The organism is Sphingomonas sp. UYP23 (assembly GCF_054059235.1).
Window position 1 is genome coordinate 1470294 of record NZ_JBSSBX010000001.1, and the last position, 53675, is coordinate 1523968.

General features: G+C 62.9%; 64 protein-coding genes and 1 pseudogene (1 of these 65 only partly in view). 33 read left to right on the forward strand and 32 right to left on the reverse strand.

All coding sequences use genetic code 11. The features are described from left to right. Nucleotides 1–66: 66 nt before the first annotated feature. Entirely contained in the window at nt 67–198 is a 132-nt protein-coding gene (locus tag ACVWYO_RS07250; protein ID WP_457349439.1) for a hypothetical protein, read from the reverse strand. A gap of 10 nt (nt 199–208) precedes the next feature. Continuing rightward, nucleotides 209–1114, reverse strand: coding sequence for a LysR family transcriptional regulator (locus tag ACVWYO_RS07255; RefSeq protein WP_457349440.1), 906 nt, complete (start codon nt 1112–1114; stop codon nt 209–211). A 103-nt stretch (nt 1115–1217) separates the two neighbouring features. On the opposite strand from ACVWYO_RS07255, the gene ACVWYO_RS07260 reads away from it, so the two are divergent. From ACVWYO_RS07260 to ACVWYO_RS07295, 8 genes and pseudogenes are all read left to right on the forward strand, one after another. Further along, on the forward strand, nt 1218–1769 hold the full coding sequence (locus tag ACVWYO_RS07260) for a carboxymuconolactone decarboxylase family protein (RefSeq protein WP_457354897.1): 552 nt from the start codon (nt 1218–1220) through the stop codon (nt 1767–1769). 49 nt (nt 1770–1818) lie between these two features. Further along, entirely contained in the window at nt 1819–2442 is a 624-nt protein-coding gene (locus ACVWYO_RS07265; RefSeq protein WP_457349441.1) for a pyridoxamine 5'-phosphate oxidase family protein, read from the forward strand. Further along, a complete protein-coding gene (locus tag ACVWYO_RS07270) occupies nt 2439–2912 on the forward strand; it encodes a nuclear transport factor 2 family protein (protein WP_457349443.1) in 474 nt (157 codons plus the stop codon). Before ACVWYO_RS07265 ends, ACVWYO_RS07270 begins: the two co-directional genes overlap by 4 nt. A 182-nt stretch (nt 2913–3094) precedes the next feature. Further along, nucleotides 3095–3499 (forward strand): annotated as a pseudogene (locus tag ACVWYO_RS07275) (alpha/beta fold hydrolase); the annotation flags it as partial. 26 nt (nt 3500–3525) lie between these two features. After that, entirely contained in the window at nt 3526–3846 is a 321-nt protein-coding gene (locus ACVWYO_RS07280) for an alpha/beta fold hydrolase (protein ID WP_457354899.1), read from the forward strand. 153 nt (nt 3847–3999) lie between these two features. Then, nucleotides 4000–4860: an alpha/beta fold hydrolase gene (locus ACVWYO_RS07285; RefSeq protein ID WP_457349445.1), complete on the forward strand. Its 861-nt coding sequence runs from the start codon at nt 4000–4002 to the stop codon at nt 4858–4860. Between the two features lie 26 nt (nt 4861–4886). Further along, nucleotides 4887–5285: a RidA family protein gene (locus ACVWYO_RS07290; protein WP_457349447.1), complete on the forward strand. Its 399-nt coding sequence runs from the start codon at nt 4887–4889 to the stop codon at nt 5283–5285. A gap of 45 nt (nt 5286–5330) precedes the next feature. Next, a complete protein-coding gene (locus ACVWYO_RS07295) occupies nt 5331–6188 on the forward strand; it encodes an MOSC domain-containing protein (protein ID WP_457349449.1) in 858 nt (285 codons plus the stop codon). Here ACVWYO_RS07295 and ACVWYO_RS07300 read toward each other — a convergent pair. From ACVWYO_RS07300 to ACVWYO_RS07310, 3 genes are all read right to left on the reverse strand, one after another. After that, nucleotides 6172–6534: a DUF6118 family protein gene (locus ACVWYO_RS07300; RefSeq protein WP_457349451.1), complete on the reverse strand. Its 363-nt coding sequence runs from the start codon at nt 6532–6534 to the stop codon at nt 6172–6174. The genes ACVWYO_RS07295 and ACVWYO_RS07300 overlap by 17 nt on opposite strands. Nucleotides 6535–6998: 464 nt before the next feature. Next, nucleotides 6999–7997 carry an alpha/beta hydrolase gene (locus tag ACVWYO_RS07305; protein ID WP_457349453.1) on the reverse strand — a complete coding sequence of 333 codons (999 nt, stop codon included), beginning with the start codon at nt 7995–7997 and terminating at the stop codon, nt 6999–7001. A gap of 53 nt (nt 7998–8050) precedes the next feature. Then, nucleotides 8051–8983 (reverse strand): IS5 family transposase, encoded by a 933-nt coding sequence (locus ACVWYO_RS07310; protein ID WP_457349455.1) that lies wholly within the window; start codon nt 8981–8983, stop codon nt 8051–8053. 186 nt (nt 8984–9169) lie between these two features. Here ACVWYO_RS07310 and ACVWYO_RS07315 point away from each other — a divergent pair. Both ACVWYO_RS07315 and ACVWYO_RS07320 read left to right on the forward strand, forming a co-directional pair. Continuing rightward, nucleotides 9170–10299 (forward strand): IS3 family transposase gene (locus ACVWYO_RS07315; RefSeq protein WP_457349017.1). Its coding sequence is split into 2 segments (ribosomal slippage): nt 9170–9431 and nt 9431–10299, totalling 1131 coding nucleotides; the frame shifts between segments, so codons are not numbered across the junction. 268 nt (nt 10300–10567) lie between these two features. Further along, a complete protein-coding gene (locus tag ACVWYO_RS07320; protein ID WP_457349457.1) occupies nt 10568–11059 on the forward strand; it encodes a BrnT family toxin in 492 nt (163 codons plus the stop codon). A gap of 102 nt (nt 11060–11161) precedes the next feature. Here ACVWYO_RS07320 and ACVWYO_RS07325 read toward each other — a convergent pair whose 3' ends face one another. Beyond that, nucleotides 11162–11653: a GNAT family N-acetyltransferase gene (locus tag ACVWYO_RS07325; RefSeq protein ID WP_457349459.1), complete on the reverse strand. Its 492-nt coding sequence runs from the start codon at nt 11651–11653 to the stop codon at nt 11162–11164. A gap of 177 nt (nt 11654–11830) precedes the next feature. On the opposite strand from ACVWYO_RS07325, the gene ACVWYO_RS07330 reads away from it, so the two are divergent. After that, nucleotides 11831–13270 (forward strand): IS1182 family transposase, encoded by a 1440-nt coding sequence (locus tag ACVWYO_RS07330; protein WP_457349437.1) that lies wholly within the window; start codon nt 11831–11833, stop codon nt 13268–13270. A 243-nt stretch (nt 13271–13513) separates the two neighbouring features. Beyond that, a complete protein-coding gene (locus ACVWYO_RS07335; protein WP_457349461.1) occupies nt 13514–14071 on the forward strand; it encodes a recombinase family protein in 558 nt (185 codons plus the stop codon). A 48-nt stretch (nt 14072–14119) separates the two neighbouring features. On the opposite strand, the gene ACVWYO_RS07340 is transcribed toward ACVWYO_RS07335, so the two are convergent. Then, entirely contained in the window at nt 14120–14641 is a 522-nt protein-coding gene (locus ACVWYO_RS07340; protein WP_457349463.1) for a DUF1993 domain-containing protein, read from the reverse strand. 176 nt (nt 14642–14817) lie between these two features. After that, nucleotides 14818–15048 (reverse strand): hypothetical protein, encoded by a 231-nt coding sequence (locus ACVWYO_RS07345; RefSeq protein WP_457349465.1) that lies wholly within the window; start codon nt 15046–15048, stop codon nt 14818–14820. A gap of 363 nt (nt 15049–15411) precedes the next feature. Between ACVWYO_RS07345 and ACVWYO_RS07350 the strand changes: the two genes are divergently transcribed. Continuing rightward, nucleotides 15412–16062, forward strand: coding sequence for a hypothetical protein (locus ACVWYO_RS07350; protein WP_457349467.1), 651 nt, complete (start codon nt 15412–15414; stop codon nt 16060–16062). 292 nt (nt 16063–16354) lie between these two features. Further along, a complete protein-coding gene (locus ACVWYO_RS07355; RefSeq protein ID WP_457349469.1) occupies nt 16355–16924 on the forward strand; it encodes a hypothetical protein in 570 nt (189 codons plus the stop codon). 93 nt (nt 16925–17017) lie between these two features. Here the strand turns inward: ACVWYO_RS07355 and ACVWYO_RS07360 are convergent, their stop codons facing one another. From ACVWYO_RS07360 to ACVWYO_RS07370, 3 genes are all read right to left on the reverse strand, one after another. Continuing rightward, nucleotides 17018–17458 carry a hypothetical protein gene (locus tag ACVWYO_RS07360; RefSeq protein WP_457349471.1) on the reverse strand — a complete coding sequence of 147 codons (441 nt, stop codon included), beginning with the start codon at nt 17456–17458 and terminating at the stop codon, nt 17018–17020. Nucleotides 17459–17810: 352 nt separating this feature from the next. Continuing rightward, entirely contained in the window at nt 17811–18197 is a 387-nt protein-coding gene (locus tag ACVWYO_RS07365; RefSeq protein ID WP_457349473.1) for a type II toxin-antitoxin system VapC family toxin, read from the reverse strand. Then, nucleotides 18194–18439, reverse strand: a complete 246-nt coding sequence (locus ACVWYO_RS07370; RefSeq protein WP_457349475.1) for an AbrB/MazE/SpoVT family DNA-binding domain-containing protein — start codon at nt 18437–18439, stop codon at nt 18194–18196. Before ACVWYO_RS07370 ends, ACVWYO_RS07365 begins: the two co-directional genes overlap by 4 nt. A 269-nt stretch (nt 18440–18708) precedes the next feature. Between ACVWYO_RS07370 and ACVWYO_RS07375 the strand changes: the two genes are divergently transcribed. The 3 genes from ACVWYO_RS07375 (at nt 18709) to ACVWYO_RS07385 (ending at nt 20360) form a co-directional block, all read left to right on the forward strand. Continuing rightward, a complete protein-coding gene (locus ACVWYO_RS07375) occupies nt 18709–19353 on the forward strand; it encodes a recombinase family protein (protein WP_457349477.1) in 645 nt (214 codons plus the stop codon). Between the two features lie 258 nt (nt 19354–19611). After that, entirely contained in the window at nt 19612–19872 is a 261-nt protein-coding gene (locus ACVWYO_RS07380) for an alpha/beta fold hydrolase (protein WP_457355139.1), read from the forward strand. Next, the gene (locus ACVWYO_RS07385) at nt 19803–20360 is read left to right on the forward strand and encodes an alpha/beta fold hydrolase (RefSeq protein ID WP_457349479.1); all 558 of its coding nucleotides are present in this window, start codon (nt 19803–19805) and stop codon (nt 20358–20360) included. Before ACVWYO_RS07380 ends, ACVWYO_RS07385 begins: the two co-directional genes overlap by 70 nt. A 259-nt stretch (nt 20361–20619) precedes the next feature. Here the strand turns inward: ACVWYO_RS07385 and ACVWYO_RS07390 are convergent, their stop codons facing one another. After that, nucleotides 20620–21171, reverse strand: a complete 552-nt coding sequence (locus ACVWYO_RS07390; protein ID WP_457349481.1) for a TetR/AcrR family transcriptional regulator — start codon at nt 21169–21171, stop codon at nt 20620–20622. A gap of 82 nt (nt 21172–21253) precedes the next feature. Between ACVWYO_RS07390 and ACVWYO_RS07395 the strand changes: the two genes are divergently transcribed. Then, the gene (locus ACVWYO_RS07395) at nt 21254–21997 is read left to right on the forward strand and encodes an SDR family NAD(P)-dependent oxidoreductase (RefSeq protein WP_457354901.1); all 744 of its coding nucleotides are present in this window, start codon (nt 21254–21256) and stop codon (nt 21995–21997) included. A 72-nt stretch (nt 21998–22069) separates the two neighbouring features. After that, entirely contained in the window at nt 22070–22354 is a 285-nt protein-coding gene (locus ACVWYO_RS07400; protein WP_457349483.1) for a hypothetical protein, read from the forward strand. Between the two features lie 145 nt (nt 22355–22499). On the opposite strand, the gene ACVWYO_RS07405 is transcribed toward ACVWYO_RS07400, so the two are convergent. Beyond that, nucleotides 22500–23234, reverse strand: coding sequence for an SDR family oxidoreductase (locus ACVWYO_RS07405; protein ID WP_457349485.1), 735 nt, complete (start codon nt 23232–23234; stop codon nt 22500–22502). 137 nt (nt 23235–23371) lie between these two features. Between ACVWYO_RS07405 and ACVWYO_RS07410 the strand changes: the two genes are divergently transcribed. The 3 genes from ACVWYO_RS07410 (at nt 23372) to ACVWYO_RS07420 (ending at nt 25601) form a co-directional block, all read left to right on the forward strand. Then, nucleotides 23372–23965: a TetR/AcrR family transcriptional regulator gene (locus tag ACVWYO_RS07410; protein ID WP_457349487.1), complete on the forward strand. Its 594-nt coding sequence runs from the start codon at nt 23372–23374 to the stop codon at nt 23963–23965. A gap of 204 nt (nt 23966–24169) precedes the next feature. Further along, nucleotides 24170–24955: an SDR family NAD(P)-dependent oxidoreductase gene (locus ACVWYO_RS07415; RefSeq protein WP_457349489.1), complete on the forward strand. Its 786-nt coding sequence runs from the start codon at nt 24170–24172 to the stop codon at nt 24953–24955. Further along, nucleotides 24945–25601: a TetR family transcriptional regulator gene (locus ACVWYO_RS07420; RefSeq protein ID WP_457349491.1), complete on the forward strand. Its 657-nt coding sequence runs from the start codon at nt 24945–24947 to the stop codon at nt 25599–25601. Before ACVWYO_RS07415 ends, ACVWYO_RS07420 begins: the two co-directional genes overlap by 11 nt. A gap of 131 nt (nt 25602–25732) precedes the next feature. Here ACVWYO_RS07420 and ACVWYO_RS07425 read toward each other — a convergent pair whose 3' ends face one another. Further along, on the reverse strand, nt 25733–26296 hold the full coding sequence (locus tag ACVWYO_RS07425) for a TetR/AcrR family transcriptional regulator (protein WP_457349493.1): 564 nt from the start codon (nt 26294–26296) through the stop codon (nt 25733–25735). An 82-nt stretch (nt 26297–26378) separates the two neighbouring features. Here ACVWYO_RS07425 and ACVWYO_RS07430 point away from each other — a divergent pair, with 82 nt between their 5' ends. From ACVWYO_RS07430 to ACVWYO_RS07445, 4 genes are all read left to right on the forward strand, one after another. Continuing rightward, entirely contained in the window at nt 26379–26795 is a 417-nt protein-coding gene (locus ACVWYO_RS07430; protein ID WP_457349495.1) for a hypothetical protein, read from the forward strand. A 92-nt stretch (nt 26796–26887) separates the two neighbouring features. Then, complete coding sequence (locus ACVWYO_RS07435) at nt 26888–27832, forward strand: alpha/beta fold hydrolase (RefSeq protein ID WP_457354903.1); 945 nt, start codon at nt 26888–26890, stop codon at nt 27830–27832. Beyond that, nucleotides 27829–28194, forward strand: a complete 366-nt coding sequence (locus ACVWYO_RS07440; protein ID WP_457349497.1) for a nuclear transport factor 2 family protein — start codon at nt 27829–27831, stop codon at nt 28192–28194. Before ACVWYO_RS07435 ends, ACVWYO_RS07440 begins: the two co-directional genes overlap by 4 nt. A gap of 92 nt (nt 28195–28286) precedes the next feature. Then, on the forward strand, nt 28287–28853 hold the full coding sequence (locus tag ACVWYO_RS07445) for a recombinase family protein (RefSeq protein ID WP_457349499.1): 567 nt from the start codon (nt 28287–28289) through the stop codon (nt 28851–28853). Between the two features lie 107 nt (nt 28854–28960). Here ACVWYO_RS07445 and ACVWYO_RS07450 read toward each other — a convergent pair whose 3' ends face one another. After that, nucleotides 28961–29623, reverse strand: coding sequence for a TetR/AcrR family transcriptional regulator (locus ACVWYO_RS07450; RefSeq protein ID WP_457349501.1), 663 nt, complete (start codon nt 29621–29623; stop codon nt 28961–28963). Between the two features lie 84 nt (nt 29624–29707). Here ACVWYO_RS07450 and ACVWYO_RS07455 point away from each other — a divergent pair, with 84 nt between their 5' ends. Next, nucleotides 29708–30631, forward strand: a complete 924-nt coding sequence (locus ACVWYO_RS07455) for an alpha/beta hydrolase family protein (RefSeq protein ID WP_457349503.1) — start codon at nt 29708–29710, stop codon at nt 30629–30631. Nucleotides 30632–30718: 87 nt separating this feature from the next. Next, complete coding sequence (locus tag ACVWYO_RS07460) at nt 30719–31468, forward strand: SDR family oxidoreductase (RefSeq protein WP_457349506.1); 750 nt, start codon at nt 30719–30721, stop codon at nt 31466–31468. Nucleotides 31469–31550: 82 nt separating this feature from the next. On the opposite strand, the gene ACVWYO_RS07465 is transcribed toward ACVWYO_RS07460, so the two are convergent. Beyond that, nucleotides 31551–32246, reverse strand: a complete 696-nt coding sequence (locus tag ACVWYO_RS07465) for an aspartate/glutamate racemase family protein (protein WP_457349508.1) — start codon at nt 32244–32246, stop codon at nt 31551–31553. 240 nt (nt 32247–32486) lie between these two features. Beyond that, the gene (locus ACVWYO_RS07470; RefSeq protein WP_457349510.1) at nt 32487–33038 is read right to left on the reverse strand and encodes a TetR/AcrR family transcriptional regulator; all 552 of its coding nucleotides are present in this window, start codon (nt 33036–33038) and stop codon (nt 32487–32489) included. Between the two features lie 83 nt (nt 33039–33121). Here ACVWYO_RS07470 and ACVWYO_RS07475 point away from each other — a divergent pair, with 83 nt between their 5' ends. Further along, on the forward strand, nt 33122–33598 hold the full coding sequence (locus tag ACVWYO_RS07475; RefSeq protein WP_457349512.1) for an SDR family NAD(P)-dependent oxidoreductase: 477 nt from the start codon (nt 33122–33124) through the stop codon (nt 33596–33598). A 97-nt stretch (nt 33599–33695) separates the two neighbouring features. On the opposite strand, the gene istB is transcribed toward ACVWYO_RS07475, so the two are convergent. The 4 genes from istB to pncB form a co-directional block, all read right to left on the reverse strand. Beyond that, nucleotides 33696–34502, reverse strand: coding sequence for an IS21-like element helper ATPase IstB (gene istB, locus ACVWYO_RS07480; RefSeq protein ID WP_457354905.1), 807 nt, complete (start codon nt 34500–34502; stop codon nt 33696–33698). An 11-nt stretch (nt 34503–34513) separates the two neighbouring features. Further along, nucleotides 34514–36034, reverse strand: coding sequence for an IS21 family transposase (gene istA, locus ACVWYO_RS07485; RefSeq protein WP_457349514.1), 1521 nt, complete (start codon nt 36032–36034; stop codon nt 34514–34516). A gap of 27 nt (nt 36035–36061) precedes the next feature. Further along, nucleotides 36062–36562 (reverse strand): DUF1440 domain-containing protein, encoded by a 501-nt coding sequence (locus ACVWYO_RS07490; RefSeq protein WP_457349516.1) that lies wholly within the window; start codon nt 36560–36562, stop codon nt 36062–36064. A gap of 114 nt (nt 36563–36676) precedes the next feature. Next, nucleotides 36677–37981 carry a nicotinate phosphoribosyltransferase gene (pncB, locus tag ACVWYO_RS07495; RefSeq protein ID WP_457349518.1) on the reverse strand — a complete coding sequence of 435 codons (1305 nt, stop codon included), beginning with the start codon at nt 37979–37981 and terminating at the stop codon, nt 36677–36679. Between the two features lie 83 nt (nt 37982–38064). On the opposite strand from pncB, the gene ACVWYO_RS07500 reads away from it, so the two are divergent. Continuing rightward, nucleotides 38065–38658: a cysteine hydrolase gene (locus ACVWYO_RS07500; RefSeq protein ID WP_457349520.1), complete on the forward strand. Its 594-nt coding sequence runs from the start codon at nt 38065–38067 to the stop codon at nt 38656–38658. A gap of 719 nt (nt 38659–39377) precedes the next feature. On the opposite strand, the gene ACVWYO_RS07505 is transcribed toward ACVWYO_RS07500, so the two are convergent. The 5 genes from ACVWYO_RS07505 to ACVWYO_RS07525 form a co-directional block, all read right to left on the reverse strand. Beyond that, entirely contained in the window at nt 39378–39806 is a 429-nt protein-coding gene (locus ACVWYO_RS07505) for an OsmC family peroxiredoxin (protein WP_457349522.1), read from the reverse strand. Between the two features lie 78 nt (nt 39807–39884). Further along, nucleotides 39885–40772 (reverse strand): hypothetical protein, encoded by an 888-nt coding sequence (locus tag ACVWYO_RS07510; protein WP_457349524.1) that lies wholly within the window; start codon nt 40770–40772, stop codon nt 39885–39887. Beyond that, nucleotides 40769–42166, reverse strand: coding sequence for an efflux transporter outer membrane subunit (locus ACVWYO_RS07515; RefSeq protein WP_457349526.1), 1398 nt, complete (start codon nt 42164–42166; stop codon nt 40769–40771). Before ACVWYO_RS07515 ends, ACVWYO_RS07510 begins: the two co-directional genes overlap by 4 nt. A gap of 29 nt (nt 42167–42195) precedes the next feature. Continuing rightward, nucleotides 42196–43335, reverse strand: a complete 1140-nt coding sequence (locus ACVWYO_RS07520; protein ID WP_457349528.1) for an HlyD family secretion protein — start codon at nt 43333–43335, stop codon at nt 42196–42198. Next, entirely contained in the window at nt 43332–45029 is a 1698-nt protein-coding gene (locus ACVWYO_RS07525) for an MFS transporter (RefSeq protein ID WP_457349530.1), read from the reverse strand. The genes ACVWYO_RS07520 and ACVWYO_RS07525 overlap by 4 nt, the downstream gene beginning before the upstream one ends. A 153-nt stretch (nt 45030–45182) precedes the next feature. Here ACVWYO_RS07525 and ACVWYO_RS07530 point away from each other — a divergent pair, with 153 nt between their 5' ends. Then, on the forward strand, nt 45183–45755 hold the full coding sequence (locus ACVWYO_RS07530) for a TetR/AcrR family transcriptional regulator (RefSeq protein ID WP_457349532.1): 573 nt from the start codon (nt 45183–45185) through the stop codon (nt 45753–45755). A 166-nt stretch (nt 45756–45921) separates the two neighbouring features. On the opposite strand, the gene ACVWYO_RS07535 is transcribed toward ACVWYO_RS07530, so the two are convergent. From ACVWYO_RS07535 to ACVWYO_RS07560, 6 genes are read right to left on the reverse strand one after another with little or no spacing between them, the layout of a single operon-like run. Continuing rightward, nucleotides 45922–46539 (reverse strand): isochorismatase family cysteine hydrolase, encoded by a 618-nt coding sequence (locus ACVWYO_RS07535; protein WP_457349534.1) that lies wholly within the window; start codon nt 46537–46539, stop codon nt 45922–45924. 31 nt (nt 46540–46570) lie between these two features. Then, on the reverse strand, nt 46571–47257 hold the full coding sequence (locus ACVWYO_RS07540; protein ID WP_457349536.1) for an SDR family oxidoreductase: 687 nt from the start codon (nt 47255–47257) through the stop codon (nt 46571–46573). 43 nt (nt 47258–47300) lie between these two features. Next, on the reverse strand, nt 47301–47933 hold the full coding sequence (locus ACVWYO_RS07545) for a glutathione S-transferase family protein (RefSeq protein WP_457349538.1): 633 nt from the start codon (nt 47931–47933) through the stop codon (nt 47301–47303). A 16-nt stretch (nt 47934–47949) separates the two neighbouring features. After that, a complete protein-coding gene (locus ACVWYO_RS07550) occupies nt 47950–49284 on the reverse strand; it encodes a c-type cytochrome (protein ID WP_457349540.1) in 1335 nt (444 codons plus the stop codon). Further along, entirely contained in the window at nt 49281–51428 is a 2148-nt protein-coding gene (locus ACVWYO_RS07555) for a molybdopterin cofactor-binding domain-containing protein (protein ID WP_457349542.1), read from the reverse strand. Before ACVWYO_RS07555 ends, ACVWYO_RS07550 begins: the two co-directional genes overlap by 4 nt. Before the next feature lie 26 nt (nt 51429–51454). After that, complete coding sequence (locus tag ACVWYO_RS07560; RefSeq protein WP_457349544.1) at nt 51455–51910, reverse strand: (2Fe-2S)-binding protein; 456 nt, start codon at nt 51908–51910, stop codon at nt 51455–51457. Nucleotides 51911–52266: 356 nt separating this feature from the next. Between ACVWYO_RS07560 and ACVWYO_RS07565 the strand changes: the two genes are divergently transcribed. Beyond that, nucleotides 52267–53250 (forward strand): alpha/beta fold hydrolase, encoded by a 984-nt coding sequence (locus ACVWYO_RS07565; RefSeq protein WP_457349546.1) that lies wholly within the window; start codon nt 52267–52269, stop codon nt 53248–53250. Between the two features lie 76 nt (nt 53251–53326). After that, nucleotides 53327–53675, forward strand: the start of a protein-coding gene (locus tag ACVWYO_RS07570; RefSeq protein ID WP_457349548.1) for a Na+/H+ antiporter. It continues 1259 nt past the right edge of the window; the window shows 349 of its 1608 coding nt (coding positions 1–349); its start codon is at nt 53327–53329; its stop codon lies beyond the right edge, outside the window.

The window sequence follows — 53675 nt, forward strand, 5'->3', positions numbered from 1 at the left end:
CGCGCCGCACAGTGAGCCGGATATTAACTCCGCGCGGTAGCAGCAATCTTGCCAGCGATGTATGCGCTAAATCGCACCAATAGTATGATTTACATAGAGGCCGACATGGCGACCATGCGTAAAACCATTACCCTTACCGAGCAGCAAAATGCGTGGATCGCCGCCCAGATCGACGCCGGCAGCTATACCAAAGAACATGGTCGCAGCACTATAACGCGGCCTGCCCCACCCGTACGCGCAGCCGCGGCGATGCGAAGTCGATGAACGCACGCAGCTTGAGCGGCAGACGGGCATGACCGTTATAGACGAGGTGCACGGGCGGCGGCGGCGGCTCGAAGTCTTGCAGCACGATGTTCAGCGCGCCTGCCCGTACATGCTCACCCACTTGATAGGACAACACCCGGATCAGCCCCATGCCGTCGATCGCGGCATCGATCGCGGCATCGATGCTGTTTACGCCGAGGCGCGAGCTGAGCGGCGCGGCGATCTCGCCGCCCTTCGACGCGAAACGCCAAATCTCGGGGGAAGGTATGCTTACCGATGAAATGGCGGCGTGGGTGGGAAGGTCGCCGGGTTCGGCCGGTACGCCGTACTCCGCAAGATAACCGGGACTGGCGCACACCACGCGGCGCACCGACCCGAGGCGGCTGGCGGTCAGGCCGCTATCGGGCAGGTCGCCGATCCGGAGCGCCACATCGATGTGATCGTCCAGCAGGTGCGCCACCTGGTCGGTCAGCATCAGCCCTACGCAGACTTCGGGATAGGCGCGCAGAAACTCCGTCACCACAGGCAGGACGTGCAAGCGCCCGAACATCACCGGGGCCGTGACGGCCAAGTCGCCGCGCGGCACGCTATACTCGCCCGCCGCGATGTGCTCCGCCTCGGTCAACTGTTCCAATATCCCCTTGGCGGCGGCGATGTAGGACAGCCCCGCCGGCGTCGGCGTCAGGCCTTTTGAAGACCGGACCAGCAGGCGGGCGCCCAGAAGGGTCTCCAATTCCGATACCTTGCGGCTAACGGTGGCGAGCGGAAGGCCGAGTTCCCGGCTTGCTCCCGACAAGCTGCCGACCTCGACGGCACGGAGTAGGATGGTCATCGCTTCCAACCGGTCCACGTTGTCGATCCTTCCACCAGCCGAGAGGGCGATTACCGATGCTGACAGCTACCACGGTTTGTTGGAAGCGCCCAGATATCGGTTCACCAACAGAGGAACCGCCATGTCCCGCCTTTCAGTTCCGTCCACGATCGACGCAACACCGGCCGCTTCGCACCCGCTACTCGAAGCGGTGAACAAGAAGCTGGGCGTCGTGCCCAACCTGTTCCGCCTCATCGCGACCAGCCCCGCCGCGCTCGAAGGCTTCCTCAGCCTGTCCGGCGCGCTCGGCAAGGGCGGCATCCCGGCCGCGACGGGTGAGCGGATCGCGTTGGCGGTCGCCGAGGTCAACGGTTGCGATTACTGCCTGTCGGCGCATAGCTATGTGGCTAAGAACCTTGCCAAGCTAGACGATTCCGAGATCGCCGCGAACCGCGCCGGTGGCTCTAACGACCCCAAGGCCGATTCCGCGGTGCGGTTCGCGGTTAAAGTCGCCCGCGAGCGTGGTCATGTTGGCGATGCCGATGTGAGCGCGCTCAAGCTGGCGGGTTACAACGACGCGCAGGTGGTCGAAATCGTGCTCCACGTCGCGCTCAATAGCTTCACCAATTACCTCAACGAGGTCGCCAAAACCGACATCGACTTTCCGGCCATCCCCGCCCGCAAGGCGGCCTGACCCGCGCCGGCCGACGCCGGACTCGCCACTCCACCGAGGAGCATAACTCATGGCCTATGATTTTCTGGACCGTCTCGCGACGCTCGGCGTCGAGGCCGCGCGGGTGGTGAACGGCGTCGGCGGGCTATGGGAGAGCGTCGGCGCAGACCACGCGTCGGGATCGTTCGGCGAACGCGAGGCGACGTTCATCGCCGCGCGCGACAGCTTCTACCTGGCGAGCGTGTCGCAGACCGGCTGGCCTTACATCCAGCACCGCGGCGGCCCCGCGGGGTTTCTGCGGGTGCTCGACGAAACGACGCTGGGGTTCGCCGACTTTCGCGGCAACCGCCAATATCTCAGCCTGGGCAATATCGCCGATGATGACCGAGTCGCGCTGTTCCTGATGGATTACCCACACCGGCGCCGGATGAAAATCCTGGCGCACATGACCGCGCACGACCTGGCGGCGGAGCCCGCGCTCGCCGCACGACTCGCGACGCCCGGCCATCGTGCCGTGCCCGAGCGGGCCTTCACGCTTCGGCTGGAGGCGTTCGACTGGAACTGCCCCCAGCATATCACCCCGCGCTTCACCCCCGCGGAAATCGAGGCGGCGAGCGCACCGCTGCACGCGCGCCTCGCCGCGCTCCAGACCGAGAACGCGCAGCTACGCGCCGCGATCGAGGAACGAGCGTGACCGACACCAGCCGGCCGCCCTTGCCTCCCTTCACCCCAGAGACCGCGGCGCTAAAGGCGCGGGCCGCGGAGGACGCCTGGAACAGCCGCGATCCCGCGCGAGTGGCACTGGCCTACACGCCCGACAGCCATTGGCGGAACCGCGCCGAGTTCCTGACCGGGCGCGAGGCGATCCAGGCTTTCCTCACGCGGAAATGGTCGACCGAACTCGATTACCGCCTGATCAAGGAGGTATGGTGCTTTCGCGAGAACCGCATGGCGGTACGCTTCACCTATGAATCGCGGGATGCCGCGGGACATTGGACACGGGCTTACGGCAACGAGCTGTGGGAGTTCGACGCGGGCGGCCTGATGGCCCGCCGCATCGCCAGCATCAACGACCTGATGATCCGCGAGGACGAACGCCTGTTCCATTGGCCGCTCGGCCGCCGCCCCGATAACCATCCAGGTCTGAGCGACCTGGGCCTTTGAAGGACATTTCGATGAAAGCCATCATCGCCGCCGCCGCGCGGGCGCGCCCCGCACCCTCGACCGCCGCCACGACCACCTACCACACGACCAAGGTCGACGGCCTCGACATCTTCTACCGCGAGGCCGGGCCAAAGGACGCGCCGACAATCCTGCTGCTGCACGGCTATCCCTCCTCGTCGCGGATGTTCGCCACGCTCATCCCGCTGCTCGCCGATCGCTATCACCTCGTCGCGCCTGACTATCCCGGCTTTGGCCAGTGCGCTGCACCGCCCGCGGGCCAGTTCCGCTACCCGTTCGATCATCTGGCCCAAATGGTCGACCACTTCACCCAGAGCGTCGGGCTGAAGACCTACGTCCTTTACGAACAGGATTATGGCGGCCCGATCGGCATGCGGCTGGCCGTCGCGCATCCCCAGCGGGTGCGCGCGATCATCGTTCAGAATGCCGTCGCGCATGAGGACGGCCTAGGCCCGGCATGGGCGCCGCTGCACGCCTTTTGGAGGGACCGCGTGGCGAACGAGGACAAGGTGATCCCCGCCTTCGTCTCGCTGGCGGGCGCGAAAGCGCGTCACCTGGGGTCGAGCCCCCACCCGGAGCGTTACGATCCCGAGACATGGCAGGGCGAATACACGCTCCTATCCCGCCCGGGCAGCATCAGATCCAGTCGGACCTGTTCTTCGACTACCAGACCAACATCGTCGCCTACTCCGCATGGCAGGCGTGGCTGCGCGCGTACAAGCCGCCGACGCTTGTCCTATGGGGCAAGTATGACCCCGTTTTCGCGGTGGCGGAGGCCGAGGCGTACCGGCGCGACGTGCCGGATACCGAAATCCACATCCTCGACGCGGGCCATTTCGCGCTCGACGAAAAGGTCGACGAGATCGCCGGGCTGATCCGGTCCTTTCTCGACCGCAACAGCAACCGACAGGAATAGAGCACCATGTTCCGCCCCCTTTCCCGCCGCCAATCACTCGCCGGACTGTCGCTCGCCATCGGGCTCGGCGCGTCCGTGAGGGCCTCCACGCTTCTTCGCTCAGCTTCGAGTCAGCACCACCCACGCCTATCGCCCCACACCAAGGAGTCTGCCATGACCGTTACCTATAACATGCAGAAGGTCGGCCCCATCGATGTCTTCTACCGCGAGGCGGGGCCAAAGGACGCACCCGTCGTCCTGCTGCTTCACGGCTATCCGACGACCAGCCACATGTTCCGCAACCTGATCCCGCAGCTTGCGACCCGCTACCGCGTGATCGCGCCCGACCTGCCCGGCTTCGGGCTGACCAAGGCGCCGCCCCGCGGGCAGTTCGACTACACCTTCGCCAACCTGACCAAAACGATTGAAGGATTCACCGAGGCGCTGGGGCTGAAGCGCTACGCACTCTACGTCTTCGACTACGGCGCGCCGACCGGTTTTCGCCTCGCCGCCTTGCACCCCGAGCGCGTCACCGCGATCGTCAGCCAGAACGGCAATGCCTATGCCGAAGGGCTGAGCGCCGCCTGGAGCCCGTACCAGGCCTATTGGGCGAACCCCTCCGACGCGACGCGCAACGCCTGCCGCGAGGCGCTTACGCCCGAAGCGATCCGCACCCAATATGTGACCGGCGCCGACCCGGCGCATGTATCGCCCGATGGCTACAGCCTCGATATCGCCTATTTCGCGAGGCCAGGCACCGACGAGATGCAGCTCGACCTGATCTACGACTACCGCACCAACGTCGCGCTCTACGACACGTGGCAGGCGTACTTCCGCCAGCACAAGCCGCCGATGCTCGCGGTGTGGGGCGAGAAGGACATCTATTTCCTGCCGCCCGGCGCCAGGGCATTCCGCCGCGACATTCCCGATACCGAACTCCATTTCTACGACACCGGCCATTTCGCGCTCGAAACGCACGGGCTTCAGATCGGCGACGCGATGCTGGACTTCCTTGACCGCAAGGTTCGGGCCTGACGAACGCCACAACCAGGAGAGCAGCCATGACCAACCAAGTCATCGCGCCGCCGGGCGTCCATCCGCCATCGGGTGCCTATAGCCATGCGGTGTCGACCTGCGGCGCCGGCCACACGCTCTACATATCCGGACAGCTCGGCGTCGACCCCGAGGGAAAGACGCCCGAGACCTTCGCCGAGCAAGCGAGCCAATGCTGGCGCAACATCGTCGCCATCCTCGCCGCAGCCGAGATGACAGTCCACGACCTCGTCAAGGTGACGGCCTTCCTCACTGATATAGGCGATGCGCGGGCGCTCGGCGCCATTCGCGAGCCCTTTCTGCAGGGCGCGCGCCCCGCATCGACGCTGATTGTGGCGTCGGCGCTGGTCATGCCGGAATGGCTGATCGAGGTGGAGGCCGTCGCGTTCAAAGCGGATGGCGGATAAGACATGCGCAAATAGGCGCGCTACGAAAGCGACGGGATAACGAACATGGCGCTGATCGGCGTGGTCTCGCAACTCAGCCGTTACCCCATTAAATCGATGCTGGGCGAGGATATCGACCAACTGGAGATCGCGGCAACAGGCGTGGTGGGCGATCGCGTTTGCGCGTCTATCGATCGATCCACCGGCAAGGTGGCGAGCGCCAAGCTCCCGCATCGCTGGCGCGGGATGCTGGCGTTCACGTCGCGCCTGTCGACATCGCTCGATCGCTACGGCCGTCCGCTGATCGAGGTAGAGATGCCCGACGGTACGCGGGTCCAGTCCGATCGCGACGACATCGACGATCTCCTATCGGCGGCGTTGGGGCGAAAGGTGATGTTGGCATATTCGAGGCCCGCGGGCCTGGAAATCCAACGCGCCCGTCCCGACGAGGTCGCCGACCACGGCGCCGACACCGAAGTTTCTCATGATACGCTGACGCTGGGCATCGGTGCGCCTGGTGGCGGGTTCGTCGATTACGCGCCCGTCCATGTGATCGCGAGCGCCAGCCTGGACCATGTTGCAGCGGCGATCGGCGCGACTGCGGGCGAGGCGGCACGCTTTCGCCCCAACATCGTGCTCGAAAGCAACTCGACGACGCCGTTCCAGGAGAATGACTGGGTCGGCAGCACCTTGCGCATCGGCAATCGAATCGTGTTGCACGTCATGTCGCCGACCCCGCGCTGCGCGGTTCCGACGCTCAGGCATGGGCAAACCCCCGAACATACCGGCATCACGCGCGCGATCGGCAAGATGAACCGGGTGGAAGCGCTCGGCCTGGGGACCAGCGCGTGCCTCGGCGTCTATGCGCAAGTCCTCAGTGGCGGAATGGCTTGCCTCGGGGACACCGTCACGCTGGAGCGGTGATCTGACGGACAGACGCGACGCCACCAAGACGAGCGGTACATCGGCTTTCGATCGCCATACGTCCTCTGGCATGATGCCGAGCAGGTAAAGGTTCAACTTTCTTCCGCCGTCCCCATGACTGTTTGGAAGCGCCGGGCTGGCTGGGGGCATCCGTGTCTACGTTGACGGTGCATCGCACCGCCTTGCGCGTCTGGTTCGCGCGTTTTCGGCACGCTTCCAGCGCCTCCCGGTTCGCCGTGATGATCCGATCACCCGCCGCGATATTGGCGAAGGCGTCGGGCGATGACGCGCGCATCATGCGCTGCCCGGCCTCCCACATCGGCATGGCAAGCGAACGCGCCGCCATCTTTTCCGGCCAATGCCAAGATCCTATTAGAGCCAAACCGGTAATTAAATTGTGCCTTTTCTAGGGCTTGTGCTTGATGGCAGGGGCAGAAGGAATGCAGGGCACGCGCGTCGGGACTGAACTAAGCGTACGCGCCGCAAGCGCACCAGAGACAGGAGGCGCTATGCGGCGATCACAAACGATCGCACCGAAGACCGGGCGTGCGCACATCTCAGATAAGAGCCGAATTTAATTCCCGGTTGGGCTCTTAGGCCTTACCCCGGCATTCGGTCCGAGGCACAAAGGTAGCCTTCCTCGCTCGAGTCACCGCGATCGCCGGAGTGAGGTCGATGCTGCGCTAAATCTAACGGAAAGTCGCTGCCAAAGCCAGATCGCCGGTTAGGGGGCGACCGGCTATAAGATGCTCGGAATCGCACGCTAAGCGTCGCGACCGTCTCAATGGCGATGGTTGAATGGGAAGGTGCTTATTCAGCATAATACTCCCATTGCGCGTTTGCGAACCGCCCTGCCTCTTCGGCCAGTTCACGGTCCTCCGGTGTGTTGCCCATGAAGCCTCCGTGCGGCATGGCTTCGAAGACATGGAGTTCGGCGTCAACGCCAGCCCGGCGCAAGGCGCGGTGCATTCTCACCGCGTTCGACAGAAACAGGTCGCGCGTGCCCGATTGCAGGAACGTCGGCGGCAGGCCGGTCAGGTCGCCGAACAGTGGCGAGAGATACGGATGCGAGAGGTCAGCCCCGCCGGCATACAGTTCGTTGTTCCGCATCAGTGAGCCGGGCAGCACGACATCGATCGTCTGATTAACCTGAAAGCTATCGCCGGACTCGGTCAGGTCGACCTGCGGAGAAAGCAGGATTAACCCAGCGGGCGTGGGGAGACCTTCGGCCTTCGCCCGTAGAAGCATGGCGACCGCCAGATTACCGCCTGCCGACCGGCCGCCGATGACAATGCGCGTGGGCGCATGGCGATCCAGAACGTAGCGATAGGCTGCCATCGCATCGTCCACCGCAGCGGGGTACGGATGCTCGGGCGGCATCCGGTAATCAACGCCGTAGCATAGCACCCCGTGCTGGTCGGCCTGCATCCGTGCCTGGGCACGGCAAGCCTCTCCCCCGCCAAAGACCAGCGCGCCACCGTGGAAGTCCAAATAGGCACAGTCCGGCTTGAGTAGGGTTGCAGGTGTTGCGACATGGATAGTGGCGTCGCCGGTGCGCATCGTCTCGACGCTTGCACGCAGCGTGCCAGCCAGCCGCTTCAATGCCGCCGCATATTGCCCGTCCGCCGCCGCCTTGATCTTCATCCAGCCGGCATGATCGTCGGGCGAGGGCATTGTGTAGAGCGCGTTTAGCGGGATGCCATCCCCGCCTACGAGACGTTCGAGGCTCGCTCGTGCCTCAGGGCTGATGGAAGAGGGAAATGGGATCAGCCGGGCCTGTACCACTACGCCGGATTTTTGCTCGCTCATGGGCTTTGTTGCATAACTGCGTGAGAGTCCGACCGCCCTTTTACTTGAAGATATTATGCGACGCGGACGGTCACCGGTGTTCCTATTTCCGAAAAGCGATTTAGGATTGCTGCACGGACTTTGAGCTCGGTAATCTGACGATCGAAGGTGCGGGCGACAACGCGTTGACCCAGGAGTTTGAAGCAGTGCATTTTGGTCTCGACCAGACTGCGGCGATGATAGCCGCTCCACTTTTTCCAGATTGCGCGACCAAGCCGCTTTGTCGCGCGTAGCGCTTCATTGCGGGCATCGACGCCGAGACCGCCTTTCGCCCATGGTTGCCCGTTGCGGCGGACCGGGATGACCGCATCGGCACCGCGCCCGGCAATAGCGGCATGGCAGTCCCTGGTATCATAAGCGCCATCTCTGCCGACGCTGAGTATCTGCTCGTCTCCTGGGATTTGCGCCAGAAGATCGGGCAGCGTCGGTGCATCGCCAATGGCATTCGTCGTGACCTCAATGGCCCTGATATCCAGCGTCCCAGCATCAATCCCGAGATGCACCTTGCGCCACTGCCTGCGGTAGGATGCGCCGTGTTTGCGCGTCTTCCACTCGCCTTCGCCCGTCATTTTGATCCCGGTGCTGTCGACCAGCAGGTGAAGTCCGCCCGAGTTGGCCCGCCCGCCAAGGTTGACCTTCAACGTCTTCTGGCGGCGGCACAGCGTGGTATAATCCGGCACCGGCCAATCCAGTCCCGCCATTTTGATCAGGCTCGCAACCAATCCCGTCACTTGCCGCAAAGGCGGGTTGAACAGCGTCTTCAGCGTCAGGCACAGTTCGATCGCGCTGTCTGAAAACCGCATCGGGCGACCAGGGCGACCACACGGCTTCGAGAGCCAGTGCATCTCCGGATCAAACCATATTTCCAGCGACCCACGGCGCTTCAGCGCCGCATTATACTCAGGCCAGTTCGTCGTGCGATACACAGGTGCGGCAGGTTTGGGCATCACGCCCATCTATACCGCTCGATTCCCTGCGTGAATCCCCGCCGTCAGTTTTGCAACAAAGGCTCGCTCATGTCGCTTCACAAACTCATCATGCTTTCAGGAGAGGTGGTTCTAGGAATCTGAACAGCGGGGATAAGTGGATTGCCGATCTGAGAGCGGCCATGCTGGCCGCGAAGAGGAGGCAAGATGAGCAAGCGACCCCGCCGGAACCACAGCCCGGCATTCAAGGCCAAGGTGGCGCTGGCTGCCGTGGGAGGCGAGAAGACGCTGGCCGAACTGGCGCAGGAGTATGAGGTGCACCCGAACCTCATTAATCAGTGGCGGTCCAAGCTGCTGGAGGGGGCGTCAGACGTGTTCGGAGCGGTGCCGGCAGCGAGCGAACCAGCGGTCGATATAACGGTGCTGCACGCAAAGATTGGCGAGCTGACGCTGGCGAACGATTTTTTGGCCGGTGCGCTCGGGAAGGCCGGTCTGTTGCCGAGCGCAAAGCGATGATCGACCGTGACCATGAGCTGCCGCTGGCCCGTCAAGCGCAGCAGCTCAAGATCAGCCGCGGCAGCATCTACTATCTCCCGCGGCCTGTCTCGCCGGCCGACCTGTTGATCATGCGGCGGATCGATGAGCTTCATCTGCTCTATCCGTTCGCCGGCAGCCGGATGCTGCGCGATCTGCTCCGGCAGGAAGGCGTGGTCATCGGGCGACGGCATGTCGCGACGCTGATGAAGCGAATGGGGCTCGAGGCGATCTACCGCCGTCCGAACACGTCGAAACCGGCGACGGGGCACAAGATCTATCCGTACCTGCTGCGCAAGCTGGCAGTGATCCGGCCGAACCAGGTCTGGGCGACGGATATCACGTACATCCCAATGGCTCGCGGTTTCGTCTATCTGGTGGCTATCGTCGATTGGTTCACCCGACGGGTGCTGGCCTGGCGAGTGTCGATTTCGATGGATGTCGCGTTCTGCGTCGCTGCGTTGGAGGAAGCGCTCGCACGGTACGGCAAGCCTTCCATTTTCAATAGCGACCAAGGCTCGCAATTCACCAGTGTGGCCTTCACCGCCGTCCTGCACCGCGAAGAGATAGCAATAAGCATGGATGGCAAAGGGTGCTGGCGGGACAACGTGTTTGTTGAGCGCCTGTGGCGCTCGGTGAAATACGAAGAGGTGTACCTCAATGCCTACGCCTCGGTTCCCGAAGCCCGCGCCGGCATCGGTCGATATCTCGCATTTTATAACGGCGTCCGGCCACATTCAGCCCTTGGCGCCAGAACACCGGACCAGGTATACTTCGACCAGCCGCTTCTCGCAGCGGCATGATCAACCCGCGGTAGTCCACTTATCCAGACCGCGAGCCTGTTCAGACAAGCGGAGCCACCTCTCAGGATCGCAGGTTCGCGGGCGGACTACTGCCCGAGGATTGGACGATCGCCTAGCGTTGGCTCCATCATTCCCACAACGATCGAATTTCGGGAATGACCCAACGTCGCCTGTCGGTTGCGAACTGATCTGGCAGCAGCATGGCCGTCGTTCTTTTTGGGTGCACAATAATTGTTGTTGCCGCGATTAATTGGGTGTACGGAAATCTATGAGGATCGAGTTCGCCCCTGCCAAGGACCGCGCGAATGCCGCCAAGCACGGCGTGTCGCTCGTGGCAGCGGAAGGGTTCGATTGGGACACGGCATTGGAGCGCGAGGACGATCGTTTCAATTACGGGGAAGCCCGGTTCGTTGCCCTTGGTCTGATCGGTGACCGCCCGCACGTGCTGGTGTTCGCCGAAGGCTCTCACGAAGATGCGGTGCGCGCCATCAGCCTGCGTCCCGCAGGAAAGCATGAGGTGAGGTCTACTATGGGCAAGTTTGATCCCGAAATTCACGACGATAGTCCATCGCTCAACGCTGCGTTTATGGCTGGCATGACTCCATCGCGGCGCGGTCGGCCGAGGCTGGAAACGCCAAAGGTCGAAATCAAAATCCGCTTGGACGCCGCAACGGTCGAGCATCTGCGTGGCAGCGGCCCTGGATGGCAGACTCGCGTGAACGCCTTGTTGGGCCAACTAGTGGAGGCGGGGCAAATTTAGCGACCCATCCGTCTCGCTAACGATCGAATTTCGGGAATGTCCGGGACGGGCGGAAAGCGCACATTGAGAAAACGGCGCGTGGAGGCCGATCCTCGTGAAGCTCTAAGGTGCCAGCGTTTTCCGATAGCCGTCCTGGAGGGGTTTGCCGTCTAGGTCGCCAGCTGGATCGTGAACAAAGCCGCAAGTAAGATAGAGTCGGGCCTGACTGGGAACCCCTCGCCGGGCGTGAAGGCAGAGTACGGTCGCGCCAGAGGCGCGCGCGCGCAGTTGAGCTTCATGAAGAAGCTCCCGGGCTATCCCTCTCCTATGCCGCCGAGGGTCTACTGCAAGCAATCCCAGGGTCCAAGCGTCGGAAATCCATGCTTCAGAGTTGGAGGAAGGGGGCGTCAACGTTACGGTTCCCATGGCCACTCCCTCATGTTCGTAAATGAAGCAGGTTGAGAGGGGGCTCCGGCAGGCATGACCGTTAAGGTAGCGTTCTCGCTCGGGCGTCATTTTTACGCTTGTTGCCGCGTAGAGGTGAGAGAAGCTCCTGATCAGAAGCTTGGCGAGGACATCGTCATCCGCGGGTTGTGCGATGCGTATTCCGGTCATGTCCACCCATTCTCAATTAAGGCGCCCCCCATGTAACGGCCACGCGGCTTTTTACGGCTTAAATTAAGCGGCAGCTAGCCACCAAAGCCGGTCATTCATGATGCACAAATTACACAGACCGTGTGAAAACCCGGTCTGAGGATTCCCGCGGATCGCGGCGCGTGGTACGTTTCTGTCATGGCGCATTTGTCTGGAACGGACCGCTCGCAGCTCCTGCTGCTACCCGAGGCGGTTGATGATTATGTCGGGCCGGACAATCCGGTCAGGTTCATTGAGGCCTTCGTCGACGGGCTCGACCTTGGTGCGGCCGGGTTCGTCCGCGTACAGCCAAAGGCGACGGGCCGCCCTGGCTACGATCCGGCTGATCTGCTCAAGCTCTACATCTATGGCTACCTGAACCGGATCCGGTCGAGCCGTCGCCTGGAAGCCGAGACGCACCGCAATATTGAAGCCATCTGGCTGCTGCGGCACCTGAAGCCGGACTTCAAAACCATCGCCGACTTCCGCCGCGACAACCGTGCCGCCTTCAAGGCGGTGTTCCGCGAGTTCGTGGTGCTGTGTCGTCAGCTCGACCTGTTCGGGCGCGAGCTCGTGGCGGTGGACGGCACGCGCATCAAGGCGGTCAACAACAAGACCCGAAACTTCACTCGGACATCGCTGGCCAAGTTCATTCAGGACGCGGACGAGAAGCTCGCCGGCTACATGAAACGGCTTGATGAGGGGGATGCCGACGAAGACCGCACTCCCAGCGGCGGTCCCAGCAAACGCGACAGCAAATTGGCGGAGAAGATCGCCGCTATCCAGGGAAAGCGCGATCGTCACAAAGAAATGGTTGCCGAACTGGATCGCACCGGTGCCGACCAGATCTCGCTTACAGACCCGGACGCCCGCGCGATGGCGCGCATGACCAAGGTGGGGGTCGGCTACAACATTCAGCTCGCTATCGACGTGAAGCACAAGCTGATCGCCGAGCAGGCGGTGAGCAACCAGGTCCTCGACCTGGGACTGCTCGCCCAGACCGCGACAGCGGCAATGGAAGCGCTCGGCGTCGAGCGGATCGAGGCAGTCGCCGACCGCGGCTACTTCAAGATCGAGGACATCGAGGCCTGCGAGGCGGCAGGCATCACGGCTTACGTGCCCAAGCCAATCCGCGGCTCCGCTGTGCGTGAGGGCTTCTTCGGCAAGGAGGTGTTCCGCTACGAGCCGGACCAGGATGTCTTTATCTGCCCGGCCGGGGCAGCGCTCTCGCCGCGCTACCGGGGCAAGTCGCGCGACAATGTGAAGATCGACTACGCCAACCGCGATGCCTGCAAGGCGTGCGCGCTGAGATCGCGCTGTACTCGGTCCTTCCGCCGTGTCTCCCGCCTGGAGAACGAGGCCGTTCTCGACCGCATGGCAACGCGTCTGTCGCTGCGACCTGAAATGCTCGACCAACGTCGTAATAGTGTCGAGCATCCCTTTGGGACCATCAAGCAATGGATGGGCCAGGGCGCGTTCCTGATGCGCCGGCTGGAGAACGTCCGCGGCGAGTTCAGCTTAACCGCTCTCGCCTACAATATCAGACGGGCCATAACCCTGGTCGGTGTGCCGGGCCTGATCGCCGCAGTAAGGGCGTAAAAGCGGCCTTCTTGCGCCTCGAACGCCAAACCGGACCTCCAACAGGCCGTCTCTCGCCGCCTCAAGGCCCTCAACGAGCACCTTCCGGGCTTGTTCGGTTGTCGAACCGCTCCAGATTGGAATCGCTAACGCCAACCGCGCTATTCACGACTTTCCACACGGTCTGTACAAGTTTTGCATCAATTAAAAATGGCCGAAATCCGGGCACTTCCCTGATGCATAAATCCAATGCACAATTGGACTATGATTTACGGCTATGCACGCGTCTCATCCAGCGGTCAGGACCTGGCGCAGCAACTCGCCCAGCTTGACGCGGTCGGCTGTACGAAGGTCTATCGAGAGAAGATCAGCGGGGCGACTGCCGAGCGTTTCCAGCTCAAGCGGGCGATCGGCGCGCTCGATGCCGGAGACGTACTGATGGTGACGTCGACTGACCGTCTCGCCCGCAACACCCGTGACCTGTTGAACATCCTCCATGCGGTGAAGGAGGCCGGCGCGGGCTTCCGCTCGATCGCTGAGCCGATGGTGGATACCACCTCGCAGTTCGCCGAGGTCATCATTGCCGTGCTGGGTGTGGCGGCAAGCTACGAGCGCCATCGTATTACCGAACGCACGGCTGCCGGCAGGGTTCAGGCCAAGGCCCGTGGCGTGAAGTTCGGCCGACGAGCTGCCCTAACCCTCCATCAGCAGGCTGAAGCGCTACAGCGGCTCGCAGCGGGCGATACGCAACACACGGTTGCCGCCCTGTTCGATGTCAGCCAGGCTACAATATCGCGGCTTCGTCAAAAGCATGCCGAATGACCCTATGTGAGTGGAATGCCGACTGACCGGTTTGCGGTCGCATCACTGCTACTTGGTCAGCGGTAGCCGGCCGAGATAGTCAACTTTTCCAATGCGAAGTCCCTTATAACGCAAAATATCGTATGCAGTTGTGGCGTGAAAATAGAAGTTAGGAACAGAGAAGGTAAGGAGAAAATCTTCGGCTGCGAAATCCGCGTGATAATCTTTGATCACGATTTGTATTGGGCGACCAACGAAGGCGTCGATTTCTGCGGGCTTCAATGCTGCGAGTACTAAACGGGCAGTTTCGAGGCGACCAGAGAGCGCGGAAAAGCTTTTGTCAAAAGGTGCCATATCTGGCGAAAAACTGCCGTTTTGAACACCTTCTATCGCTCCGATTGAATGCACAACTGTCGATTTGATCTGATATGCAAAGGAATGCATGTCCGACGCGAGCCGCGCGTCGAAAATCTCAATTTCGTCAATGCCTGCTTCCGAGCAATGCGCTTCGGCCTTTGCAAGGAGCTTACCGAGGTTTTCTAACATCTTAATATAAGGCGGCACCACCGCTGCATATAGAGAATAAGTCATCGCTGTTCCCTAAAATTTGGTTCTGAGGTTGTGGCATGTCTTCTGCTACAACGGCAGTTGGCGCTAGCGGCATGGCCGCTTCGATCCGCGAATGACCGGGATAGCAAAAAGCGCCCAGGATACGACATTCGAGCCCGGTTACGAGCGAACGGCGGACGAACCTAAATTGTCCTGCTCTACCTCGCTAAAACGACGATCTTCGTGGGATCGTCGTCTCCATGCTGCGCCCTGGCTTCGTTCTTGTATCTCTCAAGATTGTCTCGGACGTACGCGATTGCCTCCTGACGAGAGACCGCATACCCGGCATCATTCGAAACATAAGGATCGGGAATGAAAACGTAGCGGTCGATCCCGCCCCAGTGAGCGGTGAACCGGATTTCGCCGTCGACGGCATCTACGGTATTCAATTTCAAGCTCCTCCCGCATGCTTGCGGCCCACGCGACTAAGAAAAGCTCAGCCTTTGTTCCGCTCAGCGTCAACCGGATTCTGGCTACGCCACTGATCAGCGAGAGGACAACGGCAGCTTGCCACCAGGCCCCAACATCCGCGATCGACAGCGCATCGGATTTCTGCATCACCGCAATGCCGAGATTTCGCCGTTCCGAGCCTGATGCAAAACTTGTGATTTTCGCATCATGAACGCGGGAACGACTGATCAGCAACGGTCGATTTCGAAGCATTAGTGATTGGGAAACGGACATGCGATATTTCGCGCCGTTCATCACGGATGAAGACAATGCGACCACCCACTCCCTCTACGATAACCCGAATGCGGGTGCTGTCGGCTTTATTTGTCATTGTGACACCTTTGGGGCCAATCAATGCTCAAGGAAACATTGGATATCAACCTGCCGATTATAATGACGGTAAATTTCACTACGAAACGAACGAGCAGCGGTTCGAAGGCTTCACTGTTGTTAGATATATCGAGGATTGCCGAGCCGTTCCGATGCTTGATCAAGGGTGTTGGTTGACTAAGAACGCCCGGCTAACATGGATGGATAGTACCAAGACAATCGGATTTACTTTTACCGATGATGGTGTTGGCGTGTCGTTTAGCTCGAATAGCAAAAGTACTGACAAGAAATCATCTTGTATTGAGCAATCGGTTTTGATTGGGTATGATCCCAAACCAAGCACGGCTGAAAATATACAGAAGTTACTGCCATTCATAGAGCGCTCAATTCGAGCATGCCCCGAAATTGCATCTGCTGACTTGAAGCGAGCAATGATCGAACTTAAATCCTCAGGGGAGTCATATGCAACGGCCGCAAACGCATGGAAGGGCGTTGCACAAGAACTCTTTGGTCCAAAGCAAACTCGCTGTGTCGCGGATCGGCAAGTAGACCAAGGGCCGGGTAGGCTCCCACGTTATGTGTGCACACGCTTTTCGGACGGTTCTCAACCTCCAAAGTATTGATATCTTGCCATTATAGGGTCGAAATTAGGCGTTTGCCGGGCGCTCTACTGCTTCCTAATTTTGATGCAAAACTTTTGACTTTTGCATCACGAATGGCCGGGATTGGTGGATAGCAGACAGGCGGCTACCCCCTCGTGAGGCCCTAGTTCTTCTGTCCGGCAATGCGTTCTAAATAGTATACAGCTTTACGTTCGTTTCGGGCCGGTTCAACGTGCGATATTGCCGCGACCTGATTTGACGACGCGGCGACTGGGAGACCTATCAGGGCTCCCGCTCTAGGAGAGCAGAGTGCATGTTTCGGTTTAAGTTCGAACCCGACATTTCATTGTTGACCGCCACCCGATCTGGACTTTGGTCGCTGGAGACTGTCAGAGCATATGAGGCGTCTCTCCGAATAGAGTTGGCCAAACTTGGTGTCACCGCACGTCCGACGGCATTCATAATCGATATTCGATCGAGCGGGGCGCAGGAAAAAAGTGTCGCAGAAGCATTACGACGTATGGTGGCAGGACTAGGTCATCTTAATGCTGATCGGACTGTCGTTGTTACGTCTTCCGGCATCGCCAAGCTGGAAGCGACGAGAGTTGCTGACGCCAACGCACGAGTCTTCACCTCCATGGTTCTCGCCAGAGACTGGGCGTTGGGCACCACCAACCCTAGGCTGGTCGGGCCCCCGGTGCACGATGCTCCCAGCAACGCGGAGGTCGAAGGGAGCGTTGTCCACGTTTTAGGCCCGGATAGTGTCGATGTGATGCTTACTCCAGCGGCCGCACTGGAGACAGCGAAGCGAATTGGGGCCGCGGCTGAGGAGGCTTTGCTTGTAGCGCCGACGGCGACGACACCGAACAAGCCCGCAACATAACGCATATACCTGAGCTTAGCAGCGCGGGGATAGCGCGACATCTTCCGCCGTCGGAACGTCCGCAACTGGGCGCTAACTGCCTTTCGACTCTGCTCATACGAAACGAGCAGAAGACCCGTCTGCGAAGCGGACCGACAGACCTCGATGATCAATGGACCACTCACGCGCGGTATCTATCCGCAGCCAGAAGCGGTTCGCTATGGCCACGATACGAGCGTTACCACACCCGACGACGGTGATAATCCCAGCACTTGCTCCAGCTGTCGCGAGCTTCCCATGCATCTGCCCAGGAATACTGGCCCACTTGAGCTTGCCGGGGCCGACACTGTTGCATGCCCAGGAGCCGGTGACAGTGTGATCAGGATTGAACCTCAACGTCGCGACCTCCATTCCGCGTTTGATCACCCTTTCGCTGGGCAATTTTTGTAAAACCCAAACGTGATCCGAGGGTTCGCGCTCGGTAGGGCGGGTAACCCCCGCGTCAGGGGCAAGAACGGCGAACATTCCAACGACCAATAAGGCCAAATTCGTCACCGCTTTGCCTCCAAATTGTCCGCTATCAGTGCGCCGGCATAGCACAGTGTGATGACCGGATGTGGTTGCTTCCTATCGTCGCAAAAGGAACACCTTTTGCACGCCCGCGTCACTACGTCCGTTTCCTGCATACACGAACTGATAAGACCGGCACGCCCCATGCCCTGCCCTGCCCTGCCCTGCCCTGCTCGTTTCTGCTCTGCTCTGCGCATTCGCCGCCAATTCGGCGATTTCTGCCCGTGTCCGAAACCGATCGGTTTCGGACACGACAACCAACCGATCGCTTCATGGAGCCATTAAGCATGCGCAGATACATCGGTCCCCGCTCTGCCTGTCCGCCAAGCAGAGCGCTTTAACGGATCGTCACAACCTTGACTTCGACGGCATCCGCGATCTTCTTCCAGTTCTGATCGCTGGTCCACGCGGGCAACCCATCCCGCCGAGCAAGCGCCAGGCAGAAGCGATCTCCAAGGCTAAGGCCCGCCTCGGCCGTCATGGCGCGTAGCCGGCCGGCAATTTGCGCCAGAGCCTTGTCGGCTGGTACCACCGTCAGTGGCAGCGGATCGAGCATGGCATCGACTTCCCGCTCGGGCATACCGGCATGGATAAAGTGCGTGACGACCTCAGCGTAGTTCACGCTGCTCACTCTCGCTCCAGCGATCCCGGCTGCAACCTTCGCAGATCCCTTTTCACCTTTGATCATGGCGATGAGCGCCGATGCGTCAAGCACCACGGTCATTCGCCACTGTCCTCACGTCGACGGTTAAGGAATGCGTCAACCGAGGCGTCTGGGTTACCACAGGTGTACTGCTTGGCTAATGCCTGCGCTCTCGCCACTGCTTGGTTCGCGGTTCGCAAAACGACACCATCTTCCGTTTCGTCAAGATAGACCGCACCGCCGCCAATCAGACCCAAACGCTTACGAATGTCTGCTGGCAGGCTCATTCGCCCATTCGGCGTTATGTTGATCTGTAGGGTCATCGAAAGCCTCGCAAAAGGTCTATGGCATTATCTGCCAGCGTTAGCTCATCGGCCCCGAAAAAGCTATACATCAGTTGCGTGTCACGCAAGGAGTATTGTGACATAAAAACAATGCCGTGCCCCTAGAAGCGACCTCAACCAATTTCGGCGCGCATCCGGTTCATTTAGTGTATACCTTTCAAAGACCGGTCTGCAGCAGGTGCTTTATATCCCGTTCGATTACTCAAAAAGGACTGGACAAACAAGTACCACGTATCACAGACCAAGCCATGTTCATCCGTGCCTACCTCCGCGCTTCCACATCCGAACAAGATGCATCACGCGCCCGCGACGTCCTCGATGCTTTCGCCGTTGAGCAGAAGCTGCGGATCGCGGCGCGCTATGTCGAGAATGAAAGCGGGGCCAAGCTCGAGCGACCCGTGCTGTTCCGCCTGTTGGCCGATTGCGAACCCGGTGATGTCTTGCTGGTAGAACAAGTCGATCGGCTGTCCCGTCTCACCTCGCCGGACTGGCTGCGGCTGCGCAGCCTGATCGATGCAAAGCAGGTCCGCATCGTCGCGTTGGACCTGCCGACCTCGTGGAGCCTGGTTGCGCCCGCAGACGAGTTCACCGGCCGCATGTTCGCGGCCGTCAATGCCATGATGCTCGACGTGCTCGCTGCGGTCGCACGCAAGGACTATGAAGATCGGCGTCGCCGGCAGGCTGAAGGCACTGCCAAGGCCAAGGCAGCCGGCCTCTATAAGGGCCGCCCCGAGAACAAGACCCGCAACGCTGCCATTTCTTCCCTGCTGCGCGACGGCCGCAGTTGGCGAGAGATCATAGATGCCACCGGATGCAGCCGCACCCTGCTCGCCAAGATCGCTCGCGATCGCCGGCTGCTTAAGTCCGTTACGCCAGCGGAAACGGATGGCTGAACCATTCCCGTAACTCCATCTCGGTCAGGCCATTTCGAGAAAATGGTTTTGGGAACGGATTTTGAGAATGTTGCTCTGTCTGCGCCGCGTTTCCGCCCCCTGCCCTGCCGCTATCCCAGCCATCCTTCCTAATCGAGAAATTGCTTGAAAACGGAACAACCGCTATCGACCCCGGAGCAGACGTTGATTAGCATGAGCCGTTCGGCCTATGGCGCGAAGCTGGGAAGCTAGACAGCCGTTGATCCGAGAAGGCGCGATATGACTCACGGTAACGACAAAGCGCCCGTTCTGCTCGTCCATGGCTTGATCGGTTCCCTGCTTGACCTTCTGCCTGCTTTCGCTAGTTGCAACGTGACTGCATACGCCCCCGACCTGATCGGATATGGTGCACATAGGGCCGCCCGGCCCGAGGATATCAGTCTGCCCGCGCAAGTCGCCCACCTGCTCAGTTGTTTGATACTCATCGCCTCGATCGCGTTCACCTGGTCGGGCATTCCGTCGGTGGTGCAATTGCCATGATGTTCGCCCACGCCCACCGGGACCGAGTGGCGTCCATCATTAGTGTGGAAGGAAACTTTTCTCTCGCGGACGCATTCTGGTCTGCCGGTGTCGCGCAGATGGCGCCTTGCAAAGTCGAGCAAATGATGTCGGAATTCAGAGCCGATTTGCCCGCATGGCTGAAGCGCTCAGGGATCGAACCGACACCCGAACACCTCTCTGCAGCCGATCGGTTGCTCTCCCATCAGCCCGCGTCCACTGTTCAAGCAACCGCGCAATCCGTTGTGTCGATCACGGGAGACCCGACTTACGAATCTGCCGTAAGGTCCGTCTTCGAGAGCACTTTGCCGGCCCACCTGGTCGCTGGCGAGCGTTCGCGCAGTGGCTGGGCAATTCCGGAATGGGCAACCTCTCTCGCGGCGAGCGATACCACGCTACCCGGCGGGCATTTGATGATGGTGGAGAACCCGCAGCAGTTTGCGAGAACAGTTGTAACTCTCACGTCATAATCGGTATTGCTCAAGCGAGATCTGCACCGCACTGAACGCTCTGCCGATCAAAACCGGCAATTCCGAATTCCACCCAACCCGGTCATTCTCGGAACACCATCCTTGTAAGACGGCGCTGACTGTCACGAGTGCCCTTCGTTTTCGGGAACCTGGATCGGCTCAAGGTCAATTCACCGTCTCGGCTGCAAGAGCTTGGAAACGTCGCTGTCGACGGGAGGATCGAGTACGAAGCGGGGATAAGACAAGATCACCGAACTCGTCAACGCACGCACATGCCGTTGAGGAGCAGATCCACCAGATGAGCAATGCGCGGCGCCGGTGCGCTGTCCTTTTCCACCGCGATAGATATCGCGCTCACCACACAGATAATGTCGTTGAAGCTGGCGTCCTCACGAATGATACCGGCTTGCTGCGTGCGCTTAAGCAGTCGCTGCCCTTCCGCAGTAATCGCAGTGCAGCCAGGTGTCCCATGTTGGATGACGGTCCCGAGCGAAGCCGCAAGGCTCTGATAGACACTCGTGTTCATCGCGAGATCCTCAAGAAACTGGCGCATCGCGTCTCCGAGATCATGATCCGCGTCTCGCGCGCGGCTCTTCGCCGCGACCGACAGAAACCGCTCGTTGCTGGTGGCCGCCAACAGCGCCTCTCGCGTAGGGAAGCGGCGATAGAGTGTCCCGATCCCGACAGCCGCTCGCTTGGCCACTTCGTCCAGCGAGACGCCGGCACCTCGCTCAATGAATGCTTCCTCTGCCGCGACGAGGATGCGCTGGCGGTTGCGTTCCGCGTCAACACGTAGGCCAACCTCGATCATTTCCTTCTTCCTCGCCTTGCCAAGTGGAGAATGTCTCCATATTTGAGTGGAGAGTTCCTCCACTTGCTCGAAAGTTGATATGATGGCTAAGCGGTTCGAAGACAAGGTTGTGGTGATTACCGGCGGCAGTGACGGCATCGGGTTGGCATCCGCGCAGCTCTTCGCGCAGGAGGGAGCGTGCGTGTACATCAGCGCGCGGCGTCAGGCCGTGCTCGATCAGGCGGTCAGCCAGATCGGTCACGGTGCGGTCGGCGTACAGGGTGACGTCACGAACCTCGCCGACCTTACGACGCTCTACGAGCGCATCAAGCGTGACCACGGCAAGGTCGATGTCGTGTTCGCCAATGCCGGCATGCACGAGCCCGTTCCGCTCGAAGCGATCGACGAAGCCCATTTCGATTCGACGTTCGGCCTCAACGTAAAAGGTCTGCTCTTCACCGTGCAGAAAGCACTGCCGCTGATGACGCAAGGGGGCGTGATCGTCCTCAATGGCTCGATTGCGGGTTCCAAGGCCTATCCGGGCCAGTCGCTCTACAACGCCAGCAAGGCAGCGGTTCGCTCCTTTGCACGGAGTTGGACCAACGATCTGAAAGATCGCGGCATCCGGGTGAATGTCGTCTCGCCAGGTGCCACCGAGACAGATCTGATCCGGAGCTTTTTCGACAGCACCCCAAGAGCTGAAGAAGAGGTCATCAAGGGGGTTCCACTCGGGCGTCTGGCGCGACTCGAAGATGTCGCGAACGCCGTGCTGTTCCTGGCATCGAGCGAAAGCAGCTTCGTCGCAGGTCATGAGCTCTTCGTTGATGGCGGCGTCGCTGCTGTCTGACTCCGAGACATCGATACATCGAAGCCTTGAAAGCGCTCTCAATGCGCTCCGAGAAAACTGAAGGATAACCCAATGACGATGCCCGAACAGTCCCTGACCACCCTTCACCTCAAGCGCCAAGAAGGCGTGCTGTGGGTCTCGATCGACGTCCCGCCCGTCAACCTCATGACGGCGTTCACCGAGACCAACTTTCTTAGCCACGTTCGTGATGACAAATTGCGCGCGCAGATGCAGGAAGCGGCTGGCAAATTTGCGATGGACCCGCAGTCGGTGGCCAAGGCCATCGCTTATGTGATCGAGCAGCCCGAACAGGTCAATATCGGAGAGATCGTGAGCCGATCATTGAACCAGCCGTGACCTGCGAAGCAGCTCCGGCTTCCCGAAACAGCATCCTTTTGAGAATGTTCCGGCCTTCTCACGCGCGCTCCTGCTGGGGAAAGCGGCATCTATCCGGCCATCATCCGATCAAGAAGCCGGCTGGCTTTCTGATCAGATGGGTGAGTCACCACGGGATTTCACCAGACGCGCTGACAAAGCGGCCGGTTACCGTGTCGTCCTCCAGCAGAGCATAATGTACCGGCGTCTTCGCGGCGTCCTGCGGGGTGAGGAAGCCCTGCCCTCGTGTCAAATCGGTCTTTACGAAGCCGGGGCTGACCGCATTCACGACGATGGAGCTGCCTTTCAGCTCCTGCGCCAGTTGCACGGTCAGCATGTTGACCGCGGCTTTGGACGCATTGTAGCCGATTAGGCGGGCCGAATAGAACGGGCTTGCCGGATCGCCGTTCGTAGCGAGGGAGCCCAAAGCAGTCGACAAGTTGACGATCCGGCCGGCGAGTGACTGGCGCAATAGCGGCAACACGGCCTGCGTCACGGCAAGGGTGCCGAAGAAGTTCGTTTCCATGGTTTCGCGCACCACGGCCAACGCCGTCTTGCTTGGTGCCCCGTCCTCTTCGACGTTCCAGATGCCGGCATTGTTCACGAGAATGTCGAGACGACCATACTTCTCCGTTATGGTCTGCGCAGCCTGATGGATGCTGGTTGCGTCGGTGAGGTTGATCCGCACATAGGTGGCGGCGATGCCCTCAGTAGTAAGGTCGGTAGCCACCCGTCCGCCCTTGGTGGCATCCCGTGCGCCGATGATGACCGCGACACCAGCCTGCCCAAGCTGGCGGGCGATTTCCAACCCGATACCTTTGTTCGCACCCGTCACGAGCGCAACACGATCGAAATTCGCCATCATGAATAACCTTGGTTGGATAGGGTCACGCATATATATGAGGCTTACTTCAGCTTTTGGATTCGCTTTTGGCTTCGGTGTCGCAGCTTGATTTAACTCCCCGAAAAGCCCCGCGTCAGGCGCGGGCAAGCGTCACGGTGGACGCGATCTTCGAAGCCGCGATTCAGGTTTTGACGGTCATAGGGCCGACTGGTTTGACGACGACGCAGGTTGCGTCGCGGGCCGGCGTCTCGGTCGGTACGCTGTATCAGTATTTTCCGAATAAGCAGGCCATGTTGTACGCGCTTAGCGAGCGCTTGCTGGATGCCATGGCGACGCAGATCGAACTGGCTTGTCATTCGAAGCGCTGCGCCCCGTTGCGCCAGATGACCGAACGGTTCGTCAGTGCCTACTGGCAAGCGGTGACGGATCGTTGCGACGTGGCGCGGGCGCTTTACAGGATCGCTGCCCAGGTGGACACAGTGCCGCTGCTCGACGGCTTCTTTGACCGTGTGAGGGCGGCCATGTCTGCGATGTTCGCCAGCGCACCCGATGCGCGTTTCGATGACCTGACGATGGTCAGCCTGACGCTGCTTACGTCCATCACCGGCAGCGTTCGCGCGCTGTTCGATCGGAATCTGCCCAAGCCGTGGGCGTGCGATATAGAGCGGGAACTGATCCTGATGTGCCATGCGTACTTGGCCACCGCGAACTTGGCCAAGGACGCTTGTGCTCATCGGCTACCGGCGTAGCTGCCAATCGACGTGTGCCCGTCTGAAATCACTAGGTTCCCAAAAATCCATACTTTTGGGAAGACCTCGGCCGTCTCGCTGGCCGTTCGTTTGCGAGAAGCGGCTGACCGCTCGCCTTTGCCGGCCCGTATTTGCCTACAAGCCAAGCACCGTATATGACCATCAGTCAGATAAAATGACCAATGGCCATTTATGGAGAGAGAGATGGGTAAGGAGTGGGCTTTAATTACTGGCGCGTCAGGCGGGCTTGGCGAAGCGCTTGCTCGGGAGATGGCGGGGCGCGGCCGCAATGTCGCGCTCGCCGCGCGGGGTGAGTCCGCGATGCAGGCACTCGCATCCGAACTAAGCAAGCAGCACAAGGTGGAAACAAGGGTATATCCCGTCGACCTATCGACATCTGGCAGCGCGAAGGTGCTTACGGAGCGGCTGGACCGCGATGGGATCGAGCTCGATATGCTCTTGAACAACGCCGCTTTCGGCATGGCCGGCCCGTTCACTGATACCGACCACGAAAGACTGCTCGCCATGCTGCAGCTCGATGTCGTCACGCTGACCGAACTCTCTCTGGTGTTCGGCCGGCGAATGGCAGCGCGCGGGCATGGCCGCATCCTGCTCGTCGGCAGCCTCGCCTCGTTTAGTCCTTGTCCCAACTTGGCAGCCTATGCTGCGGCGAAGGCTTATGTCCTGTCGCTCGGCGAGGCATTGAACGTCGAACTCGCCCCCGCCGTAGGCGTCACCACGTTGCTGCCGGGCCTCATGGATACGGGCTTTAACACCGCTTCCGGGTTCAAAACGCCTGCGGGACTGCAACGTACGATTCTGCCGGTGGCGAAGGTGGCTAGGATTGGTGTGGACGCATTAATCGCGGGCAGATCTAGCGTAGTCGCGGGCCGGCTTAACAAGTTGACCGCCTTCAGCAACCGCTTGCTCTCTCGCCACCTCGTAGCAAAGGTCTCGGCCAGGGCGGGAGCGGCGGAGCGTGGCGCTTAAGCGGGCATACGGCGGCGAGGACAAGCAGGCGCGCCGACGGGCCATCCTTGCGGCCGCTGCCACGTTGTTTGGCGACGGGTGTGGCGATCTTCCCACGGCACACGCGATCGCGCAGGCCTGTGGCCTCGCCAAGGGCACGGTGTATTTGTACTTTCGATCGAAGGAGGCGATCTTCTCCGCCCTACTTCTGGAGGGGTGGGGCGAGGTTGTCGGCCTAGTAGAGAAAGCGTTCGCTCCCTCGAAGCCAGTGTTGGTCGACGACCCGACGGCAGCGTTCCTGGCCGCCTATGTCGCTCATCTCGACCGTCACCGCGAGCTTCTGAGGTTGGACGCGCTGCGGCCGACGCTGGAGCAGGGGCTCGACCTCGCGTCGCTGGCCGAGTTCAAGCGAACGTTTGTGGACCGGCTGGTCGCGGGCGGGGTGCTGATTGACCGGCGGTTGAGCCTGCGCGATGGCAAGGGCGTAAAGCTGCTGACGCGTACCCATGCGCTCACTTGCGGGCTATGGCAGTCGCTCGGGGTAACGCCCCTCGACGAAGAAAGCACGGCTGGTCGGATCGATGTGCTTCACCCAGACTTTTTCGATGAAATCACTGAGGCACTGGCCGAGTTCTGGCAGGGGGCGCTTATGCCAGCTGTTAAATGAGCGGCTCGCGGACCATCTCTCTCTTTTCACCATCCTAGGCGGGTTTAGAGAACGTCATGATGTTCTCATTTCTCGATCGTGAAACGGGAAGACTGGCGTCGAGACCCTATGAAGCGAGCCCTGCCCCGGCGCTAAGTGGCTATTCCGATCGCTCGCAGCAGCAGTTCGACTTGCACCAGGATCAGGCGTTTCATCTCGGCTGTATCCGACGCCACACTTCGAAGTCCTCGCATTCCATAAACGAGGACTCGTGCCAGTTCCGTCGGCGTTGCATTGATGCCTGAGCGCGGGACCTGATCGATGATCAACCCGGCAACGACCGCCTCAAAATTGGCATAGACCTGGCGAACCGCGGCGAAGCGCAGGTCGAACAGGTCGGACGCATCGGGATGAACGTCGGCCAGCTCGACCCCGTGCAGGCCCCAGCTCACACAGGCGGTCCTGAGCCGGTCACCCAGATCGTCCATCGGCGCGAGCGCCTCGGCGATCTCGCCGAGCTTTCGCTCGTCCATCCTGCGGATGACGGTCTCGAAGATCGCATCCTTGTCGGGATGCAGGAGGTAGAGCGCCGGGCGAGACATGCCCGCCTTGGCTGCAATGTCCGCCATGGTGGTGCGGGCGTAGCCATATCGCGTAAAAACGTCCGTCGCGCCGTCCACCGCTCGCTCGGCCTTGATAGATTTCGAAACCGCCATGCCTCTCCCTGACATCACAACTACTATTGTCAATCTGACACTCTGACATTATTTAGAGTTTTGTCAAGTTTGGAGAAGAAAGATGAAGCTCAACGACCTCACGACCGCCGCTATGGACTCGGCAGAAGCATCAATCGGCACCGGTCCGGTGACCATGGTCAATCTTCTCTGGTTCCGGGAGCAGCCGGAATACCAAGCCGGGTTCGCCGACGCCAAGCCTGATGTCCGCAGCGCCTACTACGAGGGATATGCTGGCGCATTCGTCGCCACCGCGAAGGAGCTTGGCGTCGATGGGGTAGAGGTGGTCCTTGCCGGCAGTCGCAAGGACGGTTTGATCGCCGGCCCCGATGACGATTGGGACGACATCGTCGTCGTCCGCTATGGCAGCTTTGCCAACTTCAGGCGGATCGTCGAGAGCGACCGATATCTCAAGACGGCCAGCCCCCACCGTGCCGCCTCCATCGCCAACTGGCGCCTAGTCGCCACGGGATCAAAGTGATGTCGGCTGCCACGGACCTCAGATCGGACCGCGTCGAGACCAGTCGCCACGCCACGGCTTGGGTCGAGGCCGGTCCGTCGGACGGGCCGTTGATGATCTTCCTCCACGGCTGGCCCGAAATCGGGCTGCTCTGGCAGCGTCAGCTCCGCTACTTCGCGGCGCTGGGCTGGCGCTGCGTCGCGCCGGACATGCGCGGCTACGGCGGATCGTCCGTCCCCGGTGATGTGGCCAGCTACGCGGTTCGGGAGATCACGGCCGACATGGTCGAACTCCATGACGCGCTCGGAGGAACACCGGCAGTCTGGGTCGGACACGACTGGGGAGCACCGGTCGCCTGGAGCATCGCGAGTCATCACCCGAACCGCTGTCGCGGCGTTATCGGGCTGTCGGTTCCCTATCTCTCGCGCGGGTTCGCACTGCCCAACCTGCTGCCGCTGGTTGACCGGTGGGTGTACTCCGAGGCGCAGTATCCAGTCGGCCAGTGGGACTATTGGCTGTTCTACCGCGAGAACTTCGGCGACGCTGCCCGAGCCATCGAAACCAACGTCCCGGCGACGCTCTCCGCGCTGTATCGCCCCGGAACACCGGCCGCGGTGGGCAAGCCGGCGATCACCGCGGATGTTCGATCGAGAGGCGGCTGGTTCGGGCGGAATCCGCTTCCACCCGCCGATCCGTCCACGACGATCCTGGCGGAGGACGAGTTCGCCGCGCTCGTGGACGCCTTCACCGTCACGGGGTTCTCCGGCACGGACGCATGGTATCTGAACGACGACGCGAACCTGGCATTCGCCAGGGAGGCGCTCGACTTCGGGCGCCTGCGGCTGCCGGCGCTGTTCCTGCACGGAGCGTGGGACACGGTCTGCGAGACCGTCAGGAGCAGGTTGGCGGACCCGATGCGGGCGGATTGCGCCGATCTCACGGAGGCGACGATCGAAGCGGGCCACATGCTCATGCTCGAGCGGCCCGACGAGGTGAACCGGGCCATCGAAAGCTGGCTCCGGGAAAAGCAGCTGTCCTCAAGAGGAGACGAACGATGAACGACGACAAGCACTTGAAGACCTGGAACATTTACCAGTCCGCCTGGTCGCCGATCGGCGGCACGGAACGGCGCGAGCTGCTGCGGCAGAGCGTTTCGGACGATATCGTCTACACCGATCCGGCGTCACAGGTCCACGGCGCAGACGCGCTCGCCGAGCGCATCTGCAAGAGTCAGCAACAGGTTCCGGGCTCCCGCTTCCGTAACGACAGCTTCATCGAGCATCGCGGCCAGGGCATCTTCCAGTGGACGATGCTCAACGGCGAGGGCGCCGACGCCGTGAAGGGGTCCAGCTTCGCACGCTTCGGCGAGGACGGCCGGCTCGTTCAGGCGACCGGCTTCTTCGAGGCGAAGAAGGGCTGAACGGTAAGATCCTTGTCCCCGACCGGACCCGCCGCGCGTGTCTTGCCATGTGCGCGTGGCGGGTCCGAAGTGTAACGACGGAGAACAGGCCGATGATGATCGGTTATGCGCGCGTCTCGACGACCGATCAGGATTTGACGCTGCAAACCGATGCGCTGGAAAAAGCAGGCTGCGAAAAGCTGTTCACAGACAAGGCAAGCGGCGCGAAGGCTGATCGACCTGGGCTTGCAGAGGCCTTGCACTTCGCGCGCTCTGGCGACACGCTGATGATCTGGAAGTTGGACCGGCTCGGCCGTTCGATCCGCGGCCTCATCGAGCTGGCGGCCGGCCTGTCTGCACGGAAGGTGGACTTCCGGTCCCTGACCGATGGCTTTGACACGGCGACCCCCTCCGGACGTCTTCTATTCTATATTCTCGCCTCGGTCGCGGAGATGGAACGCGAACTGATAAAGGAACGCACGCTCGCCGGTCTGGCGGCGGCTCGCGCAAGAGGTGGCAATGGAGGAGGCAGAAAATCAGCAATGACCCCGGATAAGCTGGACAGCGCGCGTAAGCTGCTCGCGGCAGGTGACAAACCTGTCAAGGTGGCAAAGCTGCTACGCGTCGGCCTCTCGACCTTCTACCGTCATTTTCCTGCCAGCGATCGCGTGATCGGATAGAGGATACCGGCGTGCGATGCGTGGGGTCGGCGTCGCCAGCGTTGTCTCCGTCGGGATCAAGATTTGGGAACATCACGACGTTCATAAAACCGCTCGATGACCCGGTTTTAGGAACGCGTCTTGGTCAAAACCCTAGCTTCTACGCCATAGCGCAGGCCATCCATCAGCAGCATGACCATCCGTTCGGTATGGGCCTCCCCATCATCCCCGGACGTCACCGCAAGGTTACCGATCGCCCGCAGCAGATCATAGGGCGCGATATCCGCACGGGTCTCGCCACTGCGGCCAGCAGCAGACAGCAGCATTGCCAATGCGGGCTCGAACCGGCTTCGAAAATATTCGGGTAGGGTGGCAAATGCCGGATCGCCGGAATGGAGTGCCGCCGCCAACCCCTGCTTGGCGGCCAGAAAGCGTGTGTAGCGCATCAGCCAAGCGACCAAGGCCTCAGCCGGCCCATGTTCGGCCGCAAGCAGCTTCGCTGCATCGGCGCACGCATCGACTTCGCGACGGAATACCGCTGCCACCAAATCGGCACGGGTGGAGAAACGGCGGTAGAGCGTCCCCAGTCCGACACCCGCTTGGGTTGCGATTTTCCGGATCGGTGCATCTACTCCCGAACGGGCGAACACGATCTTGGCGGCTTCCAGAACCGCTTCCTCGTTCCGGCGCGCATCGGCGCGCATTCGTGGTGCGGGCGTTCCCGCATCGTCCGCAGTTGGTGACACGACCTGGACCGCGTTCCGCAATTTGGCCGACACCATTTTCAACATGCTCCCTTGATAAGTGGAACAACGATCCGTATTACAGTGTAACGGATCATTGATCCGCTTGATAGCCGGGAGTTGCGCTGTCTTATGTCCAGTTCATTTGCGGAAGCCGGTCACTCCGCTGTCATCTCCATCGCGCCAATCATCTTGCCGTCACCGGGGCGGGGCGTCGACCTGCATGTCCGGGTGTCAGCGCCGGTCATGGGCGAGGCGCTGCCCGTCATCATCTTCTCGCACGGCAACGGCCAGTCGCTGCACGCCTATGGCCCTCTTGCCGACTATTGGGCGGCACGCGGCTTCGTCGTGATCCAGCCGACGCATCTGGACTCGCGGACGCTCGGCCTTGCTCTTAATGATCCACGTCGGCCGCAATTCTGGCGCTTCCGCGAAGAAGACCTGTTGGCCGTTCTCGACGGGCTTGATCGCATCGAGGGCGAAGCGCCGATGATCCGGGACCGGCTCGATCGCTCGCGCATCGCGGTCGCTGGTCACTCATGGGGCGGGCAGACTGCCGGAACCTTGCTCGGTGCCACCCATCCCGATCCTGACGACGGCTCGTTGGTCAACAGGCAGGATAGCCGCATCAAGGCAGGCGTGCTGCTGGCCGCTCCCGGCAGCGGCAAAAACCTGACCGAACACGCAGCCCGCACCTTCCTTTTCATGTACCCCGACTTCTCGACCATGACGGCGACGACCCTGATTGTCGTTGGCGACCACGACATGGGCAGGCTTTCGACACGCGGCACTGCCTGGTGGCGCGACGCCTACGATTTAAGCCCATCTCCCAAGGCGCTGTTCACGGCCTTTGGTGGCGAACATGCCCTTGGCGGCATCCCCGGATACGAGGCGCGCGAGACGACGGATGAACGACCCCAGCGGGTCTCCGCGATCCAGCGCCTTTCAACAGCCTTTCTCCGAAGCGCGCTCTACCCCGGCGATCCCGCCTGGGTCGGGGCGGTCGCAGCGCTGGAAGCCGACGCCACACCGGAAGGCAGCATCGAAACCAAGTAACCGGACGCCCCCGTTCCGGCTCGCTCGTACTAGCGCGGCTTATTCCATGGCTGGTCGCGCCACGCCATAACCACAGGAGTTACCCTCATGAACACGATCCTCATCACCGGCAGTTCGTCCGGCCTCGGGCTTGAGACTGCCCGCTACTTCCTCGATCGGGACTGGACTGTCATCGCCACGATGCGCACGCCGCGTAATGACGTGCTGCCCGCGTCCGAACGCCTGCGGATCGTCACGCTCGACGTAACCGACGCCGCCAGCATAGCCCGCGTCGTGGAGGAAGCGGGCCCGATCGACGCCCTGGTCAATAATGCCGGTGCCGGCCTCATGGGCGCGCTCGAAGGCGTGTCGATCGATGCGACCCGCCAGCTGTTCGAGCTGAACACGTTCGGCACCATGGCGATGACACAAGCCGTGCTGCCCGGGTTTCGCGCGCAAGGGTCGGGCGTAATCGTCAACGTGTCGTCGGCCGTGACGCTCAAGCCATTGCCGATGCTGTCCGCCTACACGGCCAGCAAGGCGGCTGTGGAGGCGTTCAGCGAAGACCTCGCCCTTGAGGTGGAGCCGTTCGGCGTCCGCGTGCGGCTGGTCATCCCCGGTCGCGCCCCGGAAACGTCGTTCAGCGCGACCGCCCGTGCCCACTCGCAGAACGGAATCCCCGAGGCCTATGCTGCGTGGGCCAAGCAAGTGTTCTCCGCAGCGCCGCAGCAGCCCGGCGAAGTCACTACGGCGACCGACGTGGCGGAAGCGGTCTGGCGGGCCGTCACCGATGCGTCCTCACCGCTCCGCATCCCTGCCGGAGCAGATGCTGTGACGCTTGCTGCACAGGTCGCGTAACGGCTGATCCTTCCCCTGGTTGGCCGGATCGTTCGATGCGATCCGGCCTTCCCAAAACTTGATCCCCTTGGGAAGCGCGCGGTCAGTCAGCCAAAGCCATATCGATCGCCGCTGCTGCATGGAGGGCGGTTGTGTCGAAGATCGGCACCTGACTGTCTTCCGGCCGAACCAGCAGCATGATTTCGGTGCATCCCAAGATCACCGCCTCCGCTCCGCTCTCAACGAGGCGGGCAATGACCGCGCGGTAAGCATCACGCGATGCCGGCAAAATCTTACCAGCGACCAACTCCTCATAGATGATACGATGAACGGTAGTGCGGTCTTCGTCGTCCGGGACGACGACGTTGAGACCATGCTGATCGGTCAGCCTTCCTTTGTAGAAGGCGTGTTCCATCGTGAATGCGGTGCCGAGCAGTCCGACCTTCTTGAAACCGGCCGCCTTGATGCGTTCGGCCGTGGGATCGGCGATATGCAGCAAGGGCACACCTACCGCCGCCTGAACGTCGGCTGCCATGCGGTGCATGGTGTTGGTGCAGATCAGCAGCACGTCCGCACCCCCGGCTTCGAGACGTCGTGCCGCATCGACCATGCGCGTTGTCAGGCCCGGCCAATCGCCCCTGTGCTGCAAGTCCTCGATTTCCGCGAAATTGAACGACCACAGGAGGCAGCGGGCCGATGCGGTCGGGCCGAGCCGATCCCGTACGCCCTCATTGAGGATGCGGTAATATTCGGCAGAACTTTCCCAGCTCATACCTCCGATCAGGCCGATCATCTTCATGCCCAGTATCCCCCGCTTTCATGCACCGTCTGACCACCACCTATGAGTTTCGAGAGTTCTGTCACGTTCTCTTTTTTCGATCCTTGTAAGACGGCGCTGACTGTCACGAGTGCCCTTCGTTTTCGGGAACCTGGATCGGCTCAAGGTCAATTCACCGTCTCGGCTGCAAGAGCTTGGAAACGTCGCTGTCGACGGGAGGATCGAGTACGAAGCGGGGATAAGACAGGATCACCGAACTCGTCAACGCACGCACATGCCGTTGAGGAGCAGATCCACCAGATGAGCAATACGCACCGCCGGTGCGCTGTCCTTTTCGACCGCAATGGATATCGCACTCACCACACAGATGATGTCGTCGAAGCTGGCGTCCCCACGAATGATACCGGCTTCCTGCGTTCGGCGAAGCAGTCGCTGCCCTTCTGCGGTAATAGCAGTACATCCAGGCGTGCCATGTTGAATGACAGTCCCTAGCGAAGCGGCAAGGCTTCGATAGACGCTCGTGTTCGTCGAGAGATCCTCAAGAAACTGGCGCATCGCATCTCCGGGATCATGATCCGCGTCTCGTTCGCGGCTCGTCTCCGCAACCGACTGAAATCGCTCGTTGCTGGTGGCCGCCAAAAGCGCCTCTCGCGTCGGGAAACGGCGATAGAGTGTCCCGATCCCGACCTTCGCTCGCTTGGCCACTTCCTCCAGCGGGACTCCTGCACCTCGTTCAAGAAACACTTCCTCTGCCGCGGTGAGAATGCGTTGGCGGTTCCGTTCCGCGTCGACACGTAAGCCAGCCTCGATCAATTTTTTCTTCCTCACTTGCCAAGTGGAGGTAACCTCCATATGTAAAGTGGAGTAAACCTCCACTTGCTTGAAAGGGTGATATGATGACGAAGCGGTTCGAAGACAAGGTCGTGGTGATTACCGGCGGCAGTGACGGCATCGGGTTGGCATCCGCGCAGCTCTTCGCGCAGGAGGGAGCGTGCGTGTACATCAGCGCGCGGCGTCAGGCCGTGCTCGATCAGGCGGTCAGCCAGATCGGTCACGGTGCGGTCGGCGTACAGGGTGACGTCACGAACCTCGCCGACCTTACGACGCTCTACGAGCGCGTCGAGCGTGACCACGGCAAGGTCGATGTCGTGTTCGCCAATGCCGGCATGCACGAGCCCGTTCCGCTTGAGTCGATCGAAGAAGCCCATTTTGATTCGACGTTCGGCCTTAACGTGAAAGGTCTGGTCTTTACCGTGCAGAAAGCACTGCCGCTGATGACGCAAGGGGGCGTGATCGTCCTCAACGGCTCGATCTGTCAACGCCGGTATAAAATGGGGCCAGCCACCGGTTTAAAAGTGGGCCAGTCAGTTTAAACAAAAAGCCTCTGGTTGAGGCTGGGTTTGATCGGCGTCGGGGAAGCGGCTGTAGCGTAGCGGAAGCCGATTTCCCGACGCCGATTGCCGTTTGGGATCAGGTCATCCTGCTACCCTCCTTGTCCTTTTGGCGCTTACGGCTGCTGGCAAGGCGGAAGCTGTCACCATTCATCTCGAGGATGTGGACGTGGTGGGTCAACCGGTCGAGCAGCGCGCCGGTGAGGCGTTCGGAGCCGAACACCGACGTCCATTCATCGAACGGCAGATTGCTGGTGATCAGCGTGCTGCCCCGTTCGTATCGCTGGCTGAGCACCTCGAACAACAGCTCCCCGCCAACGGCGGTGAACGGCACATAGCCCAGCTCGTCGAGGATCAGCAGCTTGACCGAGGCCAGATGCTTCTGAAGAATGCGTAATCGCCGCTCATCCCGGGCCTCCATCAGGTCATGCACCAGCGCGGCGGCCGTGGTGAACGCCACGCTTTGGCCCTTCTGACAGGCAGCAAGGCCAAGCGCGAGGGCGGCATGGGTCTTGCCCGTGCCGCTGGGCCCCAGCGCGATGACATTGCGGCGCTGTTCGATCCATTCACCGCGCGTCAGTTCCAGCACCAGCGACTTGTTCAGCGAAGGCTGGGCAGCAAAATCGAAGGTGTCGAAGCTCTTGGTGTGCGGGAACTTTGCCATGCGGATGCGGCGTTCCACCATGCGGCGTTCACGGTCGATCCGCTCAAGCTCGCACAGCCGCAGCAGATAGCGCGGATAATCAGCGCGGTCCTGCGCGGCTTCAAGGGCAACCTTCTCATACTCGCGCACGAAGGTCGGCAGCTTGAGCGCCTTGAGGTGGTTGGCCAGCAGCACCGCAGGCGGCACACTGGTAGGGATCTGCGCCATAGCAGGCAGCGGCATCAGGGGTTCGCTCATGCCGGTACTCCTGTCGCTGAAGCATTGGCCTGAGACAGCAAGCCCATATAGGCACCTGGGTCGGTGCGTCCGACATCGGCGCGCGGCAGATGCGGATAAAACTGCAGGTCAAGCCGCGGTGGCCGCCGTTCAAGCCGCGCCAGCGCAATCATCTTTACCGCATCAAAGCTGATCGCCCCCAAATCCAATGCCCGCGCCACCGCCCATTCAACCTGGGACTGCTCGAAGCGCTCGCATAGCCGTAGCACCTGGATAAACTCGCGGCGCCCTTCCTTGCCGCTGCGCGCCTCCATCAACCGGCGAATACGGTGCATCGGCTCGGCCAGTACCCAGCCATCGAGCGGCGCGGCCTGATCAAGCGCGCGCGGTTTTTGCTCCAGCAGCGCCAGATAGTGCAGCGGGTTGGCGATGAAGTCTTCGCGTTCATAGCTGCGCGGATGCACCGCGATCTGTTCCCCCCGGCAGATTACCGCGACCCGATCGACATAGCCTTTGATCACCACCTCCTGGTGGGCATAGGCCGTTGGCACCGAGTAATCATTGGTGCGATAACGGACCAGCGACATCGACGAGGCGCGCCCTGTCACGATATGGCAAGGATCGAACGGCACCGCTGGCAGCGGCATAAACGCCGCCAGGTCGGTGGTCAGCCTGTTACCGATGCTCTGACTGTGCCCGCGCAGCACCGACTGCCTGCGCTCCACGCATTGTTCGAGAAAGCGGGCATTCATGGCATCAAAGCTGTCCGCCACCGGCATCGGCACCATGAAGTGCCGCCGCACATAACCGACCAGCCCTTCGACCTTGCCCTTGTCGTTACCCTTGCCAGGGCGGCCAAACTTGTCTTCGAACAGGTAATGGCTCTGCAGGGTCGAGAACATCCGGCTGCGCTCACGCTTCCCGTCACCCAGTATCTGCGCCACCGCCAGCTTGGTGTTATCATATAGGATCGAGCGCGGGATGCCGCCGAAGAAAGCAAAGGCCGCGACATGGCTCTCACAAAACGCCTCGGCCACCTCGGCCGGATAGGCCTTGAAGAACGGCGCGTCGCTGTGTGGCAGATCCATGCAGAAATAGTGGAACCGTATCAGCTTGCCGCCGACGATCCCGTCCGCCTCACCAAAGTCCACCTGTGCATGGCCCGGTCTGTGGCTCAGCGGAATGAATACCTCGCGGCTGCGTAACTTCGCGCCCGCGACATAATCGCGCACAATCGTAATGCCGCCGGTGAAACCATGCTCATCGCGCAACCGCTCGAATATCCGTCCTCCCGTATGCCGCTGCTTGGCATGCACCGTGCGGTCATCGGTCAATATCTGATCGATGATCTCGGTGAACCCCGACAGCTTCCGGCTGTACGTAACCCCGCATCGCCCGTGCTCCGGCGGCTCCGGAAAAACCAGCATCTTGTCGACCGTCTTGCGATTAATCCCATAATACGCAGCTGCGGCACGGCGGCTCATGCCGTCAATAATCACGGCATGGCGAACCTTCTGATAAAGCTCCACTCTCTTCACCCTCCGCCTCCGCACAAAAGCGAAGGTCTAGCAGGAGTGGCCCCTTTTTAATCCGGTGCTACCGCCCGATGAATGGCCCCTTTTATTACCGGTGTTCTCACTGGCGATTCCGGCGTTCCAGGGGGCGCTGCCCAGACCCACCGCCGGCACGGCCGCTTCATCCAGCAGCGTCGCGGTCCCGAGGCCGAAGGCCAGACCGTAGCCAGCGGTGATCGAGGGCCGGAATTCCGCCGCGACGCCGTACGCCGCGCCCAACGCGATACCGACGGCGTAGTGAACGGCCTGCCCCGCCAGAGGCTTGTTGGCGTCGGACACCGCGCTTCCGCCCGTTCGACTGGCGATCGCGTCGGCCGCCTTCTCCGTGGCTGGTTCTGAATCACCGTCGTTGGCGGGCAGCAGCGGTGACGTGACCGCCTGGAAGCGGTCCATGGCGAATGACGCCACCGCCCCGGCGACCACTCCGGCCACGAGGCCACGCCCCAACTTCGCCCAACCGCTCTGGTCGATTCTGGTCTTGGTCGATGCCACCGCGTCACTCCTCTTGTGCCGCCGGACAACGAGCGCACGGCGAACTGTTTCCAGGTTCGCGGCAAACGCGGCCACGGGAGGTGGACCTCTGTGTTCGATTGGGGGCATGTCGGATCAGACGGAGACGGTTGCATCCGCCCGGCCGGCCTCGCCGAAGATGCGGAGGTAGCGCGCGATCTCGCCCGCCTCCCCCGTCGCCTTTGCCGGGTTGTCCGAGAGCTTGACCGCGGGTCGACCGTCGACGCGTGTGACCTTGCAGACGAGCGAGATCGGTTCGAGACCGGCTTCGCCATCCGGGTCGCAGCCGCGGAAATCGTTCGTCAGGTTCGTCCCCCAGCCGAAGCTCGTCCGCACCCGTCCCTCGAAGTGCCGATAGGCCTCGACGATCGTGTCGGTATCCATTCCGTCCGAGAAGATCAGCAGTTTCTGACGCGGATCGCGACCATGCTCGTGCCACCAGGCGATGATCTGTTCTCCGCCCGCGATCGGCGGAGCGCTGTCGGGACGAAAGCCGGTCCAATCCGCGAGCCAGTCCGGCGCGTTCGCCAGGAAGGCGGTGGTGCCGAAGGCGTCCGGCAGCGCGATCAGCAGATTGCCGCCATAATGCGCCCGCCAGTCCTCGAGCACCCTGTAGGGCGCCGCCGCCACGCCGGCGTCGGTCTCGGCCAGAGCGGCCGCGACCATGGGCAGTTCGTGCGCATTGGTGCCGATCGCCTCCAGATCGTTGTCCATCGCGAGAAGGACGTTCGACGTGCCGATGAAGCGGCTGCCCAGCCCCTCCTTCAAGGCCTCGACGCACCAGCGTTGCCACAGGAAACCGTGACGGCGCCGGGTCCCGAAGTCCGATATGACGAGATCGGGCAGCTCTCGCAGTCGCTCGACCTTCTGCCAGAGCTTCGCCTTGGCGCGGGCGTACACCACGTCGAGCGCGAAGCGGCCGCGATCCTTCAGCACTGCGCGAGACCGCAATTCGTTCAGGATCGCCAATGCCGGGATCTCCCACATCGTCGTGTGCGTCCACGGGCCGTCGAAGCTGAGCTCGTACTGCCCATCGATGATCTTCAGTTCGTACGGCGGCAACTGGAAGTCGGCGAGCCAGCCGATGAAGTCAGGTTCGAACATCCGGTGGTTGCCGTAGAAGCTGTTGCCAGCCAGCCAGATCAATTCCTTCTTCGCGAAACGCAACGTGCGCGCATGATCGAGCTGCGCGCGCAGAGCCGCCTCGTCGACGACTTCGGCAAGACGCACCGAACGCGTGCGGTTGATCAGCGAGAAGGTGGCGCGGACGTCGGGATGGAGATGGCGGATCATCTGCAGCATCAGCAGCTTGTAGAAGTCGGTATCGAGCAACGAACGCACGATCGGATCCAGCCGCCAGCCATGGTCGTACGTACGGGTTGCGATGTCGGTTACGGCCATGTCGATCCTTACGTCGGAACGAGCGAGGCCATAGGCGCTCGAGCGCAATGCCTATATGGAAATCAGGCTCGGGAGATTTGAAGATGCGTAGCGTCGTGATCGTGGTCGACACCCAGGCGGACTTCATGTTGCCCGATGGCGCGCTCGCGGTTGAAGGCGCCGAGGCGCTGATCGCACCGATGACCGCCTGGCTCGGCACGCTCCGCCCCGAGGAGACGGCCGGCGTCGTGTTCACCTTCGACACGCACTACGCCCAGACCTACCCGTTTTCGGCCGAGGCGCTCGAGTTCCCGATCCACTGTGTCCGCGAAACCGCGGGCTGGCGCAACATGCTCTCGCCAGACTCAGTCGATCCGGCGATCCCGGCGTACCGCCTTGAGAAGGGCGTCTTCGCGATGTGGTCCGAGCCCGGCCTGGTGCTGGAGGACGAGCGTACCCCGGCGAGAGGGCTGATCGGACGCGATGCCTACTTTGACGAGCTTCGGATGGATGGTGTCACCAGTGCCATCGTAATCGGCGTGGCCGCGGACTATTGCGTGCGCTGGGCGATCGACGGCCTGGTCAAGCGCGGATTTTCGGTCTCCGTGCCCCGCGCCCTCACTCGCGGCATCGCGCGCGAGATCGATCAGGTCCTAGTAGAAGACTTCGTGGGTAAGAACGTGGTCGAAATTGCGTGAGGCCATCCAACCAATGCTCAGCTGGGTGGCGAGACAATAGGAAGCTATCCGGCTATGATGCTCAACAGACTGATGGGTTCGGCCTCGTGGACGAGACCGCAGTCTCGGTCAGACGGTCCCGTGGGCCTCGCGACGCCGAGTGGCGAAGTTCGAACGTGGCGTTCGAGCGGCGAAGAGCACGTCGAGCTTTGCATCCAACTCAGCCGTCTGACGCGCGACTGAATCCAGCTCGGATTGCGTCAGCGGACGGTTGACCGAGGAGGTATTGCCCCTCAGGCTCAGTGAGGCAATCGAGCGCGAAGCCGGTCCGTTGCGGTACAAGAGCTGTAAGTGCGCCATGGCGGAACGCGTTAAGCGCTCCCAAAGTCTCGTATGTAAGAGAAATCTAGACATCGTCGTATTCCTTTTCACCCAAAACCGTCATTCCGACCACCGCACCTCCTTGGCGTTCAATGAACCTTCAAAGCGAAGCGAGCGTCCCCGTTACCTCGCACTGCTCTAGACGATTATTCGCATCCCATCGCCCCGCGGGAGTGATACTGATGTCGGGCCGACAATGCCGGCCAGAGGCAATACGCATCGGTCGCATGAGTTATTGAAGGCGGAAGTCGGCCTGAACAGGACGATCCCTGGCTCAAACAGGTGCCAGGGGCGTCCGGGTCGACTTCTTCAGGTCTTAGTGCCTTCCGGTCATTTGATTGCCGAGAACCTATTCGGCCTCACGATGGCAGCAGAACCGCCTCCATCGTCAGCTCCCTGTTCAGCAGTTTCGCGATCGTGCAGTTCGTGCGGGCCCGCTCTGCGCACTTTTCGAATTCCTCCTGCGTGACACCCGCGGCTTTGGCCTTCACGATGATGTGCAGGGTCGTGATCGTAGGATGCCCGTCGGTGATTAGCAGTTCGATCTCGACCGCCGTGTCGATCGACTCCGCCTCGCGACCGATCATGCCGAAATTGTTCGCCAGCGCCTGGTTGAAGCATCCTGCCTCGGCGACCGCCAGCAGTTCTTCCGGACTTCCGCCCGCCGTGCCTTCGAAGCGGCTTGAAAAACTGTAGGGTGCGGCAGGCAGGGTGGATGTGCCGGTCGAAAGCATGCCGCGGCCCTCTTTCCATGTGCCCTGCCAGGTCGCGCGTCCGGTGCTCTTCATCGTGGGATTTCCTCTGCGTATGATCAATGGAGCGCATCACCGATGCCTTCTCCGTGGTTGGAAGTGGCGCAGATGGCGTCAGCCGACTGGCGCCAGCTGCCCCCCGAGCCAAAGTGCCAGGTTGGAGACGTAGTGCCGGACCGAGGCCTGCGCCTCGGGCGAGTGGGCGAGACGGTCACCCGGCGCTTCCGAGACGAAGGTCGGCGAACCCTTGGACGGATCCCAATTGTAGTCCGCGAAGTGATGGAAGGTGGATTCGGCGAGCGCAGGACCGATCAGGCCCGATGGCTCGAACGCGACCGCGATGTTGAAGCGGTTGCCCGTGGTCTTGCTGACGCCCGTCACTATGACGCGGGCGCCGGGCTCGCCGTCGGGCACGATCACCGCGCCCTCGTGCGGATGCGACGGCAGATAGCGCAGCGCCCGTTCGCGCGCATCCGGGTCGCGCAGCACCGGGTGGACCGGCCCTTCGGGAGCGATGTTCTGGAAGTCGCCGTTCGCGCCTGAGTGGAAGTTCGGCCACAGGATGTCGGGCGTGCCCAGGTCGTCGGGACCCGGCAGTTTGGCGGCATCGATGTTGTGGGTGTGGAAGATGTGGGCCGCGCCTACGCCCCCGAGCTGACAGATGGAGCACCCCAGATCCATGTGATCGCGGGTGATCATCAGACCGCCGCCCTGACCGTGGAATCGCAGGATCGCCTCGCGGTCGGCATTCTCGAGTCCGTTGCCCACATCCACCGCGAACAACCACAGCTCGTCGAACTCGGACTTGTCGAGCGTGGAGAGGACCGGATCGGGCGTCCCGACCGGACCACGGTCCCGCGCGGTCACGTTGAAGAGCGCATCACCATCGCTTGATCGCAGCGACGCCAGATGCTCGCGCAGCAGCGAGAAGCGGCCGATGTGCCAGTCGTCCTCGGCGGTCTCGATCGTGGTTTGGAGCAGGATGTTGATCGGTGTGGTCATGGCGATGTCCGTGTGCTGGATGGTGGTGATTGCTGGGCGATTCCGCCCTGTTCCCAGCCGCCGCCCATCGCCTGGTAGAGGGTGACGACGGCGTTTAACCTGTCCGTCTCGATCTGGATCGCGACCAGCTGGGCGGTCAGCAGCCCGCGCTGGGCATCGAGCTGGTCGAGGTAGGGCGCGTAGCCCTCGCGGTAGCGGTTGGTGGATATCCGCAGACTGGTCTGCAGTGCGGTGACCTGTTGGGAGACGGCCACTTGCTGCTCGCCGAGGCGGTCGAACGTGGCGAGCCCGTCCTCCACCTCGCGGAAGGCGCCGAGCGCCGTCCGCTTGTAGCTGAAAGCCGCCTGATCGCGCCGGGCCGCGCTCGCGTCCACCTGCGCGCGCAGACGCCCGCCGTCGAACAACGGAGACAGGATGCTGGCACCCGCCGAGAAAAGGGTGATCGGATTGGCGAGCGCAGTCGACAGCGCGAGCCCACCGGAACCAGTCAGCGAGATGTTCGGGAGGAGTGCGGCGCGCGAGCTGTCCAGGGTTCGGTCGGTCGCGACCAGGGTCGCCTCCGCCGAGGCGATGTCGGGGCGTCGGCGCAGCAGGCTCGCCGGCAGACCGTCCGGGATCGCCGGAGTCCTCAGTGCGGCGAGGCGCGCACCGCGGTCGATCGCGCGCGGCGGGTCGCCGACGAGGATCGAAAGCGCGTTCTCCTGGCGCGTGACCGCCAGCTCCGCCGCCGGCACGAGCTGCTCGGCCGCGCGGTACTCGGCCTCGGCCTGGGCGAGCTCGAGCTGCGAGGTGTATCCGGCCTTCGCCCGACGACGCGCGAGCGCCAACGCATCCGCCCGGGCGTCGAGCGTGGACCTGGTCGTCACGACGCGTTCGTCCAAGCCGAGCAGCGCGATGTAGCCGGATGCGGCCGTGCTCGCGACGGCCAGCGCGACGGCGTCCCGGGCGTCCTGCGTGGCGAGCAGGGTCGCCCGCGCGCTGGCCGATGCCTGCGACAGACGTCCGAACAGGTCCAGATCGTAAGAGGCCGATGCTTGCGGCGCAGCGGCCAGGGCGTCGACGCCTTGGCCGAGCACGACCGTCCGGGCCTCGCCGGCGCCGGCGCCGACGGTCACGAGCGGCGCCTGCTGCGCGCGCGCGAGCCGCGCAAGCGCGCGGGCCTCCGCCACCCGCGATGCTGCGACGTCGATGTCGGGATTGTGGGCGAGCGCGCGCTTGACCAGTGCGGTGAGGACCGGATCGCCGAAACCCTTCCACCAGTCCGCCTCGATCGGAGCGGTCGGTCCGAACGAGGTTCTCCAGCCAGCAGGGGCTGCTACGGCCGAAGCGACCGGAGCGGCCGGGCGCGTTCCGACGCACCCCGCCAGAGCGAGCGCGGCGAAGCCGGCCGCCATCCACTTGATGCGAGGGAGGACTTTCGCGCTCACGGGCGCGCAGCTCCGCCGGTGTCGACCCGCGCCTCGACCGACATCCCCGGCCGCAGCTTGGCGGCGAGCCGCTGTCCGCTATCGACCGAGATCCTGACGGAGATGCGCTGCGCCACCTTGGTGAAGTTGCCCGTGGCGTTGTCGGACTTGATGACCGCGAACTCCGATCCGGCCGCCGGCGCGATGCGTTCGACATGCCCCTCGACCCGCTCGTCCTCGAGGGCGTCGACGGTGAACCACGCCTTCTGTCCGGGTGCCATCCGGGCGGTCTGAGCCTCCTTGAAGTTGGCGATCACCCAGAGCCGGTCGGGAACGAGGAAGACGAGCTGCGTGCCGTTGGTCACATACTGACCGTTGCGTACGCCGACATCGCCCAGCCTGCCTGCCTCGGGGGCGAGGATCGTCGTGTGCTCGAGGTCGATCTGCGCCGCATGGACGGCGGCCTGCGCGCCCTCGACGGCCGCGCGAAGACTGCCGCGATTGACGCCGACCGCGACCACGTCTTGGTTGGCGCTGTCGCGCGCCGCATTTGCCTGCGACAGCGACGCCTCGGCCTGTCGCAGCGCTGCCCGGGTCTGGTCGACCTCCCGAACAGAGAGCGATCCGTCGCGCACGAGGTCGTCGGCGCGGTGCTGATCGGCCTGCGCCCGCGAAAGCTGGGCCTGCGCGTTGCCGATCGCCGCCTGCGCGGATGTGCGCGCGGCTTGGCGCGAGGCGAGACTCTGCACGCTGTTCGCAAGCGCCGCGCGCGCGGCGTCCAGCTGCGCCTGCGCCTGCTCGACCCGCTGGCGGTAGATGCGGTCGTCGATCTGCACGAGCGGCTGTCCGGCGCGGACGAGTTCGTAGTCCTGCACAAGCACGCGCGAGACGTAGCCACTGACCTGCGGACTGATGATGGTGGTCTGGCCCCGCACATAGGCGTTCTCGGTACGTTGGACCGCGCTGTCGAACGGGGGCAGCCGCCATGCCGCCAGGACCGCGAGCACGCCCGCGAGCACGACGATCGCGACGATGACGATCACGCGCCTGCTGTTCTTTACGGGCTGCCAGCCCGACGCGACCGGAGGCGCCGGGGCGGCTGGTAGAGGTGCCGGCGTCGGCGCCGGAGCATGTCCGTGCAGTGCGGTGTCTGTCATGCGATGTGTCCGGACTGGGGGATCGCCTGCGCTGCGATGCGCGCCTCGCGTCGTCGGTAGATCAGCAGCGCGAAGAGGAAGAGCGTCGTGGCCGCGGCCATGATGGCGACGAGGCCGAACACGTCGTCGAAGGCGAGCACGTTCGCCTCGATCGCGACGCGCTGGCTAAGCGCGGAGAGTCCCGTCGCTCCGCGGATGCTCGGATCGAGCAGAGCTCCTGAGACCGCATTGCCGTTCTGCGCGAGCGTCTGCGCGGTTAGCGGATCGGTCGCGTTCAGATGCTGCACGATGTCGAACGAATGCTGCTTCTCGCGGTAGACCTCGTAGGTGCTGAGCAGGGCGGTGCCGATCAGTCCGCCGATCGACTGGGTGGCGGCGAACAGCACAATGAAACTCGTCAGCTTCTTGCCGCCCTGCGCGATCACCTGCGCGAAGCCCACCAGGATCGCCGGGCCGATGTAGAGCGTCGTCGAGAAGGCGATCAGCATCTGCGTGAGGTAGAGCTGGTCGGGTCGCGTCAGGCTGGTCGAACCCGAATCGAACCACGCCGCCACAGCGACCAGTCCGATCGCGAGCGCTATCGGCTGCGTGAGATGCCCCGGGCCGACCATCATCGCGCCGACGATCACGCCGGCTATCGATGCGAGGACGGTCAGCACCGAGAACAGGAAGAGCTGATCGTTGGTGAGGCCGAGCACGCTGAGCAGGCCCACCGAGCCGTAGGTCTGCTCCGAAAGCACGATGCGCGCGACGACGCCGATGATCACGAACCGGAGGAAGTTGAGCGTGCCCAGCCAGCGGAAGTCGATGATCGGGTTGGCCCTGTGGTACTCCAGAAGGAAGACGGCGCCGAACAGTGGCAGGCAGCCGGCGAGCGCCCAGCCGATCCAGGCCGTGTCGGTCCACCAGACCCAGCGTCCGAGCGCGAGGACGGCGCAGAGCAGCGCCATGCCGATCGTGAAGAGCACGCAGGTCGCGATGTCGAGCCGCTCGAACGCGGTCTCCCGCACCGCCGGCGGCAAGCGGACGAGCGCGATCGCGGCGAAGCACAGCATCGCCAGCCCGAATTCGAACAGGGAAAGGGTGCGCCACTGGTCGAATGCCAGCAGATCGGTCGAGAACAGGCGGGCGATCGGATACGCCAGCTGTGGCACCGAGATGCCGACGGCGATGCCCTTCAGACGCATCGGCGCCGGAAACGCCTGGATCAGGTAGACGAGTCCAAGCGTGGTGAGCGCCGAACCCGCGATGCCGCTGGCGCCGCGGACCGCGACCGCCGCCCAGAAGCCGGTGACCAGCAGGTGGCCGAGCGCCAGCAGGCAGTAGATCGCCAGGAAGATTAGTGCGAACGACCGCAGCCCGAACTGCTGCCTGTATTTGATGAGGATCATGCCTGTCGGCACGTTCGTCATGACGTAGATCGCCGGCAGCCAGGCGATCTCCTCCTGATAGAGGCCGAGCGATCCCTGCAGATACTGCAGGTTGATCTGGATGAGGGCGATTCCGAGCCCGCCGGTCACGCCGATGAGGATCCCGATTGCACCGAACAGCAATCTGCGGTTGAGCGGGTGGTCTGGCGTCGCGGGGCCGCCGGGCAGCGGGGAGCGCTCGTGCGGGGCGAACTCCCAGCGCTGTTCGCTGAAGAAGGGTGTGGAGGCCGTCATCGCGAGGATGCAGCCGGGACCGGAAGCCACCGCGGAAAGATGCCAGCCCGCTGCCGCGCGGCGCCAAGGAGGCTTTCGAAGCAACCTATTTCAAACATGACGGTTACAAGGTATGGGTTTGCCGAACCGGACAAGGCCACCTAGATGGTTGGGCGCGCGAATTTCGCATGAAGGATAATGACAGTGCGTTACCCGGCGGCCGAGACGGCAGAGAAGCACCAGCGGATACTTGATCAGGCGACCCGCCTTTTTCGGGATCGAGGTTTCGATGGCGTCAACATCGCCGAGATCATGAAGGCGGCGGGGCTCACTCACGGGTCGTTCTACAATCACTTCGAATCCAAGAACGCGCTGGTGAGTTCCTGCATCGTGCACGGTGCCGCGAAGTCGCTCGCCGACATCGACGCCACGGAGGCGACGGTCGCGGGCAAGAAGGCGTATGTCGACACGTACCTGAGCGTCGAGCATCGCGATGACCCGGGCAGTGGCTGCCTCATGTCGGCGCTGGCGTCGGACGTCGGTCGCGAGCCCATGGCGCAAGGGGCGATGACACGCTTCATCCATTCCTTTCTCGACAAGGTGACGACGCGCTTCCCCTGGCAGAAGCCGCGCACGGCCCGCCGTGACGCGATCCGTCTGACCGCCTCCCTGGTGGGCGGCCTCATCCTGTCGCGCGCGGTGAACGATCCCGAGCTGTCCGACGAGATCCTGCGCGAGGTCTCGTCGGGTCTGCGCGAGGGCTTCCGCGAGGCCTGACGCTGTTGGGATGCCGACAGCCGGCGTCGTCGCGGCCCTCGCGGACGCCCCGGTCAGCGCGGGCTCGAGCGTCATGGTCCACACGCCATAGGCTTGGTTCAGAACATCGTCGGACACACGTCCGCGACGGTCGCCGAGCGACCGTCGCGGACCATGCCGCGTCGTATCAGCCGAGGCGTGCGAGGACTTCATCGGTCTTGAGAATCGCGTGAGCGAACATCGGAGCGTTCGTCGCGGCGGCCACCATGCCCTCCGGATTGAACGCCGCCTGGGCGTCCGGGACGATCGTGACGTGGTAGCCGAGCTCCATGCCGAACCGTGCGGTCGACTCGATGCAGCTGTTCGCGATAAGGCCGACCAGCACGATCTCCTTGATGCCGTGCTGCTTGAGCAGCGCGTCGAGATCGGTGTTCGCGAAGCCGCTCTGCGCCCAATGCTCCTTGACGATCACGTCGCCCTCCTGCGGACCGAACTCCGCGTTGAACTCACCGCCCCATTCACCTTCGGCGAACGCCATGGTTGGGATGTTCTGCACCTGGAACATGTTGGGATGCTGCCAGTCGTGGAAGTCGTCCTTGCGCGACCGGTGGTGCGGAACGATGAACACCTTCACGCCGGCGGCGCGGAACGCCGGGATCAGCTTGCGCATGTTCTCGAACAGCCCGGACGCGTCCGCGGTCTCCTTGATCGCACCATAGAGCTTGCCGCCTTCGGTCATGAAGTCGTTGTACGGATCCACGATGAGAAGAGCGGTGTGGCCTGCGCCGTAGTTGATGTCGGTCATGATGGTCTCGCTTTGTTGGTTGGAGGAAAGGTCAGAAGCGCTCGACGGACGGGCGCAGGTCGATCTCCTGGGTCCATGCGTCCCGGGTCTGTCCGAGCACGTGGAGGAAGGTCGAAGCGATGCTTTCGGGTGCTAGGCGGGCATCGTCGTTGCCACCGGGCGACCGAACCCCGCCGTCGATGATGAAGTGGGAGACGTGTATGCCCTTGGGGCCGAGCTCGCGCGCGGCGCTCTGCGCGAGGCCGCGCAGCGCGAACTTGGCCATCCCGAAGGCGGCGGAGAGCGGGAAGCCCTTCACGCTCGCCGAGGCGCCGGTTAGCAGGATGGCGCCCTTTCCCCGCGGTACCATTCGCCTCGCCGCCTGCTGAACTGCGAGGAATCCACCGAAGGCACCGACTTCGATTGCCCGCCGAACGTCCTCGGGATCGAGATCGACGAGCGCCCCGGGCGCCCGGGCCCCGGCATTGTAGAGCACGACGTCGGGGACGCCGATCGCGGCGTCGACGTTCGCGAACAGCGCCTCGACCTGAGCCGGGTCGGATGCATCCGCCGCGAAGGCACGGCCGCCCAACTCCTCCGCGAGTGGTTCCAGCTTGGCGGCGTTTCGCGCAGCCAAGGCGATGGTCATGCCTGCCGATCGGAACGCCCGTGCGGCTGCAGCGCTGATACCGCTGCCGGCACCGATGATGAGCGCTGTCGAATATGGGGTCGGGTTCATGGGAACTCCTCGGCATGATACATGATGACAGTAAGGCTTGATGTCAATTAGGCGGTGTCGGACTGACCGGCATCATGGGTCCCCCCACCTCGATCGCCCGCCGCAGGGCGGGTCTCGCTTTGAGGCGGTCGAGATAGGCACCGAGGTTCGGATGGAGGCTCAGCAGGCCTAGATGGTTCGCGAGTTCCAAGGTGTAGCTCATCTGGACATCGGCGAGCGTAAGCGACTCTTCGAACAGGTACCGACCGGTGATCGCCCGGTCGATCGTGCCGAGCGCCGCATCGGCGTCGCGGACGGCGATCTGGCCGAACACGCCGGACAACCCCTCGGTCATCCCTGCATAGAGCATGGTCATGAGCGGCTGGCTCGCGCCGCTCTCGGCGAACCACATCCACTCGGCATGGGCCAGTCTGCTCGCCGTCGCCTCCGGCGTGAACCGACCGCCGGCATAGGTCTCGTCGAGATAGGACAGGATCACGCCGGACTCGGCGATCACGAGCGCGTCGTCCACGAGGAGTGGAGCCTTGCCGGACGGATGAATGCCCTTCAGTGCGTCGGGTGCGCGGAAGCCCGGAAGCCGCTCGTGCCAGACGACGTCATAGGGCGTGCCGATCTCCTCCAGCAGCCAGAGGATGCGGGTCGAACGCGAGTGGTTCAGGTGATGCAGGGTGATCATTGCCGCGTCCGACGCATCAGTTCGCTCCCCGCAGTCGGGCGACGTCCTTGGCGTCGACGTGGGAGGGGTGCGACCCGAAGCGGGTGGTGACGAAGTTCGCCGTGTCCGCGATCTCGCGGTCGCTGTAGGCCGCGCCGAACGCGGGCATGTAGGGCCGCCCCGCACGCTGCGGACCCGTGCCCGACAGGATCATCTGGGCCACGTTGACGGCCGAGGGGTCGTTGACCGCGCGCGACCCGGTGAGGTCGGCCTGGGAGACGAGCGCGCCGGCGCCGGTCCAGCTGTGACAGCTCGCACACGCGCCTTCGAAGATGCGTTTTCCAGCCGGATCGCCCAGGCGGCCCGCCCGGGGGGATGCCGGTGCCGCACCGGCCAGCGTGTCGCTCAGGTTCGCGCTGTGCTGTCCGGGAACGCTCTTCAGATAGAGGGCGATCGCTCTGATGTCGCTGGGCGACAGGTGACTGGTGCTGAGCGACACGACTTCCGCCATCGGGCCGGACGCGGTCCCGCGGCCCTGCGCATGGCCGGTGGACAGGTACGAGGCGATGTCGCCCTGGCTCCACGCGCCGACGCCCGTCTTCGCGTCGCCGGAGATGTTGTAGGCGTTCCAGCCTTCGGCCTGCCCGCCAGCGAACTTTTGGCGCTGGTCCATCGCCTGCATCACGTTGCGCGGCGTATGGCACTCGGCGCAATGGCCAGTCGCCTCGACGAGATAGGCGCCTCGGTTCCACGCCGGGCTTCGTTCGCCCGTCGGTTGGAATTCGCCGGTCCTATTGAACAGGGTGGACCAGAAGATCATCAGCCAGCGCTGGTTGAACGGGAAGACGAACGTGTTCGGCGCTGTCGGGGCGTGCACGGGCTTCAGCGAGAACAGATAGGCTTTGATGGCGAGGACATCCGCGTCGGTCATCATCGCGTAGGAGCCATAGGGGAAGGCGGGATATAGCCGCTTGCCGTCGCGCCCGATCCCGCGATGCACCGCGCGAACGAACTCGGCATCGGTCCAACGACCTATGCCGGTCTCGCCGTCTGGCGTCAGGTTTGGCGTATATATCGTCCCGAACGGCAGCTTGAACGCGCGCCCTCCCGAGAACGGTGTTCCGCCCTTGGCGGTGTGGCAGGCTTCACAGTCGGCCATGCGCGTCACATATACGCCGCGGGCGACCGCGCCGGTGAGCGAGACGTCGCGAGGGAGGCCCGTCGGCGAGGACAGCGTGTATTCGGACAGCGCGATGTGCGTTCCACCGGCGAAGCCGGTCGGGCTCGGCTGGAAGGTGAGCCAAGCGGTGAACGCGATCGCCAGAGCCGCGATGACCGCGACGCTCAGGGCCAGTCTGCGCACGATCTTCATGCCGCGTCTCTTGCGATCAGAGCGCGGTTGATCGGCATCCGAGAGAGCTGCACGCCGGTCGCCGCGAAGACGGCGTTGGCGATCGCGGCCTGGGCTGCGACGGTCGCCGGCTCCCCGATGCCGCCCGGCTTCTCGTCGTTGCGCACCATGTGGCATTCGATCGTCGGCATCTCGTCGATGCGGGTGACGCGGTAGTCGTGGAAGTTGCTCTGCTTCACGCGGCCGCTCTCGATGGTGATCTCACCGTGGAGGATCGCCGCGAGTCCGAAGACGCTGCCGCCCTGCATCTGGGCCTCCAGCGTGTCGGGGTTCACGATCGCGCCGACATCGGCGGCGACGACCAGCCTGCGCACCCACACCTCGCCATCATCGGCGACCTCGACCTCGGCCACGGTTGCAACAAAGGATCCGAATGCGGCCATCAACGCGATGCCCCGCCCGGTGCGCAGGCCGGCGGCTGCGACGGGAAGCGGCGCGGACCAGGCCGATTTCGCGACTGCCAGTTCGAGTACGGCACGGGCGCGCGGCTTCGCGTTGACCATCCGGCGGCGCAGCACAACCGGATCGACCTTCAGATCGTGTGCGATCTTGTCGAGCATGCCCTCGGTCGCGAAGACGTTCGCGTTCGGTCCCACGCCCCGCCAGAACGAGATCGGCACCGCAGGTATCTCAGCGCGCACGAATTCGACCAGCGTGTTCGGGAAGTCGTACGCCGTCTCGACCGCGCCATCGACGGCGTCGACGTCGACGCCCTTCGACACGGCGGCAGGAAGGAAGCGCGCGAGGATCGACGGGCCGGTGATCCGGTGGTGCCAGGCCTTCACCACGCCGCCCTCGACCTTGGCGCGGGTGCGCAGATGGTAGAGCGGACGGAAGTAGTCCTGCCGAACGTCCTCTTCGCGCGACCAGACGATCTTGACTGGTCCCTCGACGTGACGTGCGATGCGCACCGCCTTGGCGATGCCGTCCACTTCGAGGCGACGGCCGAAGCCACCCCCGATGAGATGGTTGTTGATGGTAACGCGGGCCACATCGACCCCGGCCTCCTTGGCTGCGACATCCTGCGCCTTGCCCATGACCTGCGTGCCGACCCAGACTTCGCATTGACCGTCATGCACATGCACGGTGCAGTTCATCGGCTCCATTGCGACATGGGCGAGGAAGGGCAGCTCGAACAGGGTCTCGTACAGTCCCTCGCCGACGAGATTGCCTGGCGCATCGCCGTGCGTCTCGGCGACCACGCCCTTGCCGAGGGCGGCGCGCTCCTGTCCCGCCCAGAGAGCGTCCTGGTCGAGCGACGCGAACGCGCCCGGCGACCATTCGATCGACAGCGCCTCGAGCCCCTTCATGGCCGACCACATGTGGTCGGCGACGACGGCGACCATGTCGTCGAGCACGACGATCTGTGTCACGCCAGGAAGGCCCGCGGCGACCTTGGAATCCACGCTGCGCACCTTGCCGCCAAGGACCGGCGAACTGGCGAAGGTCGCGAAGCGCATGCCGGGGAGCATCACGTCGATCCCGTAAACGGCCTTTCCGTTGACCTTGTCGGGCGTGTCGACGCGTTTGGCAGGCGTTCCGATGAGGGTGAAGTCCCTGCTCGCCTTGAGCACCGGATCGCCGGAAAGCGTGATCCTCGCCGCCGCGTCCGCCAGCGCGCCGTAGTCGAGCGAGCGCCCGGACGCCTGATGCACGACCTTGCCGGCCTTGGTCGTCAGGGCCGACGGCGGTAGCGACCAGCGGCGAGCGGCTGCTTCGACGAGCATCGACCGGGCCCTGGCTCCGGCCGTCCGCAGTGGCAGGTACCAGGCCATGATCGTCGTCGATCCGCCCGTCATTTGCGTACGGAAGGCGGGGTTTGCATAGTCCTTCGCGTCGGTCGGCGCATGCTCGACCGTCACCTGGTCGAGGCCGACGTCGAGTTCCTCCGCCAGGAGCATCGCCACCGACGTGTAGGCTCCCTGGCCCATCTCGACCGACGGCATGGTCATCGTGACCGCGCCCGATAGGTCGATGCGGATGAAGGCGTTGAGCGCCCCGACGGATGTCGCCGACGCGGTGGCGCCCCTGCCGTCCAGGCTTACGCCGAGCAGGAGGCCCCCGCCAGCGAGCGCGCCCGCCTTCAGCAGCGAGCGACGGGACATGGATGTGCTGGCTGCCACGGCGCGCATCAGACCGCCGCCGCTGCGAGCTTGATGGCTTCACGGATCCGGACGTATGTGCCGCACCGGCAGATGTTGCCCGCCATGGCCGCATCGATGTCGGCGTCATCCGGATGCGGGACCGTCCGCAGCAGAGCGGTCGCGGACATGATCTGCCCGGACTGGCAGTAGCCGCACTGCACGACCTCCTTGTCGAGCCAGGCCTGCTGGATGCGGTGCCCCGCCGGCGTCTCGCCGATGGCTTCGATCGTCAAGACCTTGCTCGATCCGATGCGACTGACGGGGAGCTGGCACGATCGGACCGGCTGTCCGTCGAGATGGACGGTGCAAGCACCGCACTGGGCGATGCCGCAGCCGAACTTGGTTCCGGTCAGACCGACGACGTCACGCAGCACCCAAAGCAGCGGCATGTCGCCGGGCACGTCGACCGAGTGGACCTTGTCGTTGATCGTGAGGTCAACCATCACATGAAAACTCTCGTCGGTGGAAGGATGGGCGGCGGGTCGGTCGCAAGGAGGTCGTGGCGAGGGGGCGTCTCCTCGGCTGCTATTCAATCGTATTTCCGGCGGCGCAGCGGCACTCTGACCCGCTCCCTCTATCGGAGGGGCGCCCCGCCGCTGCCCGCCTCATTCATTAGGCTCGTAATGCTTGTAGCCGACGAGTCAGGCTCGGACATTACGAGCCGACCAGGGCTCCGCATAGCTAGCCACCGATATGACCGTCTAACCATCATGTATGATTGATGGCGGTTTGCCCGGTGTGTAGATTGGTTCGATGCGGCGTGTGGAGCCGCCCCTTATTCCCGATCGCAGGAGGCATCGTGCACGCACGCTTCATACGTACGGCATCCGCGCTGATCCTATCGGCGTTCACCGGAGCCGCCGCCGCGACGCCGTCCACGTCGTCGGTGTCGGACGCCGCGCTCGTACGGACGCTGCCCGGCTTCTCCAATTCCACCGCGCTCGTCGATGGAGTTCGGCTGCACTACGTCGTCGGCGGCAAGGGCAGTCCGGTCTTCCTGCTGCCCGGATGGCCGGAGACGTGGTGGTCCTATCACAAGATCATGCCGGAACTGGCCCGGACGCACCGCGTCTTCGCGATCGATCTGCGCGGGATGGGTGGCTCCGGACATCCTGCCGGCGGTTATGACAAGAAGACGATGGCGGGCGATCTTTCCGCGCTCGCGCATCAGCTCGGTTTCGGGAAGGTCGACGTGGTCGGCCACGACATCGGCGCGATGGTCGCGTTCAGCCTCGCGGCGAACCATCCGGATCAGGTCGCGCACTTGGTCCTTCTCGACGTCGGGCATCCCTCGGCGGGCTATTTCAGCCTGAAGCTCCTCCCCGAGCCCGGCACCTTCGGCGACAAGGCCGATGAGGACCATGTCTACCTCTGGTGGTTCGCCTTCCATCAGGTGAAGGGATTGCCCGAGCAGCTCCTCGAGGGCCGCGCCGGCATCGAGCAGGCCTGGTTCTTCCACTACATGGCGAAGGACGAGGCCGCGATCGATGCACGCGACCGGGCGGTCTACGCAGCGGCCTATTCCACCCGTGAAGGCACGCGGACCGGAAACGCCTGGTATCAGGCTTTCGGTCAGGACGTGGCGGACGATGCCACCTACGGTCCGCTCACAATGCCGGTCCTCGGACTCGGCGGCCCCGGTTACAAGCGCCTGAAAGCGCAGTTGGACGTCGCGGCACCCGGATCCAGTACCTATCGTGTCGAAGGGAGCGGACATTTCATCGCCGAGGAGAGGCCGGTCGAGACGCTGCGCTTCCTAACCGAATTCCTCGCGGTCAAATGACGGGCTTCCGCTTAGATCCCCCGCGGGCACTGGTCGGCCCCGACACGGGCCAAATCGCGGCGAATGCGCTGTGACGATGGCGCATCGCTTCGAGGTCATCCTGCTTCTGATGGCGGCGTGCATCGTCCTGACGCTCGTCGCGCGCCGGTTCCGGCTTCCGCCCGCCGGCGCGCTGATCGTGGGTGGCCTCCTGCTCGCGATCGTCCCCGGCATGCCGTCGATCGAGCTCGACCCGGATCTGGTGCTCGTGCTGTTCCTGCCGCCCCTGCTTCTGCTGAGCGCGTACCTGACCGACTGGCGCGCGTTCAGGGCCGACCTGCGCATCATCCTGCAGCTCGCGATCGGCGCGGTGATCTTCACGACCTTCGCCGTCGGCTGGATCGCGCATCTCGTGCTGCCGGGCCTGCCGCTCGCGGCCTGCTTCG

What these genes read in the sequence shown, in the direction of transcription:
- ACVWYO_RS07250 (WP_457349439.1), bottom strand. Translation starts at nt 198, where the DNA reads ATGTTCTTTGGTATAGCTGCCGGCGTCGATCTGGGCGGCGATCCACGC.
- ACVWYO_RS07395 (WP_457354901.1), top strand. Translation starts at nt 21,254, where the DNA reads ATGGCTAAGCGGTTCGAAGACAAGGTTGTGGTGATTACCGGCGGCAGT.
- ACVWYO_RS07375 (WP_457349477.1), top strand. Translation starts at nt 18,709, where the DNA reads ATGTTCATCCGTGCCTACCTCCGCGCTTCCACATCCGAACAAGATGCA.
- ACVWYO_RS07335 (WP_457349461.1), top strand. Translation starts at nt 13,514, where the DNA reads ATGATTTACGGCTATGCACGCGTCTCATCCAGCGGTCAGGACCTGGCG.
- ACVWYO_RS07545 (WP_457349538.1), bottom strand. Translation starts at nt 47,933, where the DNA reads ATGATCACCCTGCATCACCTGAACCACTCGCGTTCGACCCGCATCCTC.
- ACVWYO_RS07445 (WP_457349499.1), top strand. Translation starts at nt 28,287, where the DNA reads ATGATGATCGGTTATGCGCGCGTCTCGACGACCGATCAGGATTTGACG.
- ACVWYO_RS07370 (WP_457349475.1), bottom strand. Translation starts at nt 18,439, where the DNA reads ATGACCCTACAGATCAACATAACGCCGAATGGGCGAATGAGCCTGCCA.
- ACVWYO_RS07295 (WP_457349449.1), top strand. Translation starts at nt 5,331, where the DNA reads ATGGCGCTGATCGGCGTGGTCTCGCAACTCAGCCGTTACCCCATTAAA.
- ACVWYO_RS07450 (WP_457349501.1), bottom strand. Translation starts at nt 29,623, where the DNA reads ATGTTGAAAATGGTGTCGGCCAAATTGCGGAACGCGGTCCAGGTCGTG.
- ACVWYO_RS07285 (WP_457349445.1), top strand. Translation starts at nt 4,000, where the DNA reads ATGACCGTTACCTATAACATGCAGAAGGTCGGCCCCATCGATGTCTTC.
- ACVWYO_RS07515 (WP_457349526.1), bottom strand. Translation starts at nt 42,166, where the DNA reads ATGGCGGCCGGCTTCGCCGCGCTCGCTCTGGCGGGGTGCGTCGGAACG.
- ACVWYO_RS07350 (WP_457349467.1), top strand. Translation starts at nt 15,412, where the DNA reads ATGCGGGTGCTGTCGGCTTTATTTGTCATTGTGACACCTTTGGGGCCA.
- ACVWYO_RS07305 (WP_457349453.1), bottom strand. Translation starts at nt 7,997, where the DNA reads ATGAGCGAGCAAAAATCCGGCGTAGTGGTACAGGCCCGGCTGATCCCA.
- ACVWYO_RS07520 (WP_457349528.1), bottom strand. Translation starts at nt 43,335, where the DNA reads ATGACAGACACCGCACTGCACGGACATGCTCCGGCGCCGACGCCGGCA.
- ACVWYO_RS07555 (WP_457349542.1), bottom strand. Translation starts at nt 51,428, where the DNA reads ATGTCCCGTCGCTCGCTGCTGAAGGCGGGCGCGCTCGCTGGCGGGGGC.
- ACVWYO_RS07435 (WP_457354903.1), top strand. Translation starts at nt 26,888, where the DNA reads ATGATCTTCCTCCACGGCTGGCCCGAAATCGGGCTGCTCTGGCAGCGT.
- ACVWYO_RS07535 (WP_457349534.1), bottom strand. Translation starts at nt 46,539, where the DNA reads ATGACCGACATCAACTACGGCGCAGGCCACACCGCTCTTCTCATCGTG.
- ACVWYO_RS07475 (WP_457349512.1), top strand. Translation starts at nt 33,122, where the DNA reads ATGACGAAGCGGTTCGAAGACAAGGTCGTGGTGATTACCGGCGGCAGT.
- pncB (WP_457349518.1), bottom strand. Translation starts at nt 37,981, where the DNA reads ATGGCCGTAACCGACATCGCAACCCGTACGTACGACCATGGCTGGCGG.
- ACVWYO_RS07325 (WP_457349459.1), bottom strand. Translation starts at nt 11,653, where the DNA reads ATGACCGGAATACGCATCGCACAACCCGCGGATGACGATGTCCTCGCC.
- ACVWYO_RS07265 (WP_457349441.1), top strand. Translation starts at nt 1,819, where the DNA reads ATGGCCTATGATTTTCTGGACCGTCTCGCGACGCTCGGCGTCGAGGCC.
- ACVWYO_RS07500 (WP_457349520.1), top strand. Translation starts at nt 38,065, where the DNA reads ATGCGTAGCGTCGTGATCGTGGTCGACACCCAGGCGGACTTCATGTTG.
- ACVWYO_RS07330 (WP_457349437.1), top strand. Translation starts at nt 11,831, where the DNA reads ATGGCGCATTTGTCTGGAACGGACCGCTCGCAGCTCCTGCTGCTACCC.
- ACVWYO_RS07400 (WP_457349483.1), top strand. Translation starts at nt 22,070, where the DNA reads ATGACGATGCCCGAACAGTCCCTGACCACCCTTCACCTCAAGCGCCAA.
- ACVWYO_RS07260 (WP_457354897.1), top strand. Translation starts at nt 1,218, where the DNA reads ATGTCCCGCCTTTCAGTTCCGTCCACGATCGACGCAACACCGGCCGCT.
- ACVWYO_RS07405 (WP_457349485.1), bottom strand. Translation starts at nt 23,234, where the DNA reads ATGGCGAATTTCGATCGTGTTGCGCTCGTGACGGGTGCGAACAAAGGT.
- ACVWYO_RS07415 (WP_457349489.1), top strand. Translation starts at nt 24,170, where the DNA reads ATGGGTAAGGAGTGGGCTTTAATTACTGGCGCGTCAGGCGGGCTTGGC.
- ACVWYO_RS07560 (WP_457349544.1), bottom strand. Translation starts at nt 51,910, where the DNA reads ATGGTTGACCTCACGATCAACGACAAGGTCCACTCGGTCGACGTGCCC.
- ACVWYO_RS07340 (WP_457349463.1), bottom strand. Translation starts at nt 14,641, where the DNA reads ATGACTTATTCTCTATATGCAGCGGTGGTGCCGCCTTATATTAAGATG.
- ACVWYO_RS07440 (WP_457349497.1), top strand. Translation starts at nt 27,829, where the DNA reads ATGAACGACGACAAGCACTTGAAGACCTGGAACATTTACCAGTCCGCC.
- ACVWYO_RS07455 (WP_457349503.1), top strand. Translation starts at nt 29,708, where the DNA reads ATGTCCAGTTCATTTGCGGAAGCCGGTCACTCCGCTGTCATCTCCATC.
- ACVWYO_RS07510 (WP_457349524.1), bottom strand. Translation starts at nt 40,772, where the DNA reads ATGACCACACCGATCAACATCCTGCTCCAAACCACGATCGAGACCGCC.
- ACVWYO_RS07300 (WP_457349451.1), bottom strand. Translation starts at nt 6,534, where the DNA reads ATGGCGGCGCGTTCGCTTGCCATGCCGATGTGGGAGGCCGGGCAGCGC.
- ACVWYO_RS07465 (WP_457349508.1), bottom strand. Translation starts at nt 32,246, where the DNA reads ATGAAGATGATCGGCCTGATCGGAGGTATGAGCTGGGAAAGTTCTGCC.
- ACVWYO_RS07430 (WP_457349495.1), top strand. Translation starts at nt 26,379, where the DNA reads ATGAAGCTCAACGACCTCACGACCGCCGCTATGGACTCGGCAGAAGCA.
- ACVWYO_RS07355 (WP_457349469.1), top strand. Translation starts at nt 16,355, where the DNA reads ATGTTTCGGTTTAAGTTCGAACCCGACATTTCATTGTTGACCGCCACC.
- ACVWYO_RS07460 (WP_457349506.1), top strand. Translation starts at nt 30,719, where the DNA reads ATGAACACGATCCTCATCACCGGCAGTTCGTCCGGCCTCGGGCTTGAG.
- istB (WP_457354905.1), bottom strand. Translation starts at nt 34,502, where the DNA reads ATGCCGCTGCCTGCTATGGCGCAGATCCCTACCAGTGTGCCGCCTGCG.
- ACVWYO_RS07550 (WP_457349540.1), bottom strand. Translation starts at nt 49,284, where the DNA reads ATGAAGATCGTGCGCAGACTGGCCCTGAGCGTCGCGGTCATCGCGGCT.
- ACVWYO_RS07280 (WP_457354899.1), top strand. Translation starts at nt 3,526, where the DNA reads ATGGCAGGGCGAATACACGCTCCTATCCCGCCCGGGCAGCATCAGATC.
- ACVWYO_RS07390 (WP_457349481.1), bottom strand. Translation starts at nt 21,171, where the DNA reads ATGATCGAGGTTGGCCTACGTGTTGACGCGGAACGCAACCGCCAGCGC.
- ACVWYO_RS07540 (WP_457349536.1), bottom strand. Translation starts at nt 47,257, where the DNA reads ATGAACCCGACCCCATATTCGACAGCGCTCATCATCGGTGCCGGCAGC.
- ACVWYO_RS07380 (WP_457355139.1), top strand. Translation starts at nt 19,612, where the DNA reads ATGACTCACGGTAACGACAAAGCGCCCGTTCTGCTCGTCCATGGCTTG.
- ACVWYO_RS07320 (WP_457349457.1), top strand. Translation starts at nt 10,568, where the DNA reads ATGAGGATCGAGTTCGCCCCTGCCAAGGACCGCGCGAATGCCGCCAAG.
- ACVWYO_RS07505 (WP_457349522.1), bottom strand. Translation starts at nt 39,806, where the DNA reads ATGAAGAGCACCGGACGCGCGACCTGGCAGGGCACATGGAAAGAGGGC.
- ACVWYO_RS07290 (WP_457349447.1), top strand. Translation starts at nt 4,887, where the DNA reads ATGACCAACCAAGTCATCGCGCCGCCGGGCGTCCATCCGCCATCGGGT.
- ACVWYO_RS07425 (WP_457349493.1), bottom strand. Translation starts at nt 26,296, where the DNA reads ATGGCGGTTTCGAAATCTATCAAGGCCGAGCGAGCGGTGGACGGCGCG.
- ACVWYO_RS07310 (WP_457349455.1), bottom strand. Translation starts at nt 8,983, where the DNA reads ATGCCCAAACCTGCCGCACCTGTGTATCGCACGACGAACTGGCCTGAG.
- ACVWYO_RS07365 (WP_457349473.1), bottom strand. Translation starts at nt 18,197, where the DNA reads ATGACCGTGGTGCTTGACGCATCGGCGCTCATCGCCATGATCAAAGGT.